This is a genomic window from Viridibacillus sp. NPDC096237 (assembly GCF_050278625.1).
In the GTDB taxonomy this organism is placed as follows: Bacteria; Bacillota; Bacilli; order Bacillales_A; family Planococcaceae; genus Viridibacillus.
In genome coordinates this window covers 1-57,671 of the sequence record NZ_JBNNTI010000009.1, presented here as the reverse complement: position 1 = coordinate 57,671, position 57,671 = coordinate 1, and the positions used below count along the sequence as shown (strand labels likewise).

Sequence of the window (57,671 nt, the reverse complement as noted above, 5' to 3'; positions counted from 1 at the left end):
GGAGGCGGAACACGATGAGTAGGCCGGAACACTTAGATCCAAAATCTCAACAAATCCACCACAACTGGACAAGGGATAAGCGTCAAAAATCTCAAGTGAATGGACAAACGGAGGTAACTCTGCATAACAAACTCTTGAGAACTGCAGCGAAATCACGACAGTCTCAGTTATAACAATCATGAAGGTATAAGTGCTATCTAGCCCGGAAAATTATTTCCGGGTTTTTTGTGTTTAAAATGATGTTCCTCATTAGCCTCATAATTAAGGTTTTAGCCACTGAGCGCTTTATCTTTTCTAATAGGCTGCTGACACACTTCGAGGGCAAAGTACATATCATTTGTATGAAGAGGTGGTGAAGAATGAGGGACGATAAAATGACTAAAAACCACAATCCTGTCGAAGTTGAACAACAGGAATGGAAGAAGAGACAATTGAAAGAACGTATGAAGCAGATGCTTACAATCGCTTCACCTATTTTTCTCTTGCTGTTATGGGAGTTCTTATCCCAAACCAATTTGCTTGATGCACGTTTCTTCCCACCGCCATCTGAAATCGTAAGTACATTCTATTCCTTGGCAATGAGTGGTGAATTATTTAACCATATTGGCATTTCCCTTTATCGAATTATTGCAGGTTTTTTACTTGGGGTTATTCCAGGCGTTGTCATTGGACTATTAATGGGGCTGTATTCGCCAATTAGACACTTCATCTCACCGATTGTGATGGCACTCATGCCTATACCTACTCTCGCTTTGTTACCGATTATTATTATTTTATTTGGAATCGGGGACTTCTCTAAAGTTGTTACGATTGCTGGTAGCGTCTTTTTCCCAGTCGTCATCAATACAACAGCAGGGGTCATTAATATCGACTCTATCTATTTAGATGTCGCCAAAAATTACGGAGCAAGTTCTAAGGATTTTTTCCTAAAAATTGCTTTCCCTGGGGCATTGCCGGTAATGATGGAGGGGATTCAAATGGGGCAGGCAATTGCGCTCTTAACGATTGTTGCAGCTGAAATGATGGGAGCAACATCAGGTATAGGTTATCTAATATGGACCTCTTATAAAGCCTTTATGCTAAAAGAGATGTTCGTTGGGCTTATACTCATTTCATTTTTCGGCTACTTGTTTTCACTTTTACTAAGGGCGTTACAGAAGAAGATTTTATCTTGGAGGTGAAGCAGTGGAAGACAAAACTAAAATTTCAATTCAAGATATGACGAAAGTTTTCTACAAAAAAAATAGTAATGTCACTGCTTTGGACCATATTTCTCTGAATATTTCAGAAGGTGAATTTGTTTGTCTTGTTGGTCCGAGTGGCTGCGGGAAAACAACGTTACTACGTATTTTAGCTGGACTCGAAACAACGAGTGTAGGTGATTTTAATATTGCCGAGGGAGAAGAAAATCGACCTCTTCAATCGATGGTTTTTCAAGAACGAGGAGTTATTCCTTGGCTAACCGTTGAGGAGAACGTTGCATTTGGTCTAAAAATGAGACATTTGCCAGCTGAATTGATAGAAGAGCGTACATCTTACTATTTGGAAAAAGTCGGTCTAGAAAAGTTTTCAACGCTTTATCCAAAAGAACTTTCTGGAGGAATGAAACAACGTGTAAGTATTGCACGTGCTTTTGCTAATGATCCAGAAATTTTACTAATGGATGAACCATTTGCTGCACTTGATGAACAAAACAAATTTATACTGCAAGAAGAGCTATTGTCTATTTGGGAAGAAACAAAGAAAACAGTGCTATTTATTACGCATAGTATTGATGAAGCATTGCTACTGAGCGACCGAATACTATTAATGAGCTCGCAACCTGGGAGAATCATAAAAGAGATTCAAAATGATTTGCCAAGGCCGAGAAATATAGAACAAATTAGAGCGAACCATCGTACAGCAGGACATTTTTTAGACATTTGGAAGCATCTGCAAGAAGAAGTTCAAAAATCAAGAAAGTAATTAGTAAAAGGGGGCAAGACATGCTCAAGTGGTTAAAGTTAGGCTTATTTATACCCTTTCTTATCCTTGCAATGTTCATTGCTGGGTGTTCAGATAAAGAAACAGGGAGTAAGGAAACTTCAGGAACAAAACACAAAAATGAAGTTAGTAAAGATAATCCGTCTGGAGATTTAGCACCATTAAGTAAAAAGACTAAAGTAGTTATTGCTGAAGACGGAGCGGCATCTGGAGCAGGTTTTTATATCGCAAAAGAGAAAGGTTACTTCAAGGATTATAATATTGAAGTAGAATTTGCTCAATTTGCAAATAGTGATGACATGTTACCTGCACTTGCAGCGGGTGAAGTAGATATTGCAGGAGGAATATCAACAGCCTCTTTCTTTAATGCAATTGCACAGGGTATCGACGTTAAAATTATTGCAGATAAAGGGCATAACGTACCTGGAAAATCCTATTTCTCATTTGTTATCGGTAACCATATGAAGGATAAGATTAAAGATTACTCAGATTTTAAAGGTAAAAAGATTGCTGTCTCTGCAAAAAACTCAATTGATGGATACATCTATCAAAGAATGCTTGAACATGCAGGATTAACTGATAAGGATGTAAAATTTACACTAATGAATGACTTCGGTAGCATGTTAGGAGCCCTCGAAAACGGTTCAATTGATGCTGCACTTAGTATTGAACCATTAATCGCCCAAGGCATCGAAAAAGGGATACTAACACGCTTTGGTGATACAACAGACTATGCGCCAGATTCACAAATTGCATTAGTATTAGCATCTCCTAAATTCATGAGTAAAGAACAAAATGTTTCACTGCGCTTCATGCTTGCATATTTAAAAGGTGTTCGAGACTATAATGATGCGTTTATCAAAGGGGAAGATAAAGACCAAATCATCGACATCATGACAAAACATACAGCATTAAAAGATGCGAAGTTATGGGGAAAAGTATTTGTAACCGGGCTTGATCCAGACGGTAAAATGCGTATCGATGATATTCATGCACAATACGATATGTACAAAGCAAACGGAGCAACACAAGGGAAATTCGACTTCAACAAAGCAATTGACACGTCAATTACAGAAAAAGCCGTCAAAATTTTAGGCGAATATTGATTTTCTACTGATAGATTGGTTTAATTGCAAGGATTCCCGTCTATAACGCAAAAAATTCATGTTATGGGCGTCTATATAAATTAAAGCCACTTTCAGCTATCAAAGGTGAGAGCGGCTTTCTTATATTTGTCTTCCTTTGATGCGCTAAGCAAAAACTGCTTTTAATTACCAATTCATATATAATTAAATGAAGTCGTATACTTGACAGTAAATTTATGAACTTATAGGAGTTGATTTCATGGCAGACTGGAATTCACAACAGTATTTAAAGTATGAAAATGAACGTACACAACCTGCAATAGATTTACTAAATCGCATTCATATAAACAAACCAAAACGTATACTTGATGTAGGGTGTGGTCCGGGAAATAGTACCAAAATTCTAGCAGAACGCTACCCAGAGGCATACGTACTTGGAATTGATAGCTCAGAGCATATGGTAGCGAAAGCTAAACAAACGAACCCGGCCATTAATTTTCAAACATTTGATGCAAGTGGGGATTTATCTCCTTTAGGAAATGACTTTGACATTGTTTTCTCTAATGCATGTATTCAATGGATTCCAAATCATGATAAACTTTTACCAAACTTGATACAGTTATTAATTCCAGGTGGTTTGTTGGCTGTTCAAATGCCTATAAGCGACAAAGAACCTTTTAGACAAATTATTAAAGAAGTGAGCCAACAACCAAGGTGGCAGCTTGATTTCTCAATCCTAGGTAAAGAAAATGCACTTTCGCCAGAGGAATATTACGATCTTCTTTCAGCCAATTCGTCAGCATTTTCAATATGGCAAACAACGTACTTTCATACTATGCATAGTCATCAAGATATCATTGAATGGAGCAAAGGGACACGCTTACGCCCTTATCTAGAAGCTTTACCTACTGATCTTCAACCTTTATTTGAAGAAACGATCTATGAACAAGTGAAAGCTTCCTATCCAGTACAACAAAACAATCATATTATTTTTAAGTTTCCTAGATTATTTTTCACTGCAATAGCAAAATGAGGATTTTCACGAAAAATGAATGAGGGATATAGTGGGGTTTAAAAAAAAGCTTACTCAGTATAGAATGTTTTTTAGCAAATTACTCATCCTAAAATAAGAGGAGATGAGATCAATGATGCGAAAAACATTTATTGCACTTGGACTTATTATTACAGTAAGTTCGGCATTAATACATACCCCAACTATTACTCATGCACAACATGAAATTCAAGCATATGGTAAGTGGGGCAAACTTGCTCTAAAAGTAACACAATCAAAGTATCCCAATGCAAATATTATTGATTACCTACATGAAGGAATCGAATCTAAAGAGGATGCAACTATTGAAAAATTTAAGTTGTGGTTAAAAGATGGTAAAAAAGAATTTGGTGTTTTTGTAAGAATTAAGTATATTACCGATACTGAAAAAGTGGTTAATATTGAAATTCAAGAAACTACTAGGTAGGCCATCATGTGGATTTGAAATAAAATAATGTTTGATATTTTATAATAAAGTTCGATAAAAATCAACTCTGAAGAATGGGTCTTAAACTAGATTAGTTTAAGAAAATGTTATAATTAACTAAAAATTTACTGGTAATATATGATATCTATATGGTAAATAGATTTATTTTTCAGCAATAATTTCATTCTGAATTATGCTCTTTTTCATCACTAAGAACAAATGTTCTACTTACGTAAAAAGGGCATAATCCTCATAAAAACAATGCAATTTAATCTAATATAGTGTAAAAATACATTATTTGAACAGAGTATTATCCATTTTTTGAAAAAATCTCCGTATAGTAATAAGAACGTGTATATTGCATATAAGAACGTTCGTTTGTATACTAGGGGAAAGGGCACTTTTTAATAAGAATAAGCTAGGAGTTGGTGTTTTTTATGTGGAAATTATCAAATGGGAAATTGATTCAAGCAACAGATAAAGCTCGTATTAAATTTCGTACGAATATAAGTGCTGCGGTTTTGGAGAAACTAAAAATAATGGCTGATGATTATGATACTCATGTCAATTACTTGTTGGAGTCAGGTGTACAAGCAGTATTAGATCAAAATACAATCGTCTATGATAAAGCAACTCGTCCAACAGATCGAGTGCAATATAAGACAACATATGATGCAAATCTTTTACAAGCACTAAAAGCATTCGCTAAACAGCATCAAGTATATATAAATGATGTCATTGAATACAGCGTACAATACATAGATCTAGAAGATGTAAAAAATGCGAGTTATAAACATAGAGTAGAGTGATGGAAATTCACTTTTACTCCATCCTGTAAAACGCCCCGAACATAATATACATTATAGGAAGTTACGTTTCATTTCATAAGTATACTTGTAATAATGAGATATTTTAGAGATTTAATTTGAAATGGCATATGGTTGTTGAGTATTTAACTCACTTATTAATCCGTTTGAACTACTCAATTATCCATTTGACCCATTCAGCGTATCATTTAATCCATTCACGAAGTTATTTAATCTACTGACGATCAATGGATCACTTTCGCTTTGCTAGCAAACAATCCATTAAATTGGGATTACCAATATGCTCCTTTTCCCAAACAGCTTATGATCTAACAAATAATTTTGTTTCTTCACGTGGCTTTTCAGAATTTTACAGGAATGTTGCGTAACAACAAGGAAAATTATCAGCATGATTTAAACAAAAATTTTCGTTTCTTCGTTTAGTTTGTATTTGAATATCTCTCAATATCCATACCGTCTTTTTTAAGGCCTGTTACATGCGTATGTAGCGCTTCATTGTAAAAAACATAACATTTCCCTACCCTCTTAGGTAAAACCGCTTAATAAAGCTCATTTAACCATACTAACGATAACTATAATTTCATAAGTCTTTTTAAAAGTATTTATAGAAAAAGCATGTTTTGAAAAAAATGATCAAAACACGCTTTATTGAAATTATATCTGGTGTGAAGTTCTATCGGTATTTTTAAAGATTGTACTAATAATTGGTTACTTCTCCTTTTACCATTTTTAAATTGCTGTGCACAATATCAATCTTCGTTGGGTTTTCGAACAAAAGCTGTTACGGAATGCCCTTGTTTCAATGCCTGAGAAATCAGCTCACGACCTGTTCTTCCAGTTGCTCCAAAAATAATAATGTTCATACATTTCACTCCTTTATATTTTTCTACGAAGTTACTACAACTACGGGTTTACAGCTTGGGAAATGAAATCACCTGTATAACTATTACACATCCGCTAGTCTTCTAAATTGAAGATTTATCGTAAGATTCTATAGTAAGAAATTCAATATTTTAGAAAGGTCGTTTAACTTTGAAAATCAGCCATTTTTTGGATTAAAATAATAATAGTCCATGTTACTTTCTTCGTTAAATGAAATGATATACTCATATGTAAAAAAATCAATTTTATCAGAGGCGTTTATGTTTTTATTATGTTCAACACCTATTTAATGGCTTAATAATGGGAAAGAAAATCAAGACGAATATATGAACCTCATAAACCGTACACCTTTATTTCTAAACAATCAACAGCCCTATATGGAAATACAGGGCTGTTGATTAAACTTTTTATTTTTGAATATAGTTATTCGCAGCTCATTCTGATTTAAATTAATATAAACCGTACCAACCCTATTATAGCGAAACAAAACAGTACTGTACCCGCTCCGATACCGGTTATAGCGCTATTTGCTACGTTAAGCTTTTTAGAAAGAAATAAAGAAATGATTGAGACTGCGACAAGGAGCGTTGCTAGAAGATATAAACTGGAGTCTTGGAAGATGCTTTTTAACCAGATAAAATGAATACCAACGATAAAGGCAATCCAAGGGGCAACATAGTCTTTTGTCTTATATTTAATCAATAAGAAAGCACCGGTTCCTGCTATGAAGAATTCGACATACACAAAGATTAAGTAATTCTTGAAAACACCCGCTTCCGACAAAGCGCTCGATTCATTCCAATTAGTCACGCTTAAATAGATACCGAGTAAACCGACTAACAGCGAGAGTACAGAAGCAATGCCGAGATACTTTCTCCAGCTTTCTCTAGGTTTTTCTTGTGCCCAGCCAAACCAACATGATCCAAATACACCAAAAATCGCAATGTACATTGCATAGTCCCTTAAATCTACGCAAATCCCCTTTCTTTTTTTAAAATCTTGAATTATTAGCGCTATAAAGAAAGATAAGTTGTATTTATTTATATTGTTTACTAAATGGAGTTATGACCCTTTTATAGAAGTACTAATGAATCTTTAGATATTTCACTTCCAGAAGAATATACAAAAATCCCGTATTCCACAAAGAATACGGGATTTTATTAGATGTCTTCAATTTTTATTTTAATAAAAGATGATCTTTTAATGTTTGTTTAATTCCACTTAGTTCAGTTTCGTCAGGGTAAAAGTACCATACCCCCGCTTCTTTTCCTCCATTACCATCTTTAAATTGAATTTGTTCAATGTTTTTATTTAATGATTTATATTGTTTCTGAATACTTAACAGTTCTTTTAACGTAAAATTCGTTTTAATATTTTCACCTAATTTACCAAGAATATCATCTATTTTTAATAACGACGATAGATTTGTTCCTTTATCTAAAATGGCTTGAATGAGTTGCTTTTGTCTAATTTGACGTCCAAAGTCACCTCTTGGGTCTTCATAACGAATACGCGAGAATATTAGCGCTTCCTGACCGTTTAGCTCAATCTCGCCTTTCGGGAAATGGTATTTTTTATAAGTTAAATCCATATCATTTACAACTGTGACACCATTTAGCGTATTGATTATATCTTTAAAGCCTTCCATGTTTACCTTTACATAATAATCAATCGGCATATCTAAAAAGTGTTCAACAGTTGCAATGGACATCTCTGCTCCGCCTCTAGCATAGGCATGATTAATTTTCTCTACTGTTCCATTTCCTACGATCTCAGTTTTTGTATCGCGAGGAATACTTAACATTTTCACCGATTTCTCTTTTGGATTAACTGTTAGCACGATCATGGTATCTGATCTACCTGAATCATTAGCTCTTTCATCTACCCCCAGCATCAAAACAGAGAAAGGATCTTGCTTTTGCATGGATATATCATTTTCTCTCTTCTCAGTTTTATCTATAGGATGATGCATATTATCCAGAGCGGAATTGAAAGACTTATATATACTAAATGCATAGCCACCTACCCCTAATCCCATTAGCAGTACAATACTAAGTACAATCTGATATTTCTTTTGTTTATACCATTTTTTTTCTTCTTTCATCTTCATTCTCCTAATCTTTCTGATATATAGTAACTAGTTTATTGTTGGAATCACCGATAAATTTCATGATTTTTACTATAATCGTAAAATCTATTACTTATAACGAAAGAATTGTTTAAATGGTTGCCAAGGAGTATTATAAAAATTTTATTAGAAAGGTCAACAAAAAAAAGAGCTGCTCCAGCAACTCCATTTAAATAACCTATTATTAATTACATATTTAATAATTCATTAATTTCTTTAATCGCTTTGGAGGTTTGGGCATAAATTAACCAATCAGATTTAACCATATTATTATTAGTCGTAAGTATTTCTACAACATCCATATCATTTAGTACAGTTTGAATGGGCTTATTTTGTCCATTTACCTTTGCAGCAGACATACTGAAAGCTAATTGTGAATTTAGTGAAAAGGCAAAATCGATAATAGTTGAACCTTTTGGTAATGAGACCACATCCATTTTAGGTGTATATACTGTAATTATCCTTTGAAGCAATTCAAAGGCAATTAAATCATTACTTAGAGTAGTTATTTCGCTACTTGATAAATCGCCCTTTAGTAACTCAAACACTCCATTATCATTCATTTTTTTATCACACTCACTCTGAATTATAAAGATTACTTCGATATTGTTGATTAGTACTTTAGTTTTTAATTGTTTTAAAAATGGACTTTTCACGATGGCAATATTATCTATTAATTGATGTTCAATTGGTGTATAGAGCCTATGTATTATCCCCAGCGCAGTATAACAAAGAAGAGGTGCATTAGTGATCACTTTGATTGAAAATAAATCGGATAAAGCATGCTCTTCTAGTAATAAGCAATAAGATCTGTACAACGGTTCTTTATTCCATTCCAAATCTAAAATTAGAGAATCACCTTCCTTTTTTACTTCATCAAAACACTTGATAAAGATAGCTTCAAATTTAACAGCGTAATTGTTTATTAACTTTTGAACTGTTTTAGACTTAGGTGGGTTCAAATAATTGAATGATAACTCCTCCAACTCTTTTTGCATTCTATATAATCCAAGTCGCTCTGCAAGAGGTACAAAAAAGATAATTGTTTCATTTGCATAAGGGATCTTTTTTTCAATTTTTTTAACTGAAAGTGTTCTCATATTATGCAGCCTATCTGCAATTTTAATAATTGCAATTCTGATGTCATTTACTGAAGCAGAGAGCAGTTTTTCCGTATTAATCGCAGTATATTCTTCTTTCTCAAGTTGACCCTTCTCTACTTTGGTTAAACCCTCTACGATTGAAGAGACTTGTTCACCAAATTTTAGTTCAATTTCATGGATAGGAGTATCTGTATCTTCCACTACATCATGAAGTAATGCTGAAATTAAAGAAGTAACATCCGCCTTATATTCCAAAAGTATTTCGCAAACGGCTAAAGGATGAGTGATATACGGCTCTCCAGTAGCCCTTTTCTGTCCATGATGTGCGTTATCAGCAAAATTAATAGCTTGTTCTAATAGATCTATTTCACTCTGTGAAAGATAATTGCTCAATTGAATTAATCGTTCTTTTAAAGTATTTATCATGAAATCACCCACCTTTTTTAAATGAATTATAACCATTAAGGGTAAGTTTTCCAATAAGAGTAACAGAATTTAGTTTTAAATTTGAAAAAATTGATGATTAAAAAACTGAATTTATTCGCCTTTTTAAGTTAATATGATACATAACTGTAGGGACAAATAATACCACCAGGGTGTGACTGTAGTGACTTTAAATTATTTTCTTAAAACTAAACAAATGAACCCAGACACTTATTCAATATTGACATAGAATGAACTATCAGAGATATAGGAGGTGTACAGTATGGGCAATGGCGGTTTCGAAGGTGAACGTGAACGAAATGGATCAGGCTTCGCTTTACTTATCGTTCTGTTTATTCTTTTGATAATTATTGGCGCAAGTTTCATGGGTGGCTATGGCGGCTATGGTGGATGCTGTTAATGTAAGTACGCTGTAAACCTTTAGGTATAATAATAAATCCCACCATCTGAGACAGGGTTTTTTTACCTGTCTTTTTTCTTTGATTACATTATATATCTGGTAGGTAAGGTACATAAATGACGGGACCCTATTCATCATGATGAACAAACAATTGATCAAGAGAACTCGTTAGACAGAGGTGAACGTATTGTCGAGATTGAATCGATATCAATTACTGTTTTATAATGGACAGTACGACTAAAGATTAGAAGAGCCTGCATTGATTGAATCTCAATACAGGCTCTTCTTTCTTATTATAATACTTAACTGTTTAATCTGATATTTGCATTTTTTAACATACCGAAAGCAAGTCCCATCATTAAACCAATCCCCGTGATAATAAAGAATAATAAACCAATACTCTCTTTTAAAACGACCATTTGCAAAATAACACCTAATAACGCACCTAAGGTTAATCCGATGAACATAAATGCAGCGTAATATAGACCAATTGCTTCCTCTATATTCGGTTCAAGATATTGTAACCATTTCGCATTATTATCTAGCATAGGATTGTCTGGATTTTCAACTGCAAACGAGGCCTTAGCCTTTTCAAATGCATCTGCTTCTGAAATGCCTTCCTCTATTATCAAATCTTGTATAAAATCGTCCATATAACTGATTAATTCTTCTTGAGCTTCCTTATTTTTTTGTGAAGTCCATTTAAATTTAGCAGCCGTTTTCTTCGCCTCCCCAAATGTCTGATTCGCTTGAATTGCAAGTTCTTCAAAGTATGTAAGCTCTTTACTGTCACTTGCACTTAGCTTTGTATTCTGCTTCACGAATTGGTTGATTTTGTTTTTTGTAGCTTTACTTAATGTCATGTTATTCGACTCCTTCCAAAAATTGATCCATTAATTGTTTCATGAAAAGCCATTCCTCTTTTTTATGGCTTAAATACTCTTTTCCTGTATTCGTGAGATGATAGTACTTTCTCCTGGCCGCTGCACTTCCTTCTTGCCAATAACTTGTTACATAGCCATTTTTCTCTAAACGTTTAAATGATAAATACAAAGTTCCTTCTTTTATTTCAAATGAATTCTTACTTAGCTTTTTAACTTCTTTGCTCAGATCATAGCCATACATATCATCATGATAAAGCAAACTTAAAATGATTGTGTCTATATAACCTCTTAATATCTCCTTATCAATTTCCACGTAATTCTCTCCTTCAACTATACCTTGCTTTGTTAGGTACAAACAGATTATAAAACATCTATACCCTATAAAGCAATGTATAAATTAAAGTAAGGTATAAATAGTTCCTTCTTTTAAGATTGAGATAATGGTTCAATAGGCAAAAAAACCGTTTATAAAGCGTTAATCTACGCTGTACAAACGGTTTTTTTATGTGAATTTGAAAAAATTTATAATTTCCAAAATAAAGGGGTTTTCTGCATTTTTCTAGAAATATAAAATATACTTGCACTAGAGTAAGGAGTGAAGGAATTATCTTTAATCTCAAAAGAAGTTTACCTTGTATAGTGACTACAATTATTACCTTGATCTATTATTTTGTATTTCTATTATTGTATCTTAAAAATGTAATTGGAGGAGTATCATTTGTTGTACTATTATTACTTAGTTTAATTATCTTATTAATTACACTCATTGTGTATCGTAAAAAGCGTGCTATCAAACGCAAAGTCTTGTTAGCAACAACCATGATAGCTCTATTATTTTGTTACGAACTGCCACTACTATTTTATGATTCTTACACGCACGCTGCATACAGATATACGGATCCTTTAGAAGTATACGAAGGCTCAGGAATCTATTTAATAGGGGTAAATCGAGTTGATTTCCAATTTACTGAAAACAAAAACGCTGTTATAAACTTTTTAAAAGAACAACAAATAGACTTTCTGGATATTATTAAAATCACCAATTCGGACCGGTACGGAAGTAAGAACCGACAATTATTGAAGTGGTTCTATCTTGGGAAAGATAGCGTAGAACAAATGAGAGAAAACGTGAATCATTTTTTAGGACAAGAAGATGGAAACATTAACAAATTTTTAAATAACGATCATATTGATGGAAGTAGCGCTGGATTAGGTTTAGCGTTGACAGGGCTTATTTTGAGGGGTGATTTGCACACCGACTTAAAGATTGCTGTTACAGGGGCAATTAACGAAACGGGAGACGTATTAACCATAGGTATTTTAAAAGAAAAAATGCAAATTGCTGAAAAATCCGGTTTTTCATTGATGATCATTCCAAGTGCAAATAGAAAAGAAGCTTTGGAAATTCAGCAGAAACAAAATTTAAACATACAAATTCTTGATGTGTCACATGTAGATGAAGCAGCTCGACTGATTAATGAATTGAACGATAAAACTAATGAGCAAAATAAATAAGGCATTCTGCATTGCTGCTTATAAACAATACAGGATGCCTTGTGTGTATCTATAATAAAGTATTAGAGAAAGTTTCGTCTTGATTAGCAAGACGGATCTATAAAACTAATTCAAATGATACATCTTAGTTTCTTTTATGAAATCATGCTACTTATGGTTGAATGTCTAATAAAATCCAGTTTTTCATTGGCAAAACTACTATCAAAATTAATACGATTATTATCCAAATTACTGTATTTCTTGTTAATCCATTATCACCTCTATAGTTATTTGCGCAATTTTTGCTGTATTTGATGCTATACGGAGATTAAATAATAATGTTCTAGAGCAAACAGAAGAAATTAAAAAAATAGGTGACGAGCTAAAAGAACATCGTAAACGGCTGTAGCACAAATTTTAATTACGTATATGCGAAGTTTCCTTCTTTATCTTATTTACTTTGAATACCCAATACTAACTTAAGGGAGTTTCGCTTCTTTTTCATCTTCTTTAAACCTTCCTTTGAATCTAGGATTACTACCGTTTTAAATAACCAAATTCGAAGATAAACCGATTTAAAAATAATTGGTCCTATTATACCTCGTTCCTCAAATTCAGAACCGCCCTCTAATTCTGTCTCTATCCTAACAATCCACGTGTTGCCAATTCCTATTTCAATAAATTTCATTTTTGATCACCGCTTCACTTTTGTTAATCACTTAATGTAAATTAGTATTATTCGTCTTACTATCGAGAAAAAATAGATTGGTAAAAATGATAGTAACCTATCAAAACTCAAACCTGAATACATAAAATTACAAATACTCATAAAAATAGATTTATTTCCCTTTAATTATACGAAATGAATGATTTCTGCAATAAAAACACATGTGAATAATCTTTCGCAAATGCTTATGTATCAATGGTTTTCAAGTGTTTATTCGCGGATTTTAGTTGCTGTGAGCGTTCATGAAAAATAGATTTGTGTATCTTTGTGTTCTAAAACGTTATAATGTAACCCACTTTTTCTATTATTCGCTATTTTATTTATAGATTCTTTTGAATTTATAATATACTTTTTACATTACACTATTTTCAGTTATCACATTCAACAAAACTTTCATTTTTGAATAATTAAATTTCACTATTCTCTATCTACATTATCTTAATTCTAATTGTCCAGGTTTCTACAACAATAAACTAGTAACATCCCTCCCCTTCTTTAATGATTTGACAATTTTTTTCAGTTCTGTTACGATAATTTCCAATAAAAGCATACAAATTCGTTGATGAGAAAGAGTAACATTACATCTTATTCCCTAGAGAGCTGACAGATAGGTGCAAGTCAGTGTTTAAGAGTAATGTGAATATCCTCTCTGAGAAGATTGACTGAAGATTTAGTAGGTCTCTCCGGGTGTCCGCCGTTAAAAGGAACACGTATGATTGTACGTTGCTGAGTGCTATTGAGCGGTTTTCAATAGAATTAGGGTGGTATCGCGGTTAACCCCGTCCCTTACTTGGGACGGGGTTTTTTGTATGTTTTTAAATAATTTTTGTATTGGAGCGATATCAATGTATTCAAATGAAAGTAAAGAAAATACAGTACAGCGTGAACTACGCATTCGTAACCTCTGGATAGAGCAAAATACTTTCCAAGCTTCTGTTGACGCAAGAGATGGACGCACACCGTTTGTTTTTTATGAAGGACCACCAACAGCAAACGGACTTCCCCATGTAGGGCACGCATTTGGTAGAACGATTAAAGACGTTGTCGCACGTTATAAAACGATGCAAGGATTCCAGGTAGAAAGAAAAGCTGGATGGGATACTCACGGTCTTCCTGTAGAACTTGGTGTTGAAAAGCAACTGGGCATTTCAGGTAAACAAGAAATTGAACGTTATGGTATAGAGCCATTTATCAACAAGTGTAAGGAAAGTGTTTTCACTTACGAGAAGAAATGGCGTTCATTTACAGAAGAATTAGGTTATTGGGTTGATATGGATGATCCTTATATGACATTAAGCAATGACTATATCGAAAGTGTATGGCACATCTTGAGTAAAGTGCATAAAGACAAATTGTTATATAAAGGCCATCGTGTTTCACCTTACTGCCCTAGCTGTCAAACATCATTAAGTTCACATGAAGTCGCACAAGGGTATAAAGATGTTAAAGATTTATCTGCTACAGTGAAATTTAAATTAGCTGATAAAGAAAATGAAGTCTTCCTCGGTTGGACGACAACACCTTGGACTTTACCTGCTAACGTAGCACTTGCAATGAATCCAGAGTTAACTTATGTAAGAGTTCAAAAAGAAGAAGAAATCTTCATTGTTGCTAAATCGTTAGTTGAAAAAGTATTAGGTGGAGGTGTTGAAGTTCTAAGTGAGCATAAAGGACATGAATTTGAAGGCGTAAGGTATTTGCCTCCATTCAATTATGCAACTGTCGTAAAAGGACATATCGTTGTCTTAGCTGATTATGTAACAGAGAGCAGTGGTACGGGTATCGTTCATATCGCACCGGCTTACGGTGAAGATGACTATAAAACTATTCAACAAAATGGCTTATCTTTTGTGAATCTTGTTGACTTGCAAGGTCGTTACACAGCTGAGGTAGTTGATCTTGAAGGAAAATTTGTAAAAGACTGTGATGTAGATATTATTAAAATGCTTTCTGAAAAAGGTCTGCTATTTAGCAAAGAAAAGTATGAGCATAGTTACCCACACTGCTGGCGTTGCGATTCACCGCTTCTTTACTATGCGACAGATAGCTGGTTTATCAATATGTCGTCACTTAAAGAGCAAATGCTTGTGAACAACGAAACAGTCACTTGGTATCCTGAGCATATTAAAAACGGGCGTTTCGGAAAATTCCTTGAAAATCTAGTCGATTGGAATATTAGTCGAAACCGCTACTGGGGTACTCCATTAAATGTATGGATCTGTGATGATTGTGGCAATGAAGTTGCTCCTGGCAGTATAAAGGAATTAAAAGAAATTGCTACAACCAATTTGGACGATGGTATAGAGCTTCATAAGCCTTTTATTGATGATGTTCAATGCGTTTGCCCTAAATGTCATGGACAGATGGAAAGAACGCCAGAGGTTATTGACGTATGGTTTGACAGTGGTTCAATGCCGTTTGCGCAACACCACTATCCATTTGATAATAAAGAGAAATTTAAAAAGCAATTTCCTGCTGATGTCATTATTGAAGGCATCGACCAAACTCGTGGCTTCTTCTACAGCCTTTTAGCAGTCTCTACACTATTTACTGGGCAAGCACCATATAAGAATGTTTTATCATTAGGTCATGTATTAGATGAGAACGGCCAGAAAATGTCGAAGAGTAAAGGTAACGCGCTAGATCCAGTTGAATTGATCCAAGAATATGGTGCTGATGCTCTACGTTGGGCATTTTTAATAGATAGTTCGCCTTGGAATCCTAAACGATTCTCAAAAAAGACTGTGCAAGATGCAAAATCAAAGCTAGTTGATACATTAGATAATACGTATAAATTTTATGCGATGTATGCGAAAATTGATGGTTTTGAATATGATGCCAATCAAACTGGTAATAAAACAATATTAGATCAGTGGATGCTCTCCCGTTTGCATAATACAGTAAAAGTTGTAGCAGAGTTTATGGATGAATTCCAATTTACAGCTGCTACAAGAGAGATTGCAGAATTAGTTGATGAAGTGAGTAATTGGTATGTAAGACGCTCTAGAAATCGTTTCTGGGCTTCTGGTCTATCAGAGGATAAAAAAGCAGCATACTCTACCCTATTTGAGACATTAAGTACAATTAGCCGCTTATTAGCACCATTTGTACCTTTTATCGCAGAGGATATTCACTTAAAACTCCACAACAGTAGCGTACACCTACAAGACTATCCAAAAGCGGATGAAACAGTGATTAATCCTGAATTAGAAAATGATATGGCTACGATTCTAAAAATAGTTGAATTCGGTCGAAGTATTCGTAATAGCACATCATTAAAAACGAAACAACCGCTTCAACAAATAATCGTTTGGCGTAGTGAAGACAATGGTTCGTTAGATGAATATACAAATATCATCAAAGATGAATTAAACGTCAAAACTGTTACTTTTACTGATAATATATCGAAGTATGAATCAGCTAACTTCAAATTGAACTTCAAAACTGCTGGTGCAGCCTTTGGAAAGGCAGTTAACTCCGTTAAACAATATGTAGAAAACATGCCTGAAGAAGAGAAACAAACAATTCTATCGCAAGGCGAAGTACAGATTAAAATAAATGAAGAAGGCTATACTTTAAAATCTGAGCACCTCCTTGTTGAATCTGCTGTAACGTCTGGCTTTGAGTTAGCTGGTGATCAGCAATTAAAAGTACTGCTAGATGTACAATTAACGACTGTATTAATCGAAGAAGGCCAAATAAGAGAACTTATTCGTACAATTCAAGACACAAGAAAGAAATTAGATTTACCAGTTGAGATGTATGTATCTCTTAACATTGTAGCAATTACTGAAGTAGAAGAAATGATCCTTCGTTTTGAAGATTTAATGAGAGAAAATTTACTTGTAAATGAAATCACATTTAACACTTTAGAAGAAAGCGAGCAGCCTATTGATGTACACCTTGGTGCCGAACTTATGAAAGTTGCAATGCGTTATTAATTTAAATATACAAAGGGGCGTCCAATAGTCGATTTCCGGCTTTTGGACGCCCCTTTATTTTGAGGTTTTATTTAACATATAAAGAATAATACATTTAAATGTAAAGGGTATTCTCAATTTGATGAGTTAGAATTTTAAGAAGGAAGTATTATTTTGGAGATATTTTGTTAATGTAATGTTCGTTATTATTTGTGTGTTCGGAAGAAGAGAAAACGAATTGAGCAAAATCACCAACATTTACACATGATAATTTGACTTTATACGAAGTAGAGGAAAAAATCGGGCTTTCAAGAGAAAATGGCGAGGTAAATGAACGGTCTTAAAAAAGCATTTTTACGCTAATTGAATAGATCAAAATTATCAATGACATATTTCCTAAACAGGGGTAATTTACATAAAAAAACTGCACTTCCATGATTAATTACATCCAACGATAGAAGTGCAATTCTTATTATATTTTAAACTCACTAACAAAAAAAGATTTATCCGTTGACATTGATGGTGAAAAAAATAAGTAATAATTTTTAATTTCAAATTTGTTCGTTCAAGCAATATCTAAATTTTTCAGATCATAAATTCCCCCTATAAACCCAATAAAACCACCGATAGCAAATAAGACAGCAGGAATAACGGATGAACTTGCAGTTATCAAACTATATATTCCAAAAATGCATAAAACGAGAGAACACGTTGTTCCAATAATTGCTCTTATCCTTTTGTTCATTTACTCCACTCCTTAACGCTCATTTTTTAACTAGCATAGCTTAAGCACTTATATAACGTATTCCTTACTTAAATTCATATTAATATATCTTGCCATCCCAGTTTTTAATTTTTTAAATCCACATTTCCTGTAGTAGATATCAGGTGGATATACGATACATCTTGTATTACTATGCCAAGCATACTTAACTATATTCTCCTCGATTTTGTAGAAACTACACAATAAGTTTTGCAAATTCAAAGTAATAGATCCTTTTAAATCCATGATCAATAAACTTTTAGTAATTATAACAAATTTATCCATTATATTTTTGTATTATTAAGAAATCTTTACACAAATATTCGTCTCACTAAAATAATAATTTCCTTTTACATAAGTTAATCCAAACTGAAATGTATCTTTGCCATCTTGTACCAATGTAATTGAATAGTTTAAACCATCCTTTTTTTCTTAATTTTCATCCTTTATGAATTTTATGCCTTTGATGTTTTTTATAAACCTCTGTATCATTTTTTTCAGCACATACAGCTTTTTCTCCTATATTACCATCGACAATTTTAATCTCAGATACAAATAATTTAAATCTTTGTCATAGAATTCTTCAAGCGTTTTTATTTCTGATCTCACATCCTGTAAGCAATACAATATTATTTCTAAGTGTTTTTTTAAATACCGGCAAAATTTGACTAATAAAACAATCAAATGATATTATGGGGAAATTAGAACTATAAAAATATTTTCACGAACTATATATATCAATTTATTAAAATACAAAATTAAAGGAAGTATACAAATTGCTAGATAATAGTGGTCATTCAAATATAATTCACAATAGAGGTTACAGCAATCTACGTGCGGATTGTGAGAACTGCTTTGGTTTGTGCTGGTTGCACTCCCCTTTGCTGCTTCGGCAGATTTTGCAATTGATAAAGCAGGAAGTAAGCCATGCCAAAATTTGCGAGCCGACTTCCGATGTAGTATCCATAATAGCCTTAGACAGGAAGGATTTAAAGGTTGTACTGTTTTCGACTGCTTTGGTGCAGGGCAAAAGATTTCCCAATCTACATTTAGAGGAGTAGACTGGCGTGAAAGTCCAGAGATAGCTAAGAAAATGTTCGCTCTCTTCCCAACTATGCATCAACTTCATGAGATGCTCTGGTATTTGAACGAAGCTCTTTCCTTGAAAGACGCTAGGCCGATTCATAGAGAACTTCTCTCCGTGCTTGATGAGACGCAACGGCTTAGTAAACTTAGTACAGATGAACTCAAGGAACTAGATATTCCTTTACATCGATCAGTAGTAAACGCTTTACTTTTAAAAACAAGTGAGCTTGTTAGAACTAAAGCACTTCATAAGCATTCAAATTCTAAAAAAAGCAAAACAATTGACCATCGAGGAGCAGACCTTATGGGTGCTAAGCTTAAAGGTGCTGATCTAAGAGGAGCCAATTTAAGAGGTGCGTACCTTATTGGTGCTGATCTACGAAATGCAGACTTACGAGTGGCAGATCTTATTGGAGCAGATTTTCGTGACACCGATTTAAGAGGAGCAAATCTAACTGGTAGTATCTTTCTCACTCAAGTTCAAGTTAATGCTGCAAAAGGCGATGAAAACACGAAGCTTCCACTCTTACTTCTCGCCCAACGCACTGGGGTGCTAAATTCTCATTATAAAGCTAAAGCCTATAAAACTATCGAAAGTAAATAAGTCATGATACACATCCCAAAAACGCATATAATTGGGCAACTTAGTTGATAGCAGGTGACTGGCAGCCATTAGAGTACGCAAGACAAAGAAAACCATACTTTTCTAGGATAGGCCTACTCATTGGACTGGCGTCAACTGTAAGATAAGGATGCCCTTTTTCATATGCCTTTTTTGCACGAACTGCTAGAAGTCTACTATAATAACCTTTTCCTCGGTACATAGGTAGCGTTGAACCTCCCCATAAGCTTGCAAAGGAGGAATTGGTCTCTAAGTACATCCAAGCTGCACTTACAAGCTGACCATTTTCATATATCCCATAAAGATAAAGGGATTCAGGATTATTCTGTTTATCCCTCCAAAGTCTTTCTCCCAACTCAGCATGCGAAACATTCCAGTTGGCATCTTCTAAATCAATAATGTCTTGAATGCCTGGTTCATCCGTTATTTCATTTATATCTAAGTGCTGGTCATTATTCAGCAAGGGGTGCTGGTCATCTAGCTTCATAACCATGAGAGCTTCAGGTTCATCTATTGTAAATCCTTCTTGTACAAGAATATCTTTTAAACTATTAGGCTTATCGTAGCTATACACCTTCCACTCAAAACCCTGCCCAAGGTTACTAAAATAATTTATCTCTTCCTTAATGATTTCCCTTGAATTCTCTTCATTTACATTAGATGTGACAATAAACCCTTTTTCACCAAACTGTGAAATGTGACGCACTACATGCTCTGTTTCCTCTCTTATATAACCTTGAATTTGTGCCTCTTGTCGAAGTTCTTTGTGGAATAGTGAGATCAGTTTATTTTTATCCATGGTCAAGCTCCTTTCTCCTGTAGTTGAAATAGCAGATATTTTTGAATGGCGATTTATTAGAATAATGAATATTCCCTATATTTTTAGTTAAAAAAAGTTTGTAAAGAAAGAGCTACTTTCTCTACAAACTTTTTAGTCATTTCATTTAAATATCGATGGTTTCACTATCAGAGACGTTCTTTTTCTCTCTCTGTTTTTTTGATTTTTTAAAATACAGTAATTCATATATACATGGTATGACGATAAGAGTGAGCAATGTAGAAACAGCCAGCCCACCAATAACAACAATTGCTAAGCTTTGTGAAACTAGGCTTCCTGTTTCCGCTTTTTTATATAAAAGAGGTAACATTGCAAAAATAGTTGCTACAGCAGTCATTATTATTGGACGGAATCTTGTAGCTGTCGCTTCCACAACTGCATCACGAATAATCATTTTTTGTTCGTTTTGTTTGACTCGATCTAGAAGCACAATCGCATTTGTTACCACAATTCCAATTAACATAAGCGCACCCAATAAAGCCGTAACATCCACTGGAATTCTACTAATAACTAATCCTAGCACCGCTCCAATAGCAGCAAACGGCAATGAAAATAAAATCGCGAATGGCGCTTTAATTGATTTAAACGTTATAACCATTATCAAGAAGACAATACCTATTGATATTAACATCGTAAGGAACAAATCAGTAAAGTCATCTGCCTGCTGAGCACTAGCTCCTCCAACAAAAACCTTTACATCTTTTGGAATATCAAGGCCTTTGTTCTTCTTGTCTCCAAATATCTCAAGATTTACCTTGCTCGCAATTTCAGAAAGTTTTGCTGGATCTACCGTTGCTGTTACTTCAAGATACGTTTTTCCATCTTTATGATATTGGTTTGTTGAAGTTTCTTCGCTGTTTAGAGAAGCAACTTCTGCCACTGAAACTAAGCCACCCTCCGTCATAACAGGAATATTCTTTAAATCTTTTTTGTTTTTAGGATCTAAGATTGGTTCAAGAATAACAGGTGTCAGCTTTTCATCTAACGTAATATTACCGATTGGAGTTTTATTAAGCATAACACCTAGCTGTTGGCCTATTTGTTCTGTGTTCCCTTTAGCTGGATCTACCTTGAAAGTGTAAATAGTTTTCTTTTCGTCTTGATTTGTTGTAACTTTCTCAACACCTTGTATATCTTGAATGTTTTCTTTAATCTTATTAGCAGTTACTTCTATATCATTTATATTGTTGCCAGTCACATCTATCGTAATGTTCGTCTTTGCAGATCCCATCATTAGAGAAGAAGCGCTAGCCACAAGTTTCCCATTAGGATAATTTTCTTTTTGCTTTTCGATTTTTTCTAACACTGTATCTATGCTTTTTTTATCTTTCAATAAAATACCGAAAGTCGCTTCTGTAGGTGATCCAACGACCCCATATTGAGCACCTTCTGCAGAGTTTCCAAGTTGCATGAATATAGTATCAACTTCACTCATATCTTGAACCGTTTTTTCAAGTTCAATTGCTTTTTGCTTTACTTTATCAAAGGGTTCATCATTTGGATAAGTTAACGTTACTGACACATAATCAGCTGTAGAATTATCAATCGCACCTTTTGGCATCGCAAAATATGTTCCAATTGAACCAACAAACAGCAGCAAGGTAACAATCATGACAATCCATTTATGATTTAATGACCAAGTAGCAATTTTTGTAAAACGCTTCGCTGGTGTATGTTTTTGTAACTTTGCATTTCCCAATAATTTTGCACTCATTAACGGCACAACAGTTAATGCGACAATTAAAGAAGCTAGTAATGAATAAGTTACAGTTAAAGCAAATGGTAGTAAAAATTCTTGAAGCCCACCGTTTAATAATGCGACCGGTAAGAAAACGGCTACAGTAGTAAGAGTTGAAGCTGTTATCGCTACCCCTACTTCTTTTGTTGCATCTAGCACCAATTGAACTGAAAACTTCTCTTGTTGCATTTTACGGAAAATATTCTCGATAACAACAATACTATCATCTACTAATCGACCAATCGCTACAGCGACACCGCCTAGTGTCAAAATATTTAACGTCACTCCCGACAATGACAACATAAATAAAGTGAATCCGAGAGATAAAGGTATAGAGACGATTGTAATAAATGTAGACCGTACATTTCGTAAAAAGACCATAATCACAATGGTAGCAAACAGTGCACCAAGTAACACTTCTTTGACCATTGTCTGAACAGAAGTTTGCACCATGTCAGCTGTAGATAAATAGATAGTTGACTTCTGATCAGGATACTTTTCATTAATTTCTTTTGTTATTTTTTCGACTTCTTTACTAATTGTTACAGCATTTGATTGGCTATCTTTAGTAATATTTATTTGAAGACTTTCTTTTCCATTAAAACGACTAATGAAATTGTCATTCTTTGCTACGTCAACTTTTGCTATCTCTCCAAGCGTGACAGATGGAGTGACCTTTAACGCTTTTAGCTTTTTAATACTTGTTAAATCTCCGATAACCTTAATATTACTTGTCTTTCCATCAACTACCTTTTCACCGACAGTCAATGCTGTATTTTGACCATTAAGAACGCTCATTACATCTTGAATAGAAACTTGCTTTTGAGCCAATTTGTCATTATCTACTTTAACTGAAAGAATAGATTCTGAAATTCCAAATGTCTGCACACTCGAAACGCCTTTAATATCTTTATATTGAGGCTCTAATTCTTTCTTAGCAAAGTCCAGATTTTCAGCTGTTAATCTGTCCTTAAAAGTCACGGCTATAGATGAGATAGGAATCATTGAGGTATTAAGCTGTATAACAGTCGGCTTTGCTATATTTTTAGGTAACGCTACATTACCTAATGCTTCTTGAACATCAACTTTTGCTTGTTTCATATCAGATCCCGATTCAAAGAATAAATCTATCTTTGAGAAGCCATCCCCAGTTACAGAACTCACAGATTTCTTTCCTTTTAATCCTGTAACAGCTCTTTCAATCGGATCTGTAACATCCTTTTCCATTGTTTTTGAATCAGTGCCCTGTCCCATTGTGATAATCGTAACTTGTGGATTATCTGCAGAAGGTAAAAATTCCATCGGTAGTTTAAAATAACTAACTACCCCTACCAATAAAATAAAAATCGTTACTAATGAAACGGCAGCCTTGTTCTTAAATGCCCACTTCGTAAAAACTTCCACCCAAAAATCACCTCTAATTGTAAAATTATGAAAAATAACCATCTATAATACTAACATATTTTACTATTTGGAGTATATAAAAAATTATAGCTAAGTATTAAATTTACCTAATCTTAATAAACAACAAAGGGCTTCAATCGAACCATTACTTAGTTGTTAATAAAATGTTAGAAGTACACCTTAACATTTTCGGATAAGCACCTAATTGCAAAAGCACCTCACCATTAGTATCTATACGTAGATTAATGTAAAAAATTCGGGATAGTTATTAAAAATTCTTTTTTTATTTATGCATACGAATGCAGTCCGGCAATGACTAGATTGACAAATACTTGGTTGAAAATAATCGTACCAAAGCCAATAATGGATAACCAAGCTGTTTTTTCTCCTTCCCAGCCCTTACTTAAACGTAAGTGTAGGAATGCTGCGTAAAATAAGAATGTGATTAGAGCCCATACTTCTTTTGGGTCCCATCCCCAGAATCGGCTCCACGCCATTTGTGCCCAAATCATCGCAAAAACAAGTCCGCCTAATGTAAATAACGGGAAGCCAATGACAATTGATCTATAAGATATTTCGTCCATTGTTGGGGCATTGACTCGATTCGTTAGCGGCTTTAACAATGAAATAATCCTACGTCTTGTGATTAATCGAATGAGTAGATAAATCAGACTTCCCACTAGGAACGACCAAATGAGCGTATTTAATTTCATCGCATTTAAAAAACTAGACACTTCGAGAAAACCATTCTCCCCTGCCGTCTGGGTAATCTTCTTATCCTCAGTCATTTCAACTACTACCGATTTTTTTGGCACAGTAATAGCTGGCATCTTGTATTCATATACTTCCAGTTTCTCATCTTGATTTGTGAATTGAATATTCTTTTCGTATCCTGCTATATTAAATGCAGTTGTAGTGGCGATAAATCCGCAAACGACTACTAAGAAATACATAACCATTTCTAAATAGAACGTTCTTTTACTTCTTTCCTCAGTATTAATAACTTTTAATAAATAGATTACACTAGTCACAAAAGAAATCGATAATACTGCACTTGAGAATGCAACGGTAATGACATGGATTGTTAGCCATTTACTTTGAAGTGCTGGAATCAATGGCGTTACTTCCTTCGAAAATGCATTAGCATAACCAAGAATCAATAAAGAAATGGGTAATGCAAAAAGACCAATGACGCTTTGGTGATAAATATAGTACATAATCAAAAATGCTGCGACTAGCATAATACCAAAGAAAGTCATAAACTCATACATATTCCCAACTGGAGCGTGTCCAATTGCATACCATCTCAAAACAAAATATGTAACTTGTAAAATAAAGCCGATCCATGTCATGGATAAACCAATAATAGAAAATATCGTTTTATTTGACTTAACCGATAAACCTAAAGGTATAATCGCTATTAAATATGTTAGAAATGAGATATACAAAGCGGTACTACTAGTTTCAATTAATGATTGCATTGCTATTTAACCCCTCCAAATTATTTGAATATTTGCTGCCAATAGTCCGACATACGCCGCACAAAGAACAACATGAATAATTATCCTATATAAGCACACTTTTTACAGTATATACTAACGAAAAAGACTGACAATTTTATGTCAGTCTTTAAAAATCTATTTTTGAGAGTATATAAATCACTTTATAATCTCTATACAAGGGCTTATTTTTAAATCGAATACTATTATTTACAAATCTATTTCTCAAATTTTTCGGGATATAACCCTTCAGCAACTGTTTTTAAGGCAAGCGGCGCACGAATACCTTCTGCTCCTGCTGAAAGCGGAAGCACAATGAATTTCTTGTTTTTAATAGCAGGTAAATCTGCTAATTCTTTTTTATTTAGTAAGAACTTTTTCTTTTGTTCTACTGTAATATCACCATAATCGATGATGATAATAGCTTCAGGATTACGATTAACTATTTCTTCCCAGCTTACTTCAGGCCATCCACCTTTAGTATCATTAAAAATATTGTTACCACCAGCCATTGTAACTAAGTTAACTAGATAGTTATCTTTTGCTGCTGCCATAGGAACTTCTTCTCCACTATCATATACTAATACATTTAAAGGCTCTTCAACTTGCCCAACTTTCGCAATTGTTTCTTCAATATCTTGTTTTATTTGGTTAATGAGTTCGGTTGCTCTGTTTTCTACATGAAAAATACGCCCAATGTTTTCAATATCTTTATACATATCTTCAAGTGTGGGCGTAGTCGACATACTAGATGATTCTTGGATATATATATTAACACCTATTTTTTGTAACTCTTCAACAGTTCCTAATGATTGTTCTGTAAATGCACTTCTCCAGCCTGCATAAGCAAAGTCAGGCTCTACTCCAAAGAACACTTCTTTGGATGGGTATTCCTTCGCAAGCACTGGAATGTTCTCATAAGCTTTCTTAAACTCTGGTAGAATTTCGTCGTCTAAATAAGCTGTGCCTACCATTGAATCTTGTAATCCTAAAGCAAGCATAATTTCAGTTGCATGCTGATTAAGCGTAACCGCACGTTTTGGGGCTTCTGTATAGGTAAAGTTATGATCCATATTCGTGATAACTAATTCCTTACTTTCACTTACATTCTTCTGTTTGATATCTTCCCTCTTAGAAGGTTTCTCCGAATTACTACACGCAGACAACATTATTATTACTAGTAAACTAAAAATGATCCATAATTTTCTATACCTAGTCATATTATTCTCCTCAAATCTATGTGTTTTTAAATATGGGTTAAAAAAATGATATGTGTTTTATGTGTGATAGGATGAATCATTATTTCTGTTTCAACACCAAACACTTCTCGAATTAGCACAGTCGTTAATACGGTTTCAGGAGTTCCTGAACTGACAACCTTTCCATTTTGGATAACATATAAATAATCACAAAACATAGCTGCTAAGTTTAAATCGTGTATGGCGGCTAATATGGTAACATCCAGTTTTTTAACGAGGTCCAACAATTGAAGTTGGTGATGTATGTCTAAATGATTGGTTGGCTCATCCAAAACAATCATGTTTGCTTCTTGAGCAAGAGCCCTTGCAATAAGAACTCGCTGCTTCTCTCCTCCTGATAAGCTCATGAAACTTCTTTCTTTCAATCTATTCATTCCAACACGTCTTAAAGAGGCTTCGACAATCATACGGTCTTCTTGCGTATCAGTCTGAAAGAGCCGCTTATGAGGATGACGCCCCATCCAAACCATTTCTTGTACGCTAAAATCGAAGGTCAAAGAAGTTTCTTGACTAACAACTGATATTTCTTTCGCTGTTTGTTTTGGTGAAAGTTCGTATAAATTTTGTTCATCTAAATGAACTAATCCGGAATCGGGTTTTAATATTCGACAAGCTGTTTTTAAGAGAGTTGATTTCCCACTGCCATTCGGTCCAATAAGCCCTACAAATTGCTTCGCTTTAATTTGAATGGAAATATCCTCGATTATCGTTGTATCTTGTATTGAATAAGCAACATCCTTTAAAGTTAATCTCATTTAGTTCTACCTCCAAACGAATATGAGCTTCGACGTAAAAGCCAGATAAAGAATGGCCCACCGCATAATGCAGTGACAACTCCTATCGGAAGCTCTTGAGGAGCAAGTAACATTCGAGCACATACATCAGACCAAATGACAAGAATCATTCCTATTAAAACACTGAATGGTAATACTCGTTTATGATCTGTTCCAATGAGTAAACGTACAAAATGGGGAACAACCAATCCAATAAATCCTATAGAACCACTTACAGCTACAACAGTCCCAGTAAGAAGTGACGACACAATTATTAGTATTTTTCGAAAAGAGTCAATATTCACACCAAGTGTTGCAGCTGCTTCTTCTCCCATTAATAAAATATTTAATGAGCGGGCATTGAACAGCAGATAAATTGTACCAACAAACACGACAACTGTTGGAATCATTATGTACTCCCATTTGGCTCCAGCTAAACTACCCATCATCCAAAACATTGCACCTCGAATTCCTGATTCTTTTGGAGCGAGCGTAACAATGAAATTCGTTACAGCCGACATAATCATCGAAATAGCCACACCTGCTAGTAAGAGTCTAGTCGTTTCAATTCTCCCGCCTACTTGAGCTAATAAATAAACGGCTACCATTGCGATAATAGCACCAGTAAATGCACCTAAAGATAGCGCATATTGACCAAAAACTGGTAGCGCCCCAAATAAGATAACGAGCGTTGCCGCAACTGATGAACCAGAAGATATGCCAAGAATATAAGGATCCGCAAGTGGATTCCGTACTAAAGCTTGAATAACTACACCAACTACAGATAATCCAGCGCCTACAATAGCACCAAGTAAGACTCGAGGTAAACGAATGTCCCAAATAATTCTTTCTTGTGCTTGGGTCCATTTTATATCTATGTAATCACCGAAAATAGGAAGGTGAGATAGAGCGATTTTCCAAACAGTTATAGGTGACATCTTAACTGGTCCTAGAGTCAGGGCAAATGTAACAGATAATACAAGGGCACAAAAGAGCAGAAGCAACAACAATAGAAAGCGACGCTTTGCTTTTCTCTCATTCAACTGCTCGTCCGTAATATTATCTTTATTTCCTTTTTTCAACGAGTGAACTGGCAATACTTGTTTCAATAAAAAAATCCTCCTCCAAAGAAAATACAAAAAAGCCCTATCTTGTGACAAAGAACAGGGCTACGAGTATCGTTTTAAGACATAGCAAAAGTACAATAAATTAGTCTTTTAATCTCTCGAACACCGCTCCTCTCAGCGAAGGTAATTTGGTGGAACACACTAGGTAGGTCTCCTGGCTTTCCATATCATCATTTTCTTTCGTCTTCCCTGATTGATACAATCAAGTGACATCATGAAAGAGAACTCCTTGGTTACAGTGGCGCGACCACTCGGGATTTACACCCGATTCCCTGTTACCCTTTGCTTACACAAAGGCACCCAGTGGCATAATTATTAAATTTGAACTCAAATATTATGGTAGTATAGTTAGAATATTTTTACAAGTGAAATATTATTCTGTTTTTTTAACGTATTAAATTGTATATAAAAGTATTTGAGTGAATATCTATTAAATACATAGGAGGAGAATAGTACATCTAATAGAATTATATAAATTCTAGCTAATCTGAAGAAATATTCAAATAACTAAAAGTCTGGTCATAATAAGAACTACTTTCAATTTCATCAAACGTATAAAGTAAATCATATTGAGGAGAAAAGGGGTACGAATTACTTATGAATGGACTAATAGTAATTATTATTGTTCCTAACAACAATCGCTTACTCAGACAACTGAAGAAGACTAGGTGGGAAAGATAGCTTACTTTCTACGAAATAATAATGTATATAATAGCGACAATTGCAATTCTTCTTTATGGATTTAGTTTTTTTCTGCATTTACTTGGTACAACGGATTAAAGAAACTCAATACAATTAGTGAGAGAATACAATGCTTACTCTTTAAGTACATATTTCAGTAAAACGATTAACAAGCTAAACAGGCGTTTATCCATTTATCTATGAATGTATAAACGCCTTCTCATTATTCGGTTTGATGGTTTTCTATTTTTACCTCGATAGGTAATTTAAGTGCTTGAGTATTTTTAGTAAAAAAGAGGTTTACTCCATTATCTATTTGAATAAAATCTTGAATTCTTACTTTCTTGTTTATTTTTATAGATTCATCTGAAAGTGATATCCCCCATATGATACTCTCACCATTTTCTAATTCATGATATATCCACTCTATTGGGTCACCCTCGTGGTCCTTCCACTTCCAAACTTCATAATTCATACTTCCGTTATAATGAAGTACTCCATCTTCAAAGTAAAAGATACTAATTGTTTTGAGTTGTGAATCCGAATAAAAAAAAGTCTTCCCATTTTTGTTTTTCAGAGATTGGATTAGCTCACCGCTTTCTATCTTCGTATCAAGTGCTTCAGAAATTTTTTGTGCATAGTAGGTATTATCAAAATTAATAGTTGGTTTTATTGATAATGTTGGTAATAACAGGATGATAATTAGCAAAAAAAGAAGAATAATCGTTTTCTTAATCATAATTTTATATCACCTCTTTACACTTCTAATAATGCACGGGTTTAAGAATTTAATAAAATGAATGCTATGTTTAAATTTATCTAAATAAAGCACAACTTATGCATTGTCATTGATAAATTTTCAATAGAAAACATCAACATTTTCTCATCATAAAATAAAAGATGAGTGACCAGAGCCACTCATCTTTCTATTTCCATATTAAATATAATAATTATTTATCTAAAACTTCCCTATCATCCGCTTTGCATTTAATAAATATTTAACTGAAAACTTACTTATTCAACCGTCCAATTGATAAGTAATCCTGCGTGTGCCAAGCCGCCGCCGAAGCCGTATAATAATACCTTATCTCCGTACTTCACTTTGCCTTCACGTACGCCCTGATCTAATGACAATGGTATTGTTGCAGCTGATGTATTACCGTAATCTACTAGGCTATATAATGTTTGTTCAATTGAAAAACCACTTTTTTCGCATATTGACTCAATCATTCTTAAATTTGCACTATGAGGGATAAACCAATCTACATCTTTTAATTCCAATGACGCGTTTTGCATAACCGTTTTCATCCCTTTTGGAACAGTTGTAACAGCCCATTTATAGACCGCTCTACCATTCTGAACAAACTTACCATTATCCACAATTTCTTCACCATTCATCTTGTTCGATAAATTTGAACAATATAAGCTTTTGCCACCTTCACCTTGTGAACCAATATGAGAAGAAATGAAACTTGGTTGATGTTCATCATATTCTAAGAGTACTGCTCCAGCACCATCTCCAAAAAGGATACAAGTTGCTCTATCTGTATAATCCGTAATTCTAGATAAAGTCTCAGATCCGACGACAAGGATTTTCTTATTTAAACCTGATGTGATCATCCCATTTGCTACATATAATCCGTACGTAAAGCCTGAACAAGCAGTGTTTAGATCAAAAGCACCTGTATTCTTAATACCTAGTTTTGCTTGTAGTGTAGAAGCTACACTTGGTGTTTTAAAATCTGGCGTCATTGTACAAACAATAATCAAATCTACATCATCGACAGATTTATCGTATCGCTCCATTAAATTTAGAACAGCCTGATATGCTAAATCACTTGTAAACTCATCTTCTCGCGCCATTCTTCGTTCTTTTATTCCAGTACGTTGAACTATCCATTCATCATTTGTTTCAACAAGTTCTTCTAATTCTGTATTAGTTAATGTTCGCTCTGGCACATACGAACCGATTGCTGTTATACGCGCTTTTGAATTAAACATAAAAAACCTCCAAAATATTTATCCTTTTTATATTAACACTTATTTATAGCACCTGGTACTAAATAGTATTAAAAAATACACATTTTATGTTTTAACTTAATTGTTAGAGTGAGCTCATTATTAATATTAGAATGTGCTTGATTTGTAATAAGACGAATCAGTGTATAATGAATTGATAATCATTGATTTAAAATTTCGAATTCATCGATTATGAAAAAACAAATCAAATGGAATGAAGGTGAAAATCGTGAAACTATCAGTTATTAATACTTTTACAGACCAAGAGTTTAGTGGGAATCCAGCAGCTGTTTGTTATTTATGTGAAGAAAAAGAAAGTATCTGGATGCAGAAAGTGGCAAAAGAGATTAATCTACCGACTACAGCTTTTATTCATTTTTCAAATAATAAATATCATTTGCGTTGGTTCACACCTTCCACTGAGATACCAATTTGCGGTCATGGAACACTTGCAAGTTCTTATTTCTTATGGAAAAAAGGAATTGTTGATCCAAAGCAGAGTATCATCTTTCAAACAAAAAGTGGGGTTCTTAAAGCGCATTTAAGAGATGGGTGGGTTCAATTAAAGTTCCCTACTATTCATGAAAGGAAAGTGACGGCTCCAGATTTGTTACTCAAAGCTTTAGATGTTAAACCTGTTTATATTGGTAAAAGTAAACTCGACTATTTAGTTGAAGTAGAATCAGAAGAAATTGTAAGAAATCTAAAGCCCAATATTAATTTAATTGCACAACTACCAGTTAGAGGTGTCATCGTTACTAGTAAATCTAATACTGAAGAATTTGATTTTATATCCCGTTTCTTTTCCCCAGCCCAAGGGATAAATGAGGATTATGTAAATGGTTCATCCCATTGTTGTTTGGGGCCATATTGGATGAACAAATTAGATAAGGCTGATTTAATAGCTTATCAAGCTTCAGATAGAAATGGCATTTTAAAAGTCAGTGTATTGGATAATGATGTTTTACTATCAGGTAAAGCAGTAACCATTTTTGAAGGTAAACTAACAATTTAATAACTGGTTTATCTACAATTTAAAACTAAATAAAGTTACTAAATGTAGCCGATGCTAAAGAAAGTATCGGCTTTATCTATAAGATAAATGTTGCTTTTATAGTTTTCTATTTCGTTTGGTTTAGGAGCTCCCTCAATGAATACTGCTTAAACCAGAAGCAAAATGCTCCCTTTACTCTTCTATAGGTAACGTATTTTTAATTACTTCACTATAACGCGTGCTTATTTCTTTTAAATCTTTTTTTCCAATTTCTAATACGTATTTAATTTTAATCTTGTCATACTCTGCTTTTGTTTTGGTCTTTTTTAATTTTGTAACATTACTTTCACCTTTTTGAAAAGTGAAAATTGTAGAATTCTCTCTATACATCATGTCCGCTGTTTCAACAATTACTTGATTACTCTCCATCGCCTTACCTTTATAAAAATCAACATTTTCTACATCAAATGATTCATCTGAAATGATCTCTTGTTTTGCTGTTTTTTCATTCACACAACCAGCAAATGTGAAAGAGGATAAAGCCAAAATTAAAATTGATATTTTCTTTACCATTATTGTCTCCTTCCCTGCTACATGTATGAGTCACATACACAAATTTGGCATTAGTCGATAATAGAAATGTGTATATTTTTTCACACTGGTAATGTGTTAACCTCATAACTACTTAGGTTCACAATAGCTATTTCCTATGGATAAATAATGAAGTTTCTCTTACTATCCAAATATTTTTGTATCCGAGATTTGAAAGCTCTAAATTCGTATATACTAGTATTGCCGTTATATATGTATATTGCCCATTATTTGCCTTAATTAAAATGGAAATAAATACTATAATGAGTAAGCATGTGAAAATTTTTTTGCTATGAAAGAGGATTTATTTAAATCATTATGAAATTTTTAAAGCTAATAGAGGCAAGTGATTTGAAAGGTTGTTATTGACAATTATTAACATTAGTTTAAAGTAGATTATATAGGCAAAACAATTGATTGGGGTGAAAAAATGCTAGGGTTACCTAAAGGTGAAGTTTTTTTAACTCCTTGGTCACAAAATTGGGATAAAGAATTTTTATTAGAGAAAGAGAAGATACAAAAGAAAATTAGTAAGTATATTGTTGATGTTCATCACATTGGAAGTACAGCGATAAAGTATTTAAGTGCCAAACCGATTATAGATATCGCAGTTGAGGTTAAAGAATTTAGCGATGGTGAATGCTGTGCCTCGCTTTTAGATAGCCTTGGGTACTCTTACAAAGGAACAAATATTTTACCTGAAAGGCATTATTTTAGTAAAGGTGAACCCCGAACTCATCAAATTCATATGTACCAAAGTGGAAATAAGTATTTAATCGAACAGTTGAAATTTAGAGATTATTTAAGAAGTAATGATGAAACACGAGTTGAATATGAACGGCTTAAATTAAAATTATCAAAAATAAATAAAAATGATAAACACAAATATGCAGATAAAAAAACTGATTTTGTTAAATCTATCTTAGAAAAGTTTTAAATATTATTCTCCAACAATCGGGTGCTTTAACTATAGAAAAGAAGCAGAAAGAGGATTTCCTTGCGAAGTCCTCTCTTTTTTTACTTGTAGTGGTAACCATCTTTAATAAAATAGCCAATTGTTATTACACCTTTATATGAACACTTTCAAATATCTTACAATGACTTTTACTAATAACTCATATTAAGTTGACTGTCGTTTCTCTGCTTCTAATAAAAACTCTTCAACATTCTTCTCAATACACTTACCAAAATGGACTGCTTCTATTATCACAATTTGCCTCTGGTACACCAATGGCGCGGTATTATGTTAGTAGAGTTACTAACGATTTTCTGCTTTTGTATGGCTTAATAATTAAATTTGATAATTAATACTCTCATTGATTTTGTACTTCCTTCATTTTGTACATGCACTAAATAGTACGTCAAGAATCCCCACATGAACATCATGAATTCTCTTATTTTTTCCCCACAGTTTTCTCATTAGACACCAGTAGAATCGAAAGTGCTAGATAAATTCATTGATAAAAAAGCTTGAAGCTTACGTATCGTCATTTTATATACTGATTAGTGAATACTTTATTATCGTTCTCGAGGGAAAGAAATTGAAAAATCAGGAGGTTTTCAGATGAAACAGGGAGATATAATCATTTATGGATGTGTCCTTATCGGTGCTGGTATTGGACTGTTGCTTGATAATGCATTTCCTGGTGTACTAATTGGCTTAGGTGTAGGATATGTACTTCAAAACTTTTTCGTAAAGAAGAACGAATGAAGGAGTGGTAAAACTAGGTGATAAGTTAGAATGAATAAGGGGTTGTTTTTTGGACAGTAAACAAAAAAGAAAGGTAGGTTCATCAGTTGATACATATTAACAAGGTTGGAGCAATTACTAGTGTTACAGTGAGAACATTGCGTTACTACGATAAAATTGGCTTATTAAAACCAGCCTCACAAACAGAGGGCGGCCATCGTTTATATACAAATGAAGAAATAAAAAAACTACAAGAAATTCAATTCTTAAAAAAGATTGGATTTACATTACAAGAGATTAAAAATATGCTCGCTTCCAATGAGTGGGATTGGTCAAATAGTTTAAAAAATCAATTAACTTTCGTGCTAAAGGAACAAGAAAACTTGAAGAAGATAGAGTTAGCCCTACGTGAGCTTATACATGGGATAGCTATCGAAGGAGAAGAAAATTGGATGGCGATTCAGAAGATCATGCAATTATCCAGTAAAGATAAAGAAATACAGCAGTATTATCGCGAATCTGTATTTAAAGACAGAGAAATAGAACTATGGGAAAAGCTACCTAATATGACAAGTGACCGCCCTGGCTCACTTGAATGGATTGCTTTAATAGGTCAGTTAAAGCTTTATATGAAGGATGGTCCAACAACACCTAAAGTCCAGAATATCATTAGAAGAATGGAGGAAAAACGCTTAGAGGAATTTGAAGGCGAGGATGAAGTTCTGGATAAGTTATGGGAACTTAGGATGTCGCCAAACCAATCAGAGAAACTGGGATTATATCCAATTGATCAAGATGTACTTGAGTTTATGGACCAGGCATATGCCGTTTTTATGGCTGAAAAGGATAATACTTAACCGAAATAAGGAGGGAGTATGATAAATACAGAACTACTTCTCGTAATAGGAGGAATGGCTCTATTAGATATGTTAAGCCCTGCAACGATAGGGGTCTTGTGCTGTTTCTTTTTTATCTCCTGTTTGGTAGTTGGATACAAAAGTCGCTTGAGAAACTCCAGTTAAAAATATCAAATAGTTCAGGGGCGGCTCTTTCGTGGATAATGTGTATTGTTGGAATAATCCTGATTTTTAATAGCTTGGACTATTTATAGTATGTGATTAAGGTGAAAATAAAATAGGTTACTTTATATTTAAAAAAAGGTAATATAGTGTAATAAAGGAGGATTTTCATGAAGAAATTATTCAAGTATTTGTTATCATTTATTATTGCGCTTACTATCTTTTCACCTACATTTATGATAACTGAGGCCGCTTCTAAAAAAGCGCCCATTTCATCTCTTCGTTATATAAAAGTATCTGGTAGTAAAGCCATTGCGATTAAATCCGAGGCAAAGTCATCTTCATTTAGCTATACAAAAGTACAAAATGGTGATGCTGTTATGATTACAGGAAAGAAAAAGGGACAATGGACGGAGCTTTACACGACAAACTTGCGTGGCTATATCCAAACAAAGTATTTAGAAAAAGCAAAACCACAGCCAAATAAAAAGTACACAAGCTACACAATGAATACATCAAAAAAATATACGTATAAAGATCTAACACCTAGCAGCTATGATCACCGAGATACGATTACAACCAATTTCGTTAAGAAAAATTACGGCATCATCAATACTTGGGTTTTCACTCAAGACCCAACGCCTTGGGGATACTTTGAATTTGAAACGAGTAGAGGTCTATATACAGGAATTGGTGAAGAATTTACATTACATTTAACAGTAAAATATCCAGTTAAGAATAAACAGGAATTCGGAAGAGGTTATAAAGTTGTGAATACGAAAGCTACTATTTACACTAATGCCGGTACGTTTGATAATGTTATTGCTATTAAAAAAGGTAAAACAACTAACTTTTATTCACCGATTGTCGGCCTTATCCAAAGTATCAACCCTGATTATGGCTTTACACTTGTAAAATTGAAATAGTCCATTTCATAAATAAGTTCTACAATTATTTAAGACCCGTATCCATGATGGACTACGGGTCTTTCGTTGAGATTCCAATATAGATGCATTAATTTACTCGATTGTATTTTAGCTAAACATCCACACCCTAAAAGATCCAAATTAATTCAATCGAAACCTTTCTCTCTATTGCCCGTATACAGAATAAGGAAGTTATCATATGTTAAATCAACCCAAAACTACATATTCCCCGATCTGCACTGCTAAAGGCATTGGATTTTCTTGCAATCGTGGCATTTGTTGGAGCAATTATCTATGGCATTACACAATGGTCTATTCTGCCGGTGCAAGTACCGATTCATTATAATACATTGGGAGAGCCTGATGGATGGGGTTCTAAGTGGGTGTTTTTTATTGTCCCTGCGCTAGCTGTGGCGCTATGGATTTTCTAACATGTATTAGAGCTAAAGCCACATTTACATAATTATAGTAAATTAACAGTTGAAAATAATGAGCGTCTTTATAAGAATTCTATGCAGCTTTGTAATGTTATAAACAATGAAAGTCTACTAATTTCCGCTTATATTTCATGGGATATCATGCACATGGCCCATGGTAGTTAATCGTACTTTATTATAAGCGTATAGCTTCACAATCTCATTTCAAAGTACCGTCAGGAAAATAATGCGGATTTACAACGTTAAGGAATTTTCAAATTTAAAAGCCCAACTTCTCTGCAAATTAAAATAGAGAAAATGGACTTTTCCGTTCCTTCATTTATGAATATTCATTACTGACTGACATCTAGCTCTGTATTAAAAAAGCGCTTGTTCTAATGTCTATTTTAATTATTTTGCTCAAGGAATTGGTATATCGCCATCATCTCTCGTTTATTCAACTCACGAATACGATTGAAAATTGGAATATGTGCAACAGCCTCAAGTTTTAAGCTATCAGCAACAACATCACTCACTTTGCCAGTTAACCATGTTTGTACGTCTATGCCATCGATGATTTCCTTACGCCCTTCATCATTAATACCACTTTCATAACAACTAACACATGGTACCGATAATTTATATACTCCATCATGGAGTCCATCTTCTGAAATTACTTTCTTCCCTTTACAGAAAGGACATTGATGACTTTTTTTAATCTTATTAATTTGTGTGACAATTTTTTTGTAACCAAATGCTTCATAGACATAGGTAAGCTTTTTGTATTTTCCATTGATGAAATACTTATCAATGATCGTTTCTCTCGTTTCGGTAATATTGTCAAAATCACAGATGGTGATCCGATTATTCATGCTGATGGATTCGATATTGCCGCTAATACTGTCCCAGAATGGTAGGACATTTTGTAAAACCATTTCATAATGGGCAAAGCTTCCCTGCTCCAGTTCAAACATTTTCAGGGCGACCTGTGTTTCCCTAGGTAATAGAGAGACATCTTCAGTCAAAGTCATATTATCGCCGACGATAGCCTTTAGTTTTTCTAGTATTTGTAACTTACCTACTGTTTTCATCACTCGATCAATAGGCTGCTGAATAATCTCACGAATATCCGTGCCGCCAAATTTTAGCTTTTTATGATGGTTTAGCACAGTTCCTTGACAGATTGGACAGGTAATCATCTCTTTGGATGCTTTAATTTGCTCTTTAATAATCGATTTCGATACAACTATATAGCGTCCAATGATGAAATTAAAGCCTTCCCAAGTCCTCGACGCCTTGCCAGCTTTATCATAGAATGATTTTTCCCAATACCCATATAAAAAGGTATGTTTTTCAGCTTCAGTCATGTCATTATAACTTTTACTTATATCCTGACCGAGCTCATTCTTAATTTCATCAAAGAGGAATTGCAATTTTGGATATTGATAAAATTTTAAAACCTTCATCACGTCTGGATGGAATAGGCCATCCCAAAATGGTACGGTTTTGTCCTGAATAACAATATCAATATCAAATTTCTCAACCACTTGGCGTCCCGAGCAGGATGGACAATGGTTTTCTTGATTATAGAAATCGAAGCTATTCGTATTTTTATTGGTCGGATGAGCTGCCACAATATGGTTGATCAATCCGCCCATTTCATAGAGAAAACTATATTGACTATACAAATGCCGCTCTAAATCAATAGCGATGACGGGTGCAATTGTTTCAGATTCGTATTCACCATAAATCAAACGTGCCATTGATGATAAGCTTTTTAAGATGCCACCCTTATAGACGTTTTCTGCATTTTTAAAATAGGAGATATGATTTTCTTTTAAGTAGTTAACGTCATTTTGTTGATTGAGTGTTGAAGAAATTTGTAATGGCGCAATTCGATCTTCACTGTTTTTTTGACAATAATAGTCTTCGTGACAGACAACATCCAGATGCTCCACAGGTGCAAGCTGTCTTTTACCAAAATCAACGATAAAATCAGAGTTTTCTAGCATATACGCATTATGTTCAATCATTATTATCGAGACAGATTCATCTTGCAAAATGCTTCTGAGACTATCGATGAATTGATTTAAAATATTTTGTGATAAACCTTTTGAAGGCTCGTCAAAAATAAAAAGAGTATGTGGGTTTCTAGAGTTGGCAAACAGCTCCGAAACTAAATGGACACATTGAAATTCACCAGTCGATAAGGACTGAGTTTTTCTTTCCAACGTCAAATAACCTAGACCAAGTTTGATCAATAAACTCAAGCGTTTATGAGCGATTTCTCCTTCTGGGAGTTCATCAATAATATCTTCAATCGAACGTTGAAAAATATCCTCAATATCTTCACTATATTTTGTAAGTTTCCTTTTAATATCAAGAAACGTCGCAACTGTTGACCGACTCGTAATCGATTGGTTTCGTTCTTGCCCAACCATAACAATTTTATCTTTTGGATATCGCTTTAGAAAGTCTTGGGCCATGCACTCATTTACAAGTGTCGATTTACCACATCCTGATTCACCCGTAAACGTTACAAGTCTGTTTTGTGGAATTTGAATTTCTGCCATTTGAATATTACGACAGTAAAGCTCTTTGAATTGATAGTAGCCTGTTGGCAATGCCTCATTTCGTTCCCAAATGATTGGTTTTGGACGTGGTGATTCTTCAACAATTTTCCCGCCGTATTTACCGCTACCTGGACCAAAGAACAATTGCTCATTCGTTGTGTCAAGCACCGTATCAGAATGATCAATGAGCCAAATTTGATTTTTATAGCCCAATTGTTTAATCTGTTCTAAAATTTTCAATAGTGTTTGGTGATCAAGGCCCACAGAGATTTCATCAATTATAATAACGGTATTTTCACTTGATGCCATGAATTCTGCCAAGTACAGGCGTGTTAATTCTCCCCCTGACAATGTGCCCATAATGCGATTTAATGTTAAGTAACCAATATTCATATTGATCATATTTTTGAGAATATGTTGTTTACCTTCACTAATATTTAAAACTTCTGCAAGTGAAATAATAGATTCAATGCTTAAGTCGTTGATATCGGAAATATTATGTGGTTTATCTAATAATTCAATCATATATTGCTCAACTTCTTGATTATAGCGCTTTCCCTTACACTTAGGACATTCGACATTTTTAGTAGTTCCGCGACCTTTACAACTTGGACACCAACCTAACTCATTATTAAATGAAAAAACTTCTGGAGACAAATCAAATTTTTCAGCAAGAGTAACACGAATATCTTTGAATACGCCTGTATGTGTGCCAATTGTAGAACGTGGATTAGAAGAGATTGATGATTTTCCAAGGAAAAGGACTAAAGGCATTTCTTCCATCTTGATGGCACTGAAATTTGTTTCCATAATTGTTGGAAATAAATACTGATATTCAGCTTTTGGCAATAAAGAAACGAGACGCTTCTTGGATTCTTCACCAATTGTTTGACAAAAAGTAGTTTTACCAGATCCAGATAAACCAGCAATTCCTAACGATTTATCTACTGGTAGTACGGCATCTAATTTGTTAATATTATTCGCAATTAATTGATTGATTTTCATAGTGATGCCCTCTCGATTCTCTAAAATTAATATTGCCATAATTATAAAACTTCATTTGATTTTGTTGTGTTTTTTTAAAATCGACAAACTCATACTAATGAAAAAAATTTTTTGCTTAAATCCAGCAATTAGTGGTCTTTTTTACGTAACCCCACAAAGTATTTACTTAAGCCTCAGTTATATTATATGAACTTCTACAACCATCCAAATAAGCCATTACAAATGTAATAGTGCTTCTTTCTTGCTTCAGAAATATCTCTTATAATAAGAAAGAGCACAATTCTAGCTACGGAATTGCACCCTGTTAAAAATTGTTTTATTAGTATAAATGGTTAATATTATTGCTTCGTTTCTATTTGATTGATATATTTAAGTACCTACTCAAAATGTTGGTCCTGAAGGCATTATAGATAATGAAGATATCATTTTTATAGTTCGGCTAACACTTTTCCAAGCTGAGCACCCATATTTATCCAAGCATATTTAGCTCCCTCTATAGCTCCTTGGCGTGCTTTTGTTTCTTCACTAAATCCAGTTTGATCTAGATGTAGATGGATAGTTCCATCTGAACCTTTTTTCAAAGTCCATGTAATAGTAGTGCTTTCTCCGGCACTTAACCACGTGTAAGATAATGTATGAGGCTCGTCTACTTCGAGCACTTCGCAGTCTACAATTCCATCCCACCACTCATTTGGCTCAGCTCTGAATTGAAATTTATGTCCTACAATCGGTTTAAAGTCATTTTTCCATATCCATTTCGCTAGTGTATCCGAATCTGTTAAAGCGTTCCACACCTGCTCGATTGAATTTGTAAATTGAAAATCTAATGATACATCTGGTTTCATTTTTTGTTCCTCCAATATAAGATTTAATTTGATAATTCTCTCTTTCCAGAATCCTGTGTAAAAAGATACCCAATCTTGTATTTCTTTCAACGGATTGGCATTCAAGCGATACCTCGTTTCTCTACCAACCCTTCGAGCAATTACAAGATCAGCATCTTTAAGGATAGTCAAATGCTTAGAAACTGCTGTACGGCCCATTTGAAAATGAACCGTTATCTCATGTAGGGGTAATTCTTCGACATCTGACAACATTCGAAGCAATTTTCGCCTTGTTGGATCGGCAACAGCGTCATAAACATCCCTCACTTGACTTTTTTCCTTCAAAATCACCCCTACCTTTTCATTATTATTTCCTGTAATGTCAACGATTAAACTTCATAACGACCTAATAAGACACCTTTTAGTGTCTTATTGATTATAGGACACCAAAAAGTGACACGTCAAGTAATCCGCATTTTCCAAACGGTACCCCATTCAAAACAAATAATTTTTTTAACTACTTATAGGTACTTTCCCGCCTTGCTTTCTACGCCCAAACCCTAATGCGATTGCTGCCCCTATACAACTGGATATACAACCTGCAAACAAATAAAATGTTGGTTCTGATTCACCTATTATTATAGAAGCTATCCCCCCAATTGCTGGAAAAAGAGCCACCATATACCCACTCTGAGATGCCCCAACTTGCTCTACCAGCTTTAAATAAAATAGCCATGCAGCAAAAGAAGCAACTAAAGTTAAGTAGAGCAATGCCGATAAGTAAGAAATTGAAGTTGGAAGTACAATCTCTTCTCCTTGAATCCATACAATAGATCCCATCAGTACACTTCCAACTGTAAACCCAATTGCATTTGCATAAATCGGGTCTACCTTTTGCTTTGCATTCCTTGCAGAGCTGGCGTCACCTACAGCTGTAAGTAGCGTTCCTAAAAATGCAATCAGTATACCTTTAATGTCGTCAAAACCATGAAAGTTGTTCAAAGTGGGGTATATGAGAATACAGACACCTAAGACGCCTAGAGTACCTCCAATTAAAATACGTGAATGTAATTTTTCTTTTAGAAAAATCCGAAGAGCAATCGGTGTCAATATTACTTTAAGTGAAAAAATTAAAGTGACGATGGCTGCGGAGCTCATAATGGTTCCGTAATACAGACACAAGTAACTTAAAGCAAAATTACATATACCAAAGATCATTACGAATGGGAAATCTTTGTTTGTTGGTTTCCCTACGGGGCGTACAAACAAAACCAAAATAAAAAATAAAATAGCTGTGACAGCTAAACGATACGTTAGAGATAATTCTAAACTAACGGGAGTCCCTTGGATTTTAACCGCAATAAAATTTAGACCCCATACAATTAAGCAAAATATGTACATAAATTTTGTCATTAGATTTCCTTCTTCCTACCGTATTACTTATATACGTTAAAACCATGTCAGGATGAAATAATGAGTAGCTATATAAAAAGAAAAAAAGACTACATTTTTACTTAGGATAATGTCCTATACAATGCATCCCTAGACACATTTGTAAATGCACAAATTTGAATGACAGTCATATTTCCTTCTTTGTATAGCTTTACTGCATAATACATTCCTATATGATTTTTTAGTCGTCCTTTAAATTTCCCTTTTTTTATGAACAATTTCTAGAGATGTATTCCTTATACATTTCCCGTACTTTCAAAAAGTTTACCATTTTTATAGCAATTCAACCAGGTTTCGAAGGATTTTCAAATAGTAATAAATAATTGTAAATTATGATAAAAATTCTTAAGTTCGGGGTGATATACATCCTATGAGTTTAATAGACCGAATTGAACTTAAAATTCAAGCTCGTGGTATCAAGAAAAATTTAGTTTTAAGGAGGTTTACAGAGGTGCCAGCTATCATGTATTAAGTATTGCGGATAGTGCTGTGCCTCTAACGATTGTAGAAGGAATTATCCAAGTTCGTACAAGTATTGGCCATCTTTTTCACTAAAAACATTATTGAAACATACAAGGATTTGAAAAAACAGGGGGTAAATTGTAGTGAAGATCAGAAGGATGATGTAAAAATTTTTTTGATTTGGATAGTAATAAACTTCAAGTTTGTTACTATGAGTATTAATATTACATAAATTCAAACAATTCATAATATAAAGATCCGTCATGTGAAATTATCAATCTTTTTGTAAAACAAAGTATATTAAAAGAGCCTATTTTGATCAATTTATTTCGGAATAGGCTCCTTGTTTTTAATTATAAATAATGATTTAACTACAGCTATTACCAGATATTTTCATACTTCCAATAGTCCCCATTAAATTGTTGCTCGTAATTCATAAATTTTATCATAGGATCATCTTGAATCATGATGTAATCATTGCCTTTTCACTTCAATGATACTGGGGAAATTTTAAAGATTATGTAAAATTATTGATAGTCATTTCTAACAATGCAAAACTAGCTTCATTTCTTCTTAAGCATTTAAATCTGTTATGGCTGGTACGTTAATCTCTTTGACGCAAGAAACATTAGACAAGCTCACAACACAATTAACTAAAGAAACAATGTCTTGGACTGGAATTCTGGTACCGTTATATTCAGAAATAGCTTTTTCTGCTCCAGCCTCATACGGAATTTCCGCTGCAAGTTCACCTGGATTGATGCAAGTTACAGCAATTCTATCCTCTCTAACATGTTCTCTCAAAGCATTTGTTATACCACGTAGCCCAAATTTAGAAGTCACGAAAGATACCTGAGAATTATTTGTATTATCTAAACCAGCAGTTGATCCAATCAATACTATCTTACCACTATCTGACCTTCTTAGATTTGGTAGCAAGGCTTGAATATAAGTTATCGTGGACGTTATATTTATATTTATTATATTAGCAATATCTTCTGGATTATCATGTTCGAAGTCGTAATCATCTTCAAACCCTTCTTTTTCCCAAACTCCTACGTTATAAATGAGTACATCTATTTTATCATTTCGAAGAGCTTCCGTAATTTTTTCTCTTTTATTTTGTTGCGATAGATCTACTTCCAACCACATTCGCTGAATTCCGTCATTTAAGTCTAAGCTTTTGGGTCTGCTTCTGGAAACAATCCATACTTGGTCACCAGGATTGGGTAACCCTTTAACAAATGCGTCACCTAAACCTTTGCTAGCTCCAAATATTATATATTTTTTCATCAAATCGTCTCCCCGTTTCTGTAATTTATTTTGATCGTATCATCATTTGTAATTGAATTACTATCATTCTTTGTACGTAGATAGTTACGGCAACATTAATAATTCAAACTTACAGAGTGGTTTTATTTTAATTTAGATTTCTATCAATATAGTTGCAACATTCTTGAGGGTTGTGGAAGCACTCATGTATCTCATCATTTTGAATTTCATAAAATTTATTGGTACGTGCAACCTTGAAATTTTGAATTATAACATGTTCTCCAACTTGTAATTGCACTATTTTTTCAAATAATGGGTCTTCAGAAAATCCATTTAAGGTAAAAATACTAATTTGTTCGGCCATTTATACACCTCTACCTGGAATAGTGTCAGAAAAATGTAAAAATAAAATTATAAGAATGAAAAATAAAGAACCTAATCCTCACTTTTAATACATAGGATTCGTAAATTTAACAAACACATCCTTTAAAACGAATAGGGAGATCTTTCTTAGTGTCTACATTCAAATTTTCCATAAACCATTTTCCATTATTAAAACCTTTTCTTGATTAATAATTCCATAGACATTCATGGTATTGTTACCAATCATAATATCTTCATGAACTGCTGATTGATTCATCCCTAAATTTAATAGCTCTTTTTCTGTCTTTAATGCACCATCTGAAATATTATCAATATAGGCTTGTCCTAAGGCGATATGTGAAGCTGCATTTTCGTCAAACAAAGTACTTTTGAAAGTGATACCTGTTTTTGCAATATTTGAATTTACAGGAACAAGTGCAACTTCACCAAGCATTGCAGCCCCCCTCATCTGTTTGAATAAAACTAAGAATTACTTGATTTTCTGGGTCAATTTTTGTAACTTTTCCATTTTCAAAAAATAGAGTTAAATTTCGAATAATTTGACCTGCTAAAATAATAGGTTTGGTGACGAAAGCATATCCATTCACCTGATACTTATTTGGCATCGTCCATACTTCTTCAACAGGAATATTAGACATAAATTCTTTTCCATCTTTAGTAGTTTCTGAACCTCCTATCCAAACATGATTTTCGACTAACGAGACAGTCAAATCAGTTTTCTCACTAACATATTGCAATGCGGAAAACTGGTAATTATTTAATTTTTCAGCAATGTCTTTTAAGGTTTTATTCTGTTCTTTCCAAGCTGCTATTGGATCAGACTCATTCGATTTTGTTGCATCAAATATCTTTTCCCATAAAATCCCCATCGCTTCATCAATAGTATAATCAGGAAAAAGTTGCGACGCCCACTCCTTCGTCGGGGCGTTTACGACTACCCATTTATTATTATTCTCCATTCCATAAGTGCGAACTGGACTCATAGCCCTTGCTTTTGCTTTATTTATCATTGACGCTCTTTCAATCCATTTAGCATCATTATCTATGAAAGTTGGGGCAACAATCGTAATCGTTGAATATCCAGATTCTGCATAATTCAATTCGTTTTCAACTAGTGTTTTTGGATATTTTTCTAAATAATCGTCATCCAGATAAAGAACTCTTTCTTTTTCTATTTCCGAATCCCGTAGATCAAGTGAAACAAATTGAGCTCCATTCTTGTAAGCTTCTTTAGATATTTCACGAGCTAGTGATAAGTGTTCAGAAAGAAAATTGATTTTAACCAGATCCCCCTTTTCAACTGCCACTCCAATATTCACAATTACTTTTGCATAATTATTTAAACCCAATTAATTTACCTCCGAACGTGACTGAACAACCCAAACGGAATATCCTAATGTCACCATATTAAATCTTTGTCTGATACCTTCAAGTTTTTTAAATAAGAAAAACATTAAAAATTAACTTTCCAGGGATAAATTCCTTATTTTTCTTTCTCTTCTACTTCTATCCAATAATTAATGATTAAACGTAATTCTAATCGGCGTTTGTAAGACTGCAACCCTTTAAAGAAAAATGCAGTAAACAAAAGGAAAAGCATCATATTGAGTGTCACAAATATACGACCTTCTGTTAGGTACATAAAGTTCATAACAATTAGCACCAAAATCGATATAAGCAAAGGAATAAAAGCATTTCTCTTAGTTAATAAATCATTAAAATTAGTATTTTTTGGATTTCTATAATACTCTACATACTGTATATTGATCGCACTTAAATAAAAGAAACATGCCGAAATGAACGCTAAGATGACTTTAAGGATTAGTCCAATTTCAGAAGACAATTGGTCAATTTCATTTAGTCCGAGACTAATAGAACCTGCCCCTAAGACAGCTGGCACTATTAAACGGCGATACACAGGAAGATGGTCGAAAATACCTCTAATTATGTCCATCGTTTTCCTTTCTTGTTCTTTATTCATAATGAAAACCTTCCTTTCGATAACCATCTAGCCATGCAAATATATAAATATTAATATATATGATTCTCTCTTTATTATATATGTTTCCATGTATTTAATACAAAATATTGGTAAATTTAAATGATGTTCGAAACATTAAAATGACTTTAAATTATTCATTTAACAAACCCTACCATATCTATTCTATGTTCCGTTCATTAATTTGAAAAACAACTCTTTATTCCTAGTTGCTAATGCAAAATCAATCATCCATTCTTTATGCTTATTTTCAATTTCTGCAATTAGTTTTTCTGTTTCTGGTGATACATGTGGATCGTTTAATTTTTGTAATTTCGTAACGAAGCGACTTGTATATGTTTTAATAACCCCAATAAGGTTACTTTTTTCAGCTAGCTCATGAAGGGAAAGTACTTTATTTTTAGTAAACCTATATGTGGCTTTAGCATTTACAATCCCATTTTTATTTATATCAAACTCTATGCAATATCCATTAGTTGACTCTAAAAAGTACAATTCACCTTCAATTTCAATTACAATATCACCAGCTAAAAAGTCCATGCTTAGTGTTTTTCGTGAATTTATCCGTATTCTACTTGGTTCAAAACACAATATTTCCATAAAATCCTCTCCCTCCCCATACACCCTTGATTAATACTCGTTCGTGATGAAGGCCTTTCTAATGTAATAATTTTCACGCTTTTATATAATGTATTCCTAAAATGTAACGATATCTGGTTGAATTTCATGTACTGCTTCTATAAATTTAGAATTTTACAAAATAAAAATAAGTGTACTTTTTATGTAAGTTGCTTTCTTCAATTTAAAGATGCCGTTACCACTGGATAACCTATAACAGTTGCCTGAATGTTGCCATTAACTCAAGCGTTATTAACTTCCCCATTTAATGAATAAAATATTTTTTTTATAATTGGCCCCTGAAAACATTCGAATAATTGATTACCCACCTAACTCGTTTTTAAAACGCTTAGAAACGCCCTCAGAGATATCCGTTTTTTTCATATTCCGAAAATTTTAAGGAGATAAATAATGAATAGTATCCTTAACGTAAACGACTTATCTTTGCAAACTCTCAAAAAAGAGGTTGCAAACAGAAGCATGACAGCTGAACTTCAGAACCGCTTAGATATTGCAGAAAAAAATCACTCAACTCTTTACAGTGATTTCAATGATTTAAATATGATTGTTTGGTACATCAATAAGCGTGAACATTTAAATCCGGAGCATGACCGTAATGAAAGAACAAAACAAGAGTATGAACGAGAACTTGCGATGTTTGTACATCAGCTACTTATCTATTCCTTAGAAATGGACTTAGATATTGAAAAAGTTCAAGATAATTCTCTATTTAAGTCATTGCAGCCGCGGCATATTCGTAAATACCAAGATTGGTTAGCTACTAGTAGTCCGCATGTTAAACAAAAGGGGCCATACTCACCTGCTACTCTTGCACGCAAAACAACAATAATAAAATCATTCTTAGCATTTCTTTATGAATCGAAATATAATCAGGAAATCCTACATACAGGATTCTACAACGTTAAAGTTCGTGCAGATGATAGACCAAATCGAGATTTCAGCCCACTAGAGGTAATAAAATTATTGGATACTTATAAGGATATGAATCATGTTGTTATGTTCTCTATTATTCACGTCCTATCAACAACTGGCCTTCGAAACGAGGAATTTTGTCGGTTAAATGTAGGGGATCTTAAATTGGACTATAAAACGGTTTCTTATTATTTTGATGTGTTAGGGAAAGGAAATAAACGCAGACAGATACCTCTAAAGGAAAAAGTAGTATCAAGTATTCAGGAGTTTAGGAAAGTTAGATGCTTACCACCGTTAGATGCAGGTAAGCTTAATGAACCACTATTTACAACTGGCCGTTGTACCCGCTTCTCAGTTTCTTATTTCACACAGTATATTGCAAAAGAGATTAACAGTTTGGCACTTCCTATATTTGAAACACGTAACACAAATATAACTCCCCACTTTTTCCGTCATGCATTTGCTATTATTTCTAAAATGAACGGAGCAGATATATACGACATTATGCGCTCTCTAGGTCACTCGAAGATGATCTACTTAGATAAAATATTTGAAAAAGAACGTCATGCCATTCATTCATGGAAACCTGAATTGATGAAGAATTATATTTAAACTTTAAATTCAAAAATGAACCCAACATATTACACCAGTAGGAACTAAAACTTCGATATTTGTTTAGGGGATTGAATGAGATAAGAACGTCATCAAGAGTAATACGAAATAAATGAAAAAAGTCTATGAATATTCATTTAATGTTTAGGATGATTTTTTACAATAAAAAGCATATCTTAGTTTTCTCGGATATGCTTTCATTTTGTAATTACAGTTAAACATTATGTTTAACTTCAGGTTCTTCCCCTTGTACTGCCGATTTTTTAGGCATGAAAAACGCAAGGATTAATAATGGCTATAACTAACATATCATGTGGTGGATAAGAGATGGGCTTGATTACAGTTCAGAGTATATAGCTAATCAAATTTATTCGATGTATAAATCTTAAATTATTTATCCAACATCTTCTTTACTTATTATTCTAATTAAATTTAGTAACGCAAAATGAACCTCCCTATCAATACACTTTGAATTGATAGAAAGGTTCATACTATCTATTCTATTTAATTGATATTATCTTTTTATTGAGCAGTGTAACCTCCGTCAATTACAACAGCTTGTCCTGTCACACTCTTAGCTTTATCGCTCGCTAAGAACAAAGCATAATCAGCAATTTCACTAACATCTAATAATTTCTTTTGAGGAACCATAGGAAGAAGAACTTCTGCTAACACATCCTCCACAGGAACATTACGAGTTTTTGCTAAACCTTCCATTTGTCCACGGACAAGTGGAGTATCCACATAACCTGGGCATAATGCGTTAACAGTAATACCGTGTTCAGCACCTTCTAATGCAGCAACTTTTGTTAAACCTATAACACCATGTTTAGCACTGTTATATGCCGCTTTACCTGCAAATCCAACTAAGCCATTAATAGATGCAACATTAATAATTCGACCGAATCCTTGCTCTTTCATAATTGGGAAAACCGTTTTAGTAATAATGAAAGGAGCAATCAACATAATTTTTTGCATCATTTCGAATTTTTCAGTTGGGAAATCTTCTATTGGTGAAACGTATTGTAATCCCGCATTATTTATTGCGATATCAATCGTACCAAACGTTTCTTTCGCTACTTGTACTAAGTTTTGTAGTTCCTCTTCTTTTGTTACATCAGCTTTAATCCCTAATGATACAAAACCTAAATTTTTTAAGGATTCGGCAGCTACTTTTACCATTTCTTCGTTAATGTCAGAAAGGACTACTTTTGCTCCGTTTTCAGCAAAGAGTTTACCAATTTCAAATCCAATACCTCGAGCAGAACCTGTAATAATAACTACTTTATTTTCAACCATTATAAAGTCCCTCCTAATTTTATATAACCACTTTTATAAATAAATGATGCTGATACTCCATTACGACCTGGCAATAAACTTATTCGATTCTACTAATAAGAAGCCCCTCGAAAATACTGATTTTCGAGGGGGGTTATTATCTATTTTATAAAAAGTAGCTGAAAACCTACTATCTTTTCGATTGTTTGCATACCGTCATTATTAAATATTGTTTGAGCTACCTTATAATAGCCTATTTTGGAATACTTTCGTAAGCTAACTTCATAATAATATCCTTGTGTTGGGGGTATTTTAGTAATAGTTCTTCTTGTGTAAATAATTCGAAGTCTTGGAAATCAAAACCTGGAGAAACCATACAACCAACTAGAGAACAAACATCATTCTCCATAACAGAAGAACCAAAGATTGAATTTTTAGGAACTAACGCTTGAGGTACTTCTCCTTGTTCTAAATTAATTCCTAATTTAATTTCTTCATACTCTCCATTTTCATGAATAACATGGATTGTTAGGGAACTTCCGCCGTGATAATACCATAATTCATCCGATTTCAAACGATGAAAATGAGATACATCATTAGACGTTAAAAGAAAATAAATACTCGTATAAAGCTTTCTTTGACCTTCAAAGTTTACTTGCAATTCTTTGTCAGAAGTCCGTTCCTCAGATTCAAATGTTCTCTTGTAATATCCACCTTCTGGATGCGGAACAAGTCCAAGTTTTGATACCCAAGTTTGTAATTCATTTAAATTCATTGCAAAAATCCTCTCTCTATTTCGTTTGATTAAATGACTGCACTTAATGATGTTGGTTTATAAAAAAACTTCTACCTGAGGAAATCAAAAAAAGTTCCATTCTCTGAAGTAGGGATAGGATTCACGTTACCCTCTAATACATTTATTACTTTATCAAAATCTGTATTACTTAATATTATCATAATATTTACATCCTTCAATATTAACAGAATAAATCGGGCTACATATCTATAAAAATGATTATTATAAGTTTTGATATTTCACGCAATAGATCATCACATAAAATGAATTTTAGCCATCGCTTTTTCTTCGATGCCGTTAATTTCCGTTCCGGCGGACGCTTTCCTGGGGACGAACCTTGAGCCTCCTCGTCGCTAACGCTCCTGCGGGGTCTCAAGATGGAGTCGCCGCCTGCACTCCAATCAACTAGTTTTATCGTTTATCTGAGTTTTTCATTCTTTCCGATTCAAACCTAACCATTTATAATGAAAGGACTAATTCAAGGTGGAACTGTCCATGATTTCCAAACAAGAATTATTCACTCTAAGCTCTTATATGTTGCTTTACATTTAATTGTGCCTAAAATCAAAGAACTCGTTACGTATTACTTTGACATAGAAAAATGTGAGGTCTGTCCATTACAAGATGGCTATTATAAAGACGGCGCCAAAATCAAAACGTATTCAGTTTCCATAAAATCCACCGAACTTGAAGAGCAAGCTGCTTTTCAAGAAACGGCAAGATTCAAAGACTTAGCGAAAAAGCGCTATAAAATTGAAGCGAAGAATAGTGAGTTGAAAAATCCGCATGGCTGCAATACGGCAAAATCGGCGGGTTTATTTGGCCTGGAAATCCAAGGAGCTACAACATTATTTGCGGTGAATTTGAAACGTATCTTAAAGCTATTAAATGAAGAATAAGGGAAATACAAAAAACACCAGCACTTTCTGTTCAAAATCGAACGAAAAGTGCCGGTGTTTACTATTGAAGAACATTACATTTTAAAAACATAAGTTTTTCAGTGACCTAGCTTATGCAAGGGCTTCTTTTATTTTTGCAAATTATTGGCCTGATAGTAATCTGCAAGCTCGGACTCTAATCTGTCATATAAATGTATTTTTAGATAGTTAGAGATAAAGTATTCTTTTTCCTTCTCGACTTCCGAAGAATAGAATAGTTTTCTAAATAGCCCAATCTTATTTTGACTTTCAAACTCACTTAACGCTTCAGCTCGTAATTCAGAAACGACGACGTTTTCAATATGGCGTTCTCTTAACTTCACCGCAATATCCTTCACTTTGTGAGCGGTGATGTCTTGAATTTGATCTTTTAAAATCTCATTGTCCTTTATTAATTTCTCGGTTTGTACTTTTATCTCTTCTATCTGTTCATTCGAATCATTTGGTAGAGCAATGAATCTTTGATTGAGGAAATCATCGTTCACTACTATTTGTGTTTCTGAATCATCAAGCTTGTTGAATTTGAATAAGCCTGTTTGAAGCATTTGATTTAGTACATTACTAAGCATATCCACTTTTCCGCCTAAATCATCATGGACTGTTACTGCTGTTTCTGCGGAAAAATGCGGTCGTGGATTTACACGGCCTTCTTCATCTATTCCCAATAGTTGTTTTAAACCTTTGACCCGATACTCAACTTTTAACAATATAATCATTCTTAGTTTTAATATAGCCAAAAACGATAGACGTATTGTTGTAGGTGTAGAGGGTTTCAACTCTTGGTTGAGTAAGATATATTCTTGGAATGGCTTGATATAATATCGCAGCTGCGCATCGGATATGCCAAACCAAGTAGCGACTTCAATAATTGAATAGGACTTCTTTTCATTTATTTCTAGTAAATAAGAATCGTTGTATAATATGTCTTCCATAGGTGTATCACGTACGACTGTAAATAATGGATCATGAATCAATAATGCTCGTATCTTTTGTTTCATTTCTTCCGCTACTCTCAATTCGTTCACCTCTATCCTGTATATTCAAATAAAGATAAATTCTCTATTTTTAACTTAGAACTATCTTTATTTTTTCTACTCTTAATTCTATTCTATTAATTGCTACTATTTTCCTTCTATATTCCATAAATCACTGAATCATTAAAATACTTATTAATAATTTTTATAAGACTGGGAACATTAAATTCAAAATAAACCTTGAGGTAGTGTATATGAAAAAGTCTAGTTTACTTATCTTGATTTCATCTTGTATTGTGCTTTTTTTAACGGTATTCGCAAAAGCAAATGATGAACCTAGTCCATATGAAGAGATATATCCCGAAATTGGATACAAAACCGTAGAAGCAGCAGCCAACGATTTTGAACAGCATTTTAAAGAAAAACTTATGCTGCCGCTTAGATTACCTCCGATAAGCTTTACTCATTATTTTGGTCGATTTAATGACTTAGATAGTGACATGAATGACTCTTTTGAAGTAGTTTTTATTAATGATAAGGCTTCTGAAAATCATTATAAAATTAACATTCGACCTATCGAATTTAAATTACCCATAAGGACGAAATATGTACTAGAAACTTTGGAACTTAAGAATGGAAATGAAGCTACCTTGATGAGTCTTTCAGGTTTTAATGTACTTGTTTTTGAGAGAGATAATTGGCAGTATATGCTAAACATAGATAAGCGAGTTTCTGATAAGGTGACACCTGAAATTTTAGTGGAAATCGCAAATTCGATTGTTTATCCAAGTGAGTAGGAATACTAAGAATTGATCTTACGAGTGTTGGAATTGATAGAGATCTTAAAAAGACTTGTTCAGTATTAATTAACAAGTCTTTTTTGTTTCACGATATAACTAATAGCATTCAAAAAACTAATTCCGATAATGGCTATATAATAAGTAGAAACTGATGGAGTCGCCACCTAAATTAAATTCGTCTCGTTCTGGTTCAATTTCGTTTGAATTTTAGATTTAAACCATGACATCGGCGAATACATTTTAATAAATGTCTAATATCTGCAAAACTGACATATTATGAATTGGGCTTCAGACATTGAAGCAATACAAGATTTCTCTTCCAATTACTGCGAAAGCCAACGCGGTAAATCAAAGCTAGTATTGCGTCTGGTTGGATTTTGGTTACTTGCAAAAAGATCACTGTTAGATAAAATTGATGGTTTCGATGAGCGTTTTGAATATGGGTCTTTTGAAAATGACGATTTATGCATTCCGGCAGTGAAAACAGGCTATCAATTGCAAATTATCATAGAAACACATTTACGCTTTATCACTCCAAAAACTGTGCAATCTTTATTTACTACACATTTATTTGAAATTACATCGCGGACATATAAGTATATTGGGTTAGAATCAAATGTTGAGCTTTTTTAAACGAAGTAGGTTATCTTGCTGAAAACTTTGGTTTTTCAATGGAGCAGCTATCAGACTTTACTAAAATTTATCAAAAGAATCAATTCCTTACTTCTCAGAGATCACAATTGCGATATAGATGGGAAAACAAATCAACCAATACGTATATCTGTTATTAACTAACAGTGAGTTGTTGGAAATATAGCTAACTTTTATCTGAAGTGAAGAAATCCACATGATTGGATAATGTGAACATGCGGTTGTCTTAGTGCAACTCGGAATACGTATCCTTCATGGGTTATACCACAATTTGGCGTATTTCTTGTAAATTCCTCCCTGCCCTGGAACGCCTTATTATTGTGAGGTTCCTCGTTAATTTTGCATATACATGAAAATATTGAAAGGTGTGGAATGTTGATTACAATTAGTCTATGTATGATTGTAAGAAATGAACAAACTGTGATCGGTCGTTGTTTGAACTCTGTTAAAGACATAGTGGATGAAATTAACATTGTTGACACTGGTTCCACAGACAATACAAAAGAAATTGTTGCCAAATATACAGATCGGATTTTCGATTTTACTTGGATTGAAGATTTTGCTGCAGCACGAAATTTTTCATTTAAACAAGCAACAAAGGATTATATTTTATGGCTGGATGCAGATGATGTGTTATTAGAACAAGACCAGGAAAAATTGATGCAGTTGAAAAAAACTCTTGAATTAAGTGTTGATGCTGTTTCGATGAACTATAATCTGGCTTTTGATGAACAGAATAACGTCACCTCGAGTTTAACGAGAAATCGTTTAGCTAAACGGGAAAAAGGGTTTAAATGGATAGGGGCGGTACATGAGTACTTGGAAGTATACGGAAACATACTTAATAGCGATGTGGCTGTATCTCACAAGCCATTAAGCCACGATGCGGAGCGGAACTTGCGTATATATGAAAACTTTCTTTCATCAGGAAGAGAGTTTACGCCACGAGATTTATTTTACTATGCGAATGAATTAGTGGATCATGGAAAATTTGAAAAAGCTATTGAATACTATCTACAGTTTTTAAAATCGAAAAAAGGATGGGTCGAGGATAATATTACCGCTTGCAATAAATTGGCTAATTGCTATCAAAATTTAAATCTTAAAGAAGAGGAATTTAAATGGATTCTGCACACTCTTAGCTATGGCCCGCCTAGACCAGAAACTTGTTGTAAATTAGGATTTTCATTTTTGCAAAAAAATGATCTTTCCACCAGCGTATATTGGTATAAAAAAGCACTGGAAAATGTAGAGTTTCAGGGCACAGCATTTCAAGACCACTCTTACACGACTTGGTTACCACATTTGCAATTAGCTGTATGTTATGACAGGTTGGGTCAGTTTCAATTGGGTTATCAACACAACGAGAAAGCTCTAAAATTTAGACCTAAAGACTCTAGGATGTTAGCCAATAAAAAATATTTTGAGAAAGTGCTTAACTTGTAGGCTGATTTGTTATTAAATTCTTGTGAAAATATTGTAGGATTGCGATCTTATCGACTTTTCTTATGTCTATGACGAACTAAACAAGGAGCAATGGCCATATTCACTATCAATGTAAAAAGGATCCTAAAATCTACTGGGTAAAAAGGTATAATCCAAGCGTGCAAAATGAAGAAAATAGCCGACTCCCTCCAGAAAATATGGAAAGAGAGTCGGCTATTTTATCAAGTACGGAGTATTTTTAGCATTTTTTTATTATGAAGGGAATCTTGCTGCTTCAAAGTTTGTGTCTGTTACTCCTGGTACTGTGACCGCAGAAGCTTGAGTAGTAGAAATCGTTATAGTCACCTCATCACCGGCCTGTAGCTGAAGAATAGATGAAACTGTTACTGTAGTAGCTTGAGTTCCAAGTTCTTCCTCAACTTCCCTAGCTCTTACAATTCCATTAACAAGGATATCTAGTTCCACTACATAGGCACCTAGTACAATGGGATTTATACCGACAGAAGATAAAATAGAATATACCCCTGATTGTTGTGGAGTAAATATAGATGTAGCTGGGTCAAATTCATTATTCAAATCAAACTCTTCAACTTGAAATAAGACTTGAACGGTCGCTGGTTGAGAAGTATTACTAAATGCTCTAAATGCTGATTCGGGCTCAGTAGGACCTGTTGCTCCAGTTGCGCCTGTTGCGCCTGTTGCTCCAGTGTCACCCGTTGCTCCTGTTGCACCAGTATCACCCGTTGCTCCTGTTGCTCCAGTTGCTCCAGTTTCACCCGTTGCTCCTGTTGCTCCAGTTGCTCCAGTTGCTCCAGTGTCACCTGTTGCTCCTGTCGCTCCAGTTGCACCTGTTGCTCCAGTTTCACCCGTTGCTCCAGTTTCACCTGTTGCGCCTGTTGCTCCAGTGTCACCCGTTGCTCCTGTTGCTCCAGTATCACCCGTTGCTCCTGTTGCTCCAGTTTCACCTGTTGCTCCTGTTGCTCCAGTTTCACCTGTTGCTCCTGTTGCTCCAGTTTCACCTGTTGCTCCAGTTTCACCCGTTGCTCCAGTTTCACCTGTTGCTCCTGTTGCTCCAGTGTCGCCTGTTGCTCCTGTTGCACCAGTATCACCCGTTGCACCAGTATCACCTGTTGCTCCTGTTGCTCCAGTTGCTCCGGTGTCACCCGTTGCTCCAGTTTCACCCGTTGCTCCTGTTGCTCCAGTTTCACCCGTTGCTCCTGTTGCACCTGTTGCACCAGTATCACCTGTTGCTCCAGTTTCACCTGTTGCTCCTGTTGCACCAGTGTCACCTGTTGCTCCAGTTGCTCCAGTTGCTCCGGTGTCACCCGTTGCTCCTGTTGCTCCAGTTTCACCTGTTGCTCCAGTTTCACCTGTTGCTCCAGTTGCTCCAGTTTCACCTGTTGCTCCAGTTTCACCCGTTGCTCCAGTGTCGCCTGTTGCTCCTGTTGCACCAGTATCACCCGTTGCTCCAGTTTCACCTGTTGCTCCAGTTTCACCTGTTGCTCCTGTTGCTCCAGTTTCACCCGTTGCTCCAGTTTCACCCGTTGCTCCAGTTTCACCCGTTGCTCCAGTGTCGCCTGTTGCTCCTGTTGCACCAGTATCACCTGTTGCTCCTGTTGCACCAGTGTCACCCGTTGCGCCCGTTGCTCCAGTTTCACCTGTTGCTCCAGTGTCGCCCGTTGCACCTGTTGCTCCAGTGTCGCCTGTCGCTCCAGTAGCTCCAGTTTCACCCGTTGCACCTGTTGCTCCAGTGTCGCCTGTTGCACCTGTTGCTCCAGTGTCGCCTGTTGCACCTGTTGCTCCAGTGTCGCCTGTTGCACCTGTTGCTCCAGTGTCGCCTGTTGCACCTGTTGC

General features: G+C 34.3%; 50 protein-coding genes, 6 pseudogenes, 1 riboswitch and 1 other annotated feature. Of the genes and pseudogenes, 24 read left to right on the top strand and 32 right to left on the bottom strand.

What is annotated here, in order from left to right; translation table 11 throughout:
- The first annotated feature begins 14 nt into the window (after positions 1-14).
- The 7 genes from ACQKMD_RS07690 to ACQKMD_RS07660 all read left to right on the top strand — a co-directional run bounded on the left by ACQKMD_RS07690 (position 15) and on the right by ACQKMD_RS07660 (position 5,355).
- On the top strand, positions 15-173 hold the full coding sequence (locus ACQKMD_RS07690) for a YpzG family protein (protein WP_427750870.1): 159 nt from the start codon (positions 15-17) through the stop codon (positions 171-173).
- Positions 174-359: 186 nt separating this feature from the next.
- Positions 360-1,181, top strand: a complete 822-nt coding sequence (locus ACQKMD_RS07685) for an ABC transporter permease (RefSeq protein WP_427750869.1) — start codon at positions 360-362, stop codon at positions 1,179-1,181.
- Positions 1,182-1,185: 4 nt separating this feature from the next.
- Entirely contained in the window at positions 1,186-1,965 is a 780-nt protein-coding gene (locus tag ACQKMD_RS07680) for an ABC transporter ATP-binding protein (protein WP_427750867.1), read from the top strand.
- Positions 1,966-1,985: 20 nt separating this feature from the next.
- Entirely contained in the window at positions 1,986-3,089 is a 1,104-nt protein-coding gene (locus ACQKMD_RS07675; RefSeq protein ID WP_427750865.1) for an ABC transporter substrate-binding protein, read from the top strand.
- Positions 3,090-3,327: 238 nt separating this feature from the next.
- Positions 3,328-4,101, top strand: a complete 774-nt coding sequence (locus ACQKMD_RS07670; RefSeq protein ID WP_427750863.1) for a methyltransferase domain-containing protein — start codon at positions 3,328-3,330, stop codon at positions 4,099-4,101.
- A gap of 112 nt (positions 4,102-4,213) precedes the next feature.
- Positions 4,214-4,546 (top strand): DUF3889 domain-containing protein, encoded by a 333-nt coding sequence (locus ACQKMD_RS07665; protein WP_427750862.1) that lies wholly within the window; start codon positions 4,214-4,216, stop codon positions 4,544-4,546.
- A gap of 437 nt (positions 4,547-4,983) precedes the next feature.
- Positions 4,984-5,355, top strand: a complete 372-nt coding sequence (locus ACQKMD_RS07660) for an rRNA methyltransferase (RefSeq protein ID WP_427750860.1) — start codon at positions 4,984-4,986, stop codon at positions 5,353-5,355.
- A 767-nt stretch (positions 5,356-6,122) separates the two neighbouring features.
- Here the strand turns inward: ACQKMD_RS07660 and ACQKMD_RS07655 are convergent.
- From ACQKMD_RS07655 to ACQKMD_RS07640, 4 genes are all read right to left on the bottom strand, one after another.
- Positions 6,123-6,236 carry an NAD(P)H-binding protein gene (locus tag ACQKMD_RS07655; RefSeq protein ID WP_427750858.1) on the bottom strand — a complete coding sequence of 38 codons (114 nt, stop codon included), beginning with the start codon at positions 6,234-6,236 and terminating at the stop codon, positions 6,123-6,125.
- A 463-nt stretch (positions 6,237-6,699) separates the two neighbouring features.
- Positions 6,700-7,206: a hypothetical protein gene (locus ACQKMD_RS07650; RefSeq protein WP_427750856.1), complete on the bottom strand. Its 507-nt coding sequence runs from the start codon at positions 7,204-7,206 to the stop codon at positions 6,700-6,702.
- Positions 7,207-7,432: 226 nt separating this feature from the next.
- Positions 7,433-8,359 (bottom strand): LCP family protein, encoded by a 927-nt coding sequence (locus ACQKMD_RS07645; protein WP_427750854.1) that lies wholly within the window; start codon positions 8,357-8,359, stop codon positions 7,433-7,435.
- 212 nt (positions 8,360-8,571) lie between these two features.
- A complete protein-coding gene (locus ACQKMD_RS07640) occupies positions 8,572-9,912 on the bottom strand; it encodes an HD domain-containing protein (RefSeq protein ID WP_427750853.1) in 1,341 nt (446 codons plus the stop codon).
- Positions 9,913-10,192: 280 nt separating this feature from the next.
- Between ACQKMD_RS07640 and ACQKMD_RS07635 the strand changes: the two genes are divergently transcribed.
- Positions 10,193-10,330 carry a YjcZ family sporulation protein gene (locus tag ACQKMD_RS07635; protein ID WP_427750851.1) on the top strand — a complete coding sequence of 46 codons (138 nt, stop codon included), beginning with the start codon at positions 10,193-10,195 and terminating at the stop codon, positions 10,328-10,330.
- 302 nt (positions 10,331-10,632) lie between these two features.
- Here the strand turns inward: ACQKMD_RS07635 and ACQKMD_RS07630 are convergent, their stop codons facing one another.
- On the bottom strand, positions 10,633-11,193 hold the full coding sequence (locus ACQKMD_RS07630) for a hypothetical protein (RefSeq protein WP_427750849.1): 561 nt from the start codon (positions 11,191-11,193) through the stop codon (positions 10,633-10,635).
- Position 11,194: 1 nt separating this feature from the next.
- Positions 11,195-11,527: a PadR family transcriptional regulator gene (locus ACQKMD_RS07625; RefSeq protein WP_427750848.1), complete on the bottom strand. Its 333-nt coding sequence runs from the start codon at positions 11,525-11,527 to the stop codon at positions 11,195-11,197.
- A 326-nt stretch (positions 11,528-11,853) separates the two neighbouring features.
- Between ACQKMD_RS07625 and ACQKMD_RS07620 the strand changes: the two genes are divergently transcribed.
- Entirely contained in the window at positions 11,854-12,729 is an 876-nt protein-coding gene (locus tag ACQKMD_RS07620; RefSeq protein WP_427750846.1) for a S16 family serine protease, read from the top strand.
- Positions 12,730-13,159: 430 nt separating this feature from the next.
- Here the strand turns inward: ACQKMD_RS07620 and ACQKMD_RS07615 are convergent, their stop codons facing one another.
- Complete coding sequence (locus tag ACQKMD_RS07615; protein WP_427750845.1) at positions 13,160-13,396, bottom strand: DUF3977 family protein; 237 nt, start codon at positions 13,394-13,396, stop codon at positions 13,160-13,162.
- A gap of 589 nt (positions 13,397-13,985) precedes the next feature.
- Positions 13,986-14,225, top strand: a binding site (T-box leader).
- Between the two features lie 55 nt (positions 14,226-14,280).
- On the opposite strand from ACQKMD_RS07615, the gene ileS reads away from it, so the two are divergent.
- Entirely contained in the window at positions 14,281-17,376 is a 3,096-nt protein-coding gene (ileS, locus tag ACQKMD_RS07610; RefSeq protein WP_427750843.1) for an isoleucine--tRNA ligase, read from the top strand.
- A 544-nt stretch (positions 17,377-17,920) separates the two neighbouring features.
- Here the strand turns inward: ileS and ACQKMD_RS07605 are convergent.
- Positions 17,921-18,100 (bottom strand): hypothetical protein, encoded by a 180-nt coding sequence (locus ACQKMD_RS07605; RefSeq protein WP_427750841.1) that lies wholly within the window; start codon positions 18,098-18,100, stop codon positions 17,921-17,923.
- 794 nt (positions 18,101-18,894) lie between these two features.
- Between ACQKMD_RS07605 and ACQKMD_RS07600 the strand changes: the two are divergent.
- Positions 18,895-19,774: pseudogene (locus ACQKMD_RS07600) on the top strand (pentapeptide repeat-containing protein).
- A 74-nt stretch (positions 19,775-19,848) separates the two neighbouring features.
- Here the strand turns inward: ACQKMD_RS07600 and ACQKMD_RS07595 are convergent.
- From ACQKMD_RS07595 to ACQKMD_RS07560, 8 genes are all read right to left on the bottom strand, one after another.
- Positions 19,849-20,625: a GNAT family N-acetyltransferase gene (locus tag ACQKMD_RS07595; protein WP_427750950.1), complete on the bottom strand. Its 777-nt coding sequence runs from the start codon at positions 20,623-20,625 to the stop codon at positions 19,849-19,851.
- 145 nt (positions 20,626-20,770) lie between these two features.
- A complete protein-coding gene (locus ACQKMD_RS07590; RefSeq protein ID WP_427750839.1) occupies positions 20,771-23,806 on the bottom strand; it encodes an efflux RND transporter permease subunit in 3,036 nt (1,011 codons plus the stop codon).
- Between the two features lie 287 nt (positions 23,807-24,093).
- Positions 24,094-25,287: a c-type cytochrome biogenesis protein CcsB gene (ccsB, locus tag ACQKMD_RS07585; RefSeq protein WP_427750838.1), complete on the bottom strand. Its 1,194-nt coding sequence runs from the start codon at positions 25,285-25,287 to the stop codon at positions 24,094-24,096.
- Positions 25,288-25,523: 236 nt separating this feature from the next.
- The gene (locus ACQKMD_RS07580; protein ID WP_427750836.1) at positions 25,524-26,525 is read right to left on the bottom strand and encodes an ABC transporter substrate-binding protein; all 1,002 of its coding nucleotides are present in this window, start codon (positions 26,523-26,525) and stop codon (positions 25,524-25,526) included.
- Between the two features lie 26 nt (positions 26,526-26,551).
- Positions 26,552-27,319 carry an ABC transporter ATP-binding protein gene (locus ACQKMD_RS07575; protein WP_427750834.1) on the bottom strand — a complete coding sequence of 256 codons (768 nt, stop codon included), beginning with the start codon at positions 27,317-27,319 and terminating at the stop codon, positions 26,552-26,554.
- Positions 27,316-28,395, bottom strand: a complete 1,080-nt coding sequence (locus ACQKMD_RS07570) for a FecCD family ABC transporter permease (protein ID WP_427750948.1) — start codon at positions 28,393-28,395, stop codon at positions 27,316-27,318. Before ACQKMD_RS07570 ends, ACQKMD_RS07575 begins: the two co-directional genes overlap by 4 nt.
- 196 nt (positions 28,396-28,591) lie before the next feature.
- Positions 28,592-28,783: riboswitch (cobalamin riboswitch) on the bottom strand.
- Between the two features lie 585 nt (positions 28,784-29,368).
- Positions 29,369-29,884, bottom strand: coding sequence for a hypothetical protein (locus tag ACQKMD_RS07565; protein ID WP_427750832.1), 516 nt, complete (start codon positions 29,882-29,884; stop codon positions 29,369-29,371).
- A gap of 275 nt (positions 29,885-30,159) precedes the next feature.
- On the bottom strand, positions 30,160-31,146 hold the full coding sequence (locus ACQKMD_RS07560) for a ketoacyl-ACP synthase III (RefSeq protein ID WP_427750830.1): 987 nt from the start codon (positions 31,144-31,146) through the stop codon (positions 30,160-30,162).
- 247 nt (positions 31,147-31,393) lie between these two features.
- Between ACQKMD_RS07560 and ACQKMD_RS07555 the strand changes: the two genes are divergently transcribed.
- Positions 31,394-32,179 carry a PhzF family phenazine biosynthesis protein gene (locus ACQKMD_RS07555; protein WP_427750828.1) on the top strand — a complete coding sequence of 262 codons (786 nt, stop codon included), beginning with the start codon at positions 31,394-31,396 and terminating at the stop codon, positions 32,177-32,179.
- A gap of 171 nt (positions 32,180-32,350) precedes the next feature.
- On the opposite strand, the gene ACQKMD_RS07550 is transcribed toward ACQKMD_RS07555, so the two are convergent.
- The gene (locus tag ACQKMD_RS07550) at positions 32,351-32,731 is read right to left on the bottom strand and encodes a hypothetical protein (protein ID WP_427750826.1); all 381 of its coding nucleotides are present in this window, start codon (positions 32,729-32,731) and stop codon (positions 32,351-32,353) included.
- A gap of 448 nt (positions 32,732-33,179) precedes the next feature.
- Here ACQKMD_RS07550 and ACQKMD_RS07545 point away from each other — a divergent pair, with 448 nt between their 5' ends.
- From ACQKMD_RS07545 to ACQKMD_RS07520, 6 genes and pseudogenes are all read left to right on the top strand, one after another.
- Positions 33,180-33,686: a GrpB family protein gene (locus tag ACQKMD_RS07545; protein WP_427750824.1), complete on the top strand. Its 507-nt coding sequence runs from the start codon at positions 33,180-33,182 to the stop codon at positions 33,684-33,686.
- Between the two features lie 627 nt (positions 33,687-34,313).
- Positions 34,314-34,460 carry a hypothetical protein gene (locus ACQKMD_RS07540; protein WP_427750823.1) on the top strand — a complete coding sequence of 49 codons (147 nt, stop codon included), beginning with the start codon at positions 34,314-34,316 and terminating at the stop codon, positions 34,458-34,460.
- An 86-nt stretch (positions 34,461-34,546) separates the two neighbouring features.
- Complete coding sequence (locus ACQKMD_RS07535; protein WP_427750821.1) at positions 34,547-35,296, top strand: MerR family transcriptional regulator; 750 nt, start codon at positions 34,547-34,549, stop codon at positions 35,294-35,296.
- Between the two features lie 95 nt (positions 35,297-35,391).
- Positions 35,392-35,550 (top strand): annotated as a pseudogene (locus ACQKMD_RS07530) (GAP family protein); the annotation flags it as partial.
- A gap of 78 nt (positions 35,551-35,628) precedes the next feature.
- On the top strand, positions 35,629-36,384 hold the full coding sequence (locus tag ACQKMD_RS07525; protein WP_427750819.1) for an SH3 domain-containing protein: 756 nt from the start codon (positions 35,629-35,631) through the stop codon (positions 36,382-36,384).
- 251 nt (positions 36,385-36,635) lie between these two features.
- Positions 36,636-36,815, top strand: coding sequence for a DUF1648 domain-containing protein (locus ACQKMD_RS07520; RefSeq protein WP_427750817.1), 180 nt, complete (start codon positions 36,636-36,638; stop codon positions 36,813-36,815).
- Positions 36,816-37,207: 392 nt separating this feature from the next.
- Here ACQKMD_RS07520 and ACQKMD_RS07515 read toward each other — a convergent pair whose 3' ends face one another.
- The 11 genes and pseudogenes from ACQKMD_RS07515 to ACQKMD_RS07465 form a co-directional block, all read right to left on the bottom strand.
- Positions 37,208-40,378: an ATP-binding cassette domain-containing protein gene (locus ACQKMD_RS07515; RefSeq protein WP_427750815.1), complete on the bottom strand. Its 3,171-nt coding sequence runs from the start codon at positions 40,376-40,378 to the stop codon at positions 37,208-37,210.
- A 428-nt stretch (positions 40,379-40,806) separates the two neighbouring features.
- Positions 40,807-41,223, bottom strand: a complete 417-nt coding sequence (locus ACQKMD_RS07510; RefSeq protein WP_427750946.1) for an SRPBCC family protein — start codon at positions 41,221-41,223, stop codon at positions 40,807-40,809.
- A gap of 138 nt (positions 41,224-41,361) precedes the next feature.
- Positions 41,362-41,475: pseudogene (locus ACQKMD_RS07505) on the bottom strand (ArsR family transcriptional regulator); the annotation flags it as partial.
- A 240-nt stretch (positions 41,476-41,715) separates the two neighbouring features.
- Positions 41,716-42,615 carry a DMT family transporter gene (locus ACQKMD_RS07500; protein WP_427750813.1) on the bottom strand — a complete coding sequence of 300 codons (900 nt, stop codon included), beginning with the start codon at positions 42,613-42,615 and terminating at the stop codon, positions 41,716-41,718.
- Between the two features lie 101 nt (positions 42,616-42,716).
- Positions 42,717-42,863, bottom strand: a pseudogene (locus tag ACQKMD_RS07495) (helix-turn-helix domain-containing protein); the annotation flags it as partial.
- An 826-nt stretch (positions 42,864-43,689) separates the two neighbouring features.
- Positions 43,690-44,409: an SDR family NAD(P)-dependent oxidoreductase gene (locus ACQKMD_RS07490; RefSeq protein WP_427750812.1), complete on the bottom strand. Its 720-nt coding sequence runs from the start codon at positions 44,407-44,409 to the stop codon at positions 43,690-43,692.
- 127 nt (positions 44,410-44,536) lie between these two features.
- A complete protein-coding gene (locus ACQKMD_RS07485) occupies positions 44,537-44,752 on the bottom strand; it encodes a hypothetical protein (RefSeq protein ID WP_427750810.1) in 216 nt (71 codons plus the stop codon).
- Between the two features lie 159 nt (positions 44,753-44,911).
- A complete protein-coding gene (locus ACQKMD_RS07480; protein ID WP_427750808.1) occupies positions 44,912-45,205 on the bottom strand; it encodes an aminopeptidase in 294 nt (97 codons plus the stop codon).
- Complete coding sequence (locus ACQKMD_RS07475) at positions 45,195-46,121, bottom strand: aminopeptidase (RefSeq protein WP_427750806.1); 927 nt, start codon at positions 46,119-46,121, stop codon at positions 45,195-45,197. Before ACQKMD_RS07475 ends, ACQKMD_RS07480 begins: the two co-directional genes overlap by 11 nt.
- 134 nt (positions 46,122-46,255) lie before the next feature.
- Positions 46,256-46,753 carry a hypothetical protein gene (locus tag ACQKMD_RS07470; protein WP_427750804.1) on the bottom strand — a complete coding sequence of 166 codons (498 nt, stop codon included), beginning with the start codon at positions 46,751-46,753 and terminating at the stop codon, positions 46,256-46,258.
- A 183-nt stretch (positions 46,754-46,936) separates the two neighbouring features.
- The gene (locus tag ACQKMD_RS07465; protein ID WP_427750802.1) at positions 46,937-47,371 is read right to left on the bottom strand and encodes a hypothetical protein; all 435 of its coding nucleotides are present in this window, start codon (positions 47,369-47,371) and stop codon (positions 46,937-46,939) included.
- 429 nt (positions 47,372-47,800) lie between these two features.
- Between ACQKMD_RS07465 and ACQKMD_RS07460 the strand changes: the two genes are divergently transcribed.
- The gene (locus tag ACQKMD_RS07460; RefSeq protein ID WP_427750801.1) at positions 47,801-48,934 is read left to right on the top strand and encodes a tyrosine-type recombinase/integrase; all 1,134 of its coding nucleotides are present in this window, start codon (positions 47,801-47,803) and stop codon (positions 48,932-48,934) included.
- Positions 48,935-49,242: 308 nt separating this feature from the next.
- Positions 49,243-49,323: pseudogene (locus tag ACQKMD_RS07455) on the top strand (TetR/AcrR family transcriptional regulator); the annotation flags it as partial.
- Between the two features lie 133 nt (positions 49,324-49,456).
- Here ACQKMD_RS07455 and ACQKMD_RS07450 read toward each other — a convergent pair.
- Positions 49,457-50,233 carry a 3-hydroxybutyrate dehydrogenase gene (locus tag ACQKMD_RS07450; protein ID WP_427750799.1) on the bottom strand — a complete coding sequence of 259 codons (777 nt, stop codon included), beginning with the start codon at positions 50,231-50,233 and terminating at the stop codon, positions 49,457-49,459.
- Positions 50,234-50,465: 232 nt separating this feature from the next.
- Positions 50,466-50,987, bottom strand: coding sequence for a cupin domain-containing protein (locus ACQKMD_RS07445; RefSeq protein WP_427750797.1), 522 nt, complete (start codon positions 50,985-50,987; stop codon positions 50,466-50,468).
- Positions 50,988-51,586: 599 nt separating this feature from the next.
- Here ACQKMD_RS07445 and ACQKMD_RS07440 point away from each other — a divergent pair.
- Positions 51,587-51,907, top strand: a pseudogene (locus tag ACQKMD_RS07440) (transposase); the annotation flags it as partial.
- A 128-nt stretch (positions 51,908-52,035) separates the two neighbouring features.
- On the opposite strand, the gene ACQKMD_RS07435 reads toward ACQKMD_RS07440, so the two are convergent.
- Positions 52,036-52,962, bottom strand: a complete 927-nt coding sequence (locus ACQKMD_RS07435) for a hypothetical protein (protein WP_427750795.1) — start codon at positions 52,960-52,962, stop codon at positions 52,036-52,038.
- Positions 52,963-53,174: 212 nt separating this feature from the next.
- Here ACQKMD_RS07435 and ACQKMD_RS07430 point away from each other — a divergent pair, with 212 nt between their 5' ends.
- The 3 genes from ACQKMD_RS07430 (at position 53,175) to ACQKMD_RS07420 (ending at position 55,817) form a co-directional block, all read left to right on the top strand.
- On the top strand, positions 53,175-53,717 hold the full coding sequence (locus ACQKMD_RS07430) for a hypothetical protein (RefSeq protein ID WP_427750793.1): 543 nt from the start codon (positions 53,175-53,177) through the stop codon (positions 53,715-53,717).
- 279 nt (positions 53,718-53,996) lie between these two features.
- Positions 53,997-54,353, top strand: coding sequence for a glycosyltransferase family 2 protein (locus ACQKMD_RS07425; protein WP_427750791.1), 357 nt, complete (start codon positions 53,997-53,999; stop codon positions 54,351-54,353).
- Between the two features lie 393 nt (positions 54,354-54,746).
- The gene (locus ACQKMD_RS07420) at positions 54,747-55,817 is read left to right on the top strand and encodes a glycosyltransferase (protein WP_427750789.1); all 1,071 of its coding nucleotides are present in this window, start codon (positions 54,747-54,749) and stop codon (positions 55,815-55,817) included.
- Positions 55,818-56,069: 252 nt separating this feature from the next.
- Here the strand turns inward: ACQKMD_RS07420 and ACQKMD_RS07415 are convergent.
- The coding region (locus tag ACQKMD_RS07415) for a C1q-like domain-containing protein (protein WP_427750787.1) at positions 56,070-57,671 on the bottom strand (1,602 nt) is incomplete at its 5' end.

Bases quoted from the DNA above. Each gene is read 5' to 3' on its own strand.
- ACQKMD_RS07690 (WP_427750870.1), top strand. From the start codon at position 15: ATGAGTAGGCCGGAACACTTAGATCCAAAATCTCAACAAATCCACCAC.
- ACQKMD_RS07685 (WP_427750869.1), top strand. From the start codon at position 360: ATGAGGGACGATAAAATGACTAAAAACCACAATCCTGTCGAAGTTGAA.
- ACQKMD_RS07675 (WP_427750865.1), top strand. From the start codon at position 1,986: ATGCTCAAGTGGTTAAAGTTAGGCTTATTTATACCCTTTCTTATCCTT.
- ACQKMD_RS07670 (WP_427750863.1), top strand. From the start codon at position 3,328: ATGGCAGACTGGAATTCACAACAGTATTTAAAGTATGAAAATGAACGT.
- ACQKMD_RS07665 (WP_427750862.1), top strand. From the start codon at position 4,214: ATGATGCGAAAAACATTTATTGCACTTGGACTTATTATTACAGTAAGT.
- ACQKMD_RS07660 (WP_427750860.1), top strand. From the start codon at position 4,984: ATGTGGAAATTATCAAATGGGAAATTGATTCAAGCAACAGATAAAGCT.
- ACQKMD_RS07655 (WP_427750858.1), bottom strand. From the start codon at position 6,236: ATGAACATTATTATTTTTGGAGCAACTGGAAGAACAGGTCGTGAGCTG.
- ACQKMD_RS07650 (WP_427750856.1), bottom strand. From the start codon at position 7,206: ATGTACATTGCGATTTTTGGTGTATTTGGATCATGTTGGTTTGGCTGG.
- ACQKMD_RS07645 (WP_427750854.1), bottom strand. From the start codon at position 8,359: ATGAAAGAAGAAAAAAAATGGTATAAACAAAAGAAATATCAGATTGTA.
- ACQKMD_RS07640 (WP_427750853.1), bottom strand. From the start codon at position 9,912: ATGATAAATACTTTAAAAGAACGATTAATTCAATTGAGCAATTATCTT.
- ACQKMD_RS07635 (WP_427750851.1), top strand. From the start codon at position 10,193: ATGGGCAATGGCGGTTTCGAAGGTGAACGTGAACGAAATGGATCAGGC.
- ACQKMD_RS07630 (WP_427750849.1), bottom strand. From the start codon at position 11,193: ATGACATTAAGTAAAGCTACAAAAAACAAAATCAACCAATTCGTGAAG.
- ACQKMD_RS07615 (WP_427750845.1), bottom strand. From the start codon at position 13,396: ATGAAATTTATTGAAATAGGAATTGGCAACACGTGGATTGTTAGGATA.
- ileS (WP_427750843.1), top strand. From the start codon at position 14,281: ATGTATTCAAATGAAAGTAAAGAAAATACAGTACAGCGTGAACTACGC.
- ACQKMD_RS07605 (WP_427750841.1), bottom strand. From the start codon at position 18,100: ATGAACAAAAGGATAAGAGCAATTATTGGAACAACGTGTTCTCTCGTT.
- ACQKMD_RS07595 (WP_427750950.1), bottom strand. From the start codon at position 20,625: ATGGATAAAAATAAACTGATCTCACTATTCCACAAAGAACTTCGACAA.
- ccsB (WP_427750838.1), bottom strand. From the start codon at position 25,287: ATGCAATCATTAATTGAAACTAGTAGTACCGCTTTGTATATCTCATTT.
- ACQKMD_RS07580 (WP_427750836.1), bottom strand. From the start codon at position 26,525: ATGACTAGGTATAGAAAATTATGGATCATTTTTAGTTTACTAGTAATA.
- ACQKMD_RS07575 (WP_427750834.1), bottom strand. From the start codon at position 27,319: ATGAGATTAACTTTAAAGGATGTTGCTTATTCAATACAAGATACAACG.
- ACQKMD_RS07565 (WP_427750832.1), bottom strand. From the start codon at position 29,884: ATGATTAAGAAAACGATTATTCTTCTTTTTTTGCTAATTATCATCCTG.
- ACQKMD_RS07560 (WP_427750830.1), bottom strand. From the start codon at position 31,146: ATGTTTAATTCAAAAGCGCGTATAACAGCAATCGGTTCGTATGTGCCA.
- ACQKMD_RS07550 (WP_427750826.1), bottom strand. From the start codon at position 32,731: ATGGTAAAGAAAATATCAATTTTAATTTTGGCTTTATCCTCTTTCACA.
- ACQKMD_RS07545 (WP_427750824.1), top strand. From the start codon at position 33,180: ATGCTAGGGTTACCTAAAGGTGAAGTTTTTTTAACTCCTTGGTCACAA.
- ACQKMD_RS07540 (WP_427750823.1), top strand. From the start codon at position 34,314: ATGAAACAGGGAGATATAATCATTTATGGATGTGTCCTTATCGGTGCT.
- ACQKMD_RS07525 (WP_427750819.1), top strand. From the start codon at position 35,629: ATGAAGAAATTATTCAAGTATTTGTTATCATTTATTATTGCGCTTACT.
- ACQKMD_RS07515 (WP_427750815.1), bottom strand. From the start codon at position 40,378: ATGAAAATCAATCAATTAATTGCGAATAATATTAACAAATTAGATGCC.
- ACQKMD_RS07510 (WP_427750946.1), bottom strand. From the start codon at position 41,223: ATGAAACCAGATGTATCATTAGATTTTCAATTTACAAATTCAATCGAG.
- ACQKMD_RS07500 (WP_427750813.1), bottom strand. From the start codon at position 42,615: ATGACAAAATTTATGTACATATTTTGCTTAATTGTATGGGGTCTAAAT.
- ACQKMD_RS07490 (WP_427750812.1), bottom strand. From the start codon at position 44,409: ATGAAAAAATATATAATATTTGGAGCTAGCAAAGGTTTAGGTGACGCA.
- ACQKMD_RS07485 (WP_427750810.1), bottom strand. From the start codon at position 44,752: ATGGCCGAACAAATTAGTATTTTTACCTTAAATGGATTTTCTGAAGAC.
- ACQKMD_RS07480 (WP_427750808.1), bottom strand. From the start codon at position 45,205: ATGCTTGGTGAAGTTGCACTTGTTCCTGTAAATTCAAATATTGCAAAA.
- ACQKMD_RS07470 (WP_427750804.1), bottom strand. From the start codon at position 46,753: ATGAATAAAGAACAAGAAAGGAAAACGATGGACATAATTAGAGGTATT.
- ACQKMD_RS07465 (WP_427750802.1), bottom strand. From the start codon at position 47,371: ATGGAAATATTGTGTTTTGAACCAAGTAGAATACGGATAAATTCACGA.
- ACQKMD_RS07460 (WP_427750801.1), top strand. From the start codon at position 47,801: ATGAATAGTATCCTTAACGTAAACGACTTATCTTTGCAAACTCTCAAA.
- ACQKMD_RS07450 (WP_427750799.1), bottom strand. From the start codon at position 50,233: ATGGTTGAAAATAAAGTAGTTATTATTACAGGTTCTGCTCGAGGTATT.
- ACQKMD_RS07445 (WP_427750797.1), bottom strand. From the start codon at position 50,987: ATGAATTTAAATGAATTACAAACTTGGGTATCAAAACTTGGACTTGTT.
- ACQKMD_RS07430 (WP_427750793.1), top strand. From the start codon at position 53,175: ATGAAAAAGTCTAGTTTACTTATCTTGATTTCATCTTGTATTGTGCTT.
- ACQKMD_RS07425 (WP_427750791.1), top strand. From the start codon at position 53,997: ATGAATTGGGCTTCAGACATTGAAGCAATACAAGATTTCTCTTCCAAT.